Source organism: Streptomyces sp. NPDC093591 (assembly GCF_044764885.1).
Classification (GTDB): Bacteria; Actinomycetota; Actinomycetes; order Streptomycetales; family Streptomycetaceae; genus Streptomyces.
The window spans coordinates 218500-274509 of the sequence record NZ_JBIWIY010000018.1 but is presented as its reverse complement, the minus strand read 5'-3'; the positions used below and the strand labels follow the sequence as shown (position 1 = coordinate 274509).

The 56010-nt window shown below is 71.2% G+C and carries 51 protein-coding genes and 1 pseudogene (2 of these 52 cut by a window edge); 25 read left to right on the top strand and 27 right to left on the bottom strand.

Annotated features, from left to right (window positions below; translation table 11 throughout):
• The 6 genes and pseudogenes from ACIREI_RS34515 to ACIREI_RS34490 all read right to left on the bottom strand — a co-directional run.
• Positions 1-280 carry the 5' portion of a VOC family protein gene (locus tag ACIREI_RS34515; RefSeq protein WP_403341511.1) on the bottom strand. The gene continues 41 nt to the left of window position 1, outside the view, so only the first 280 of its 321 coding nucleotides appear in the window; the start codon lies at positions 278-280; the stop codon falls past the left edge of the window.
• A gap of 26 nt (positions 281-306) precedes the next feature.
• Positions 307-1386: pseudogene (locus ACIREI_RS34510) on the bottom strand (4-oxalomesaconate tautomerase); the annotation flags it as partial.
• Entirely contained in the window at positions 1383-2093 is a 711-nt protein-coding gene (locus tag ACIREI_RS34505; RefSeq protein WP_403341474.1) for a 4-carboxy-4-hydroxy-2-oxoadipate aldolase/oxaloacetate decarboxylase, read from the bottom strand. The pseudogene ACIREI_RS34510 and the gene ACIREI_RS34505, both read right to left, overlap by 4 nt.
• Positions 2090-2842: a PIG-L deacetylase family protein gene (locus tag ACIREI_RS34500; protein WP_403341471.1), complete on the bottom strand. Its 753-nt coding sequence runs from the start codon at positions 2840-2842 to the stop codon at positions 2090-2092. The genes ACIREI_RS34505 and ACIREI_RS34500 overlap by 4 nt, the downstream gene beginning before the upstream one ends.
• Before the next feature lie 186 nt (positions 2843-3028).
• Positions 3029-3679 (bottom strand): GntR family transcriptional regulator, encoded by a 651-nt coding sequence (locus tag ACIREI_RS34495; RefSeq protein ID WP_403341469.1) that lies wholly within the window; start codon positions 3677-3679, stop codon positions 3029-3031.
• A gap of 175 nt (positions 3680-3854) precedes the next feature.
• Positions 3855-4859 (bottom strand): LacI family DNA-binding transcriptional regulator, encoded by a 1005-nt coding sequence (locus tag ACIREI_RS34490; protein WP_403341466.1) that lies wholly within the window; start codon positions 4857-4859, stop codon positions 3855-3857.
• A 111-nt stretch (positions 4860-4970) separates the two neighbouring features.
• Here ACIREI_RS34490 and ACIREI_RS34485 point away from each other — a divergent pair, with 111 nt between their 5' ends.
• Positions 4971-6128 (top strand): Gfo/Idh/MocA family protein, encoded by a 1158-nt coding sequence (locus tag ACIREI_RS34485; protein ID WP_403341463.1) that lies wholly within the window; start codon positions 4971-4973, stop codon positions 6126-6128.
• Between the two features lie 9 nt (positions 6129-6137).
• On the opposite strand, the gene ACIREI_RS34480 is transcribed toward ACIREI_RS34485, so the two are convergent.
• Positions 6138-6755 (bottom strand): TMEM175 family protein, encoded by a 618-nt coding sequence (locus tag ACIREI_RS34480; protein ID WP_403341461.1) that lies wholly within the window; start codon positions 6753-6755, stop codon positions 6138-6140.
• A 75-nt stretch (positions 6756-6830) separates the two neighbouring features.
• Positions 6831-7859, bottom strand: coding sequence for a LacI family DNA-binding transcriptional regulator (locus ACIREI_RS34475; RefSeq protein ID WP_403341458.1), 1029 nt, complete (start codon positions 7857-7859; stop codon positions 6831-6833).
• A gap of 107 nt (positions 7860-7966) precedes the next feature.
• On the opposite strand from ACIREI_RS34475, the gene ACIREI_RS34470 reads away from it, so the two are divergent.
• From ACIREI_RS34470 to ACIREI_RS34455, 4 genes are all read left to right on the top strand, one after another.
• Complete coding sequence (locus tag ACIREI_RS34470; RefSeq protein ID WP_403341456.1) at positions 7967-9133, top strand: phytanoyl-CoA dioxygenase family protein; 1167 nt, start codon at positions 7967-7969, stop codon at positions 9131-9133.
• 36 nt (positions 9134-9169) lie between these two features.
• Positions 9170-9946 (top strand): SDR family oxidoreductase, encoded by a 777-nt coding sequence (locus ACIREI_RS34465; RefSeq protein WP_403341453.1) that lies wholly within the window; start codon positions 9170-9172, stop codon positions 9944-9946.
• Between the two features lie 103 nt (positions 9947-10049).
• A complete protein-coding gene (locus tag ACIREI_RS34460; RefSeq protein WP_403341450.1) occupies positions 10050-11054 on the top strand; it encodes a Gfo/Idh/MocA family oxidoreductase in 1005 nt (334 codons plus the stop codon).
• Positions 11051-12067, top strand: coding sequence for a Gfo/Idh/MocA family protein (locus ACIREI_RS34455; protein WP_403341448.1), 1017 nt, complete (start codon positions 11051-11053; stop codon positions 12065-12067). Before ACIREI_RS34460 ends, ACIREI_RS34455 begins: the two co-directional genes overlap by 4 nt.
• A gap of 66 nt (positions 12068-12133) precedes the next feature.
• On the opposite strand, the gene ACIREI_RS34450 is transcribed toward ACIREI_RS34455, so the two are convergent.
• The 5 genes from ACIREI_RS34450 to ACIREI_RS34430 are packed head-to-tail and all read right to left on the bottom strand — an operon-like array spanning position 12134 to position 17098.
• A complete protein-coding gene (locus ACIREI_RS34450) occupies positions 12134-13159 on the bottom strand; it encodes a Gfo/Idh/MocA family protein (protein WP_403341445.1) in 1026 nt (341 codons plus the stop codon).
• A 25-nt stretch (positions 13160-13184) separates the two neighbouring features.
• A complete protein-coding gene (locus ACIREI_RS34445) occupies positions 13185-14087 on the bottom strand; it encodes a sugar phosphate isomerase/epimerase family protein (RefSeq protein WP_403341443.1) in 903 nt (300 codons plus the stop codon).
• A gap of 1 nt (position 14088) precedes the next feature.
• Positions 14089-14997: an ATP-binding cassette domain-containing protein gene (locus tag ACIREI_RS34440; protein ID WP_403341440.1), complete on the bottom strand. Its 909-nt coding sequence runs from the start codon at positions 14995-14997 to the stop codon at positions 14089-14091.
• Positions 14998-15002: 5 nt separating this feature from the next.
• The gene (locus ACIREI_RS34435) at positions 15003-16076 is read right to left on the bottom strand and encodes an ABC transporter permease (protein ID WP_403341437.1); all 1074 of its coding nucleotides are present in this window, start codon (positions 16074-16076) and stop codon (positions 15003-15005) included.
• 5 nt (positions 16077-16081) lie between these two features.
• Positions 16082-17098 carry a sugar ABC transporter substrate-binding protein gene (locus ACIREI_RS34430; protein WP_403341434.1) on the bottom strand — a complete coding sequence of 339 codons (1017 nt, stop codon included), beginning with the start codon at positions 17096-17098 and terminating at the stop codon, positions 16082-16084.
• A 297-nt stretch (positions 17099-17395) separates the two neighbouring features.
• On the opposite strand from ACIREI_RS34430, the gene iolC reads away from it, so the two are divergent.
• Genes iolC through ACIREI_RS34400 form a run of 6 tightly spaced genes read left to right on the top strand, consistent with a single transcriptional unit; the run spans position 17396 to position 24414 of the window.
• On the top strand, positions 17396-18355 hold the full coding sequence (iolC, locus tag ACIREI_RS34425) for a 5-dehydro-2-deoxygluconokinase (RefSeq protein ID WP_403341432.1): 960 nt from the start codon (positions 17396-17398) through the stop codon (positions 18353-18355).
• A gap of 41 nt (positions 18356-18396) precedes the next feature.
• Positions 18397-19269: a deoxyribose-phosphate aldolase gene (locus ACIREI_RS34420; protein ID WP_403341429.1), complete on the top strand. Its 873-nt coding sequence runs from the start codon at positions 18397-18399 to the stop codon at positions 19267-19269.
• Between the two features lie 25 nt (positions 19270-19294).
• On the top strand, positions 19295-20182 hold the full coding sequence (gene iolB, locus ACIREI_RS34415) for a 5-deoxy-glucuronate isomerase (protein ID WP_403341426.1): 888 nt from the start codon (positions 19295-19297) through the stop codon (positions 20180-20182).
• Between the two features lie 8 nt (positions 20183-20190).
• Complete coding sequence (gene iolD / locus ACIREI_RS34410) at positions 20191-22068, top strand: 3D-(3,5/4)-trihydroxycyclohexane-1,2-dione acylhydrolase (decyclizing) (RefSeq protein ID WP_403341424.1); 1878 nt, start codon at positions 20191-20193, stop codon at positions 22066-22068.
• Positions 22069-22110: 42 nt separating this feature from the next.
• Positions 22111-23604, top strand: coding sequence for a CoA-acylating methylmalonate-semialdehyde dehydrogenase (locus tag ACIREI_RS34405; protein ID WP_403341421.1), 1494 nt, complete (start codon positions 22111-22113; stop codon positions 23602-23604).
• Positions 23605-23628: 24 nt separating this feature from the next.
• Positions 23629-24414, top strand: a complete 786-nt coding sequence (locus tag ACIREI_RS34400; RefSeq protein ID WP_403341418.1) for a GntR family transcriptional regulator — start codon at positions 23629-23631, stop codon at positions 24412-24414.
• On the opposite strand, the gene ACIREI_RS34395 is transcribed toward ACIREI_RS34400, so the two are convergent.
• Together ACIREI_RS34395 and ACIREI_RS34390 are read right to left on the bottom strand one after the other, a co-directional pair.
• On the bottom strand, positions 24404-25207 hold the full coding sequence (locus tag ACIREI_RS34395; RefSeq protein ID WP_403341415.1) for a DUF427 domain-containing protein: 804 nt from the start codon (positions 25205-25207) through the stop codon (positions 24404-24406). The genes ACIREI_RS34400 and ACIREI_RS34395 overlap by 11 nt on opposite strands.
• Positions 25208-25253: 46 nt before the next feature.
• Positions 25254-26237: an aldo/keto reductase gene (locus ACIREI_RS34390; protein WP_403341412.1), complete on the bottom strand. Its 984-nt coding sequence runs from the start codon at positions 26235-26237 to the stop codon at positions 25254-25256.
• A gap of 178 nt (positions 26238-26415) precedes the next feature.
• Here ACIREI_RS34390 and galE point away from each other — a divergent pair, with 178 nt between their 5' ends.
• From galE to ACIREI_RS34365, 5 genes are all read left to right on the top strand, one after another.
• Positions 26416-27504, top strand: coding sequence for a UDP-glucose 4-epimerase GalE (gene galE, locus ACIREI_RS34385; RefSeq protein WP_403341409.1), 1089 nt, complete (start codon positions 26416-26418; stop codon positions 27502-27504).
• A 200-nt stretch (positions 27505-27704) separates the two neighbouring features.
• Positions 27705-30854, top strand: coding sequence for a putative bifunctional diguanylate cyclase/phosphodiesterase (locus ACIREI_RS34380; protein WP_403341406.1), 3150 nt, complete (start codon positions 27705-27707; stop codon positions 30852-30854).
• Positions 30855-30872: 18 nt separating this feature from the next.
• Positions 30873-32123: an aminotransferase class I/II-fold pyridoxal phosphate-dependent enzyme gene (locus ACIREI_RS34375; protein ID WP_403341404.1), complete on the top strand. Its 1251-nt coding sequence runs from the start codon at positions 30873-30875 to the stop codon at positions 32121-32123.
• Positions 32124-32130: 7 nt separating this feature from the next.
• Positions 32131-32904 (top strand): class I SAM-dependent methyltransferase, encoded by a 774-nt coding sequence (locus ACIREI_RS34370; protein ID WP_403341402.1) that lies wholly within the window; start codon positions 32131-32133, stop codon positions 32902-32904.
• Between the two features lie 80 nt (positions 32905-32984).
• Positions 32985-33728 carry a TetR/AcrR family transcriptional regulator gene (locus ACIREI_RS34365; RefSeq protein WP_403341399.1) on the top strand — a complete coding sequence of 248 codons (744 nt, stop codon included), beginning with the start codon at positions 32985-32987 and terminating at the stop codon, positions 33726-33728.
• 30 nt (positions 33729-33758) lie between these two features.
• Here the strand turns inward: ACIREI_RS34365 and ACIREI_RS34360 are convergent, their stop codons facing one another.
• Together ACIREI_RS34360 and ACIREI_RS34355 are read right to left on the bottom strand one after the other, a co-directional pair.
• Positions 33759-34421, bottom strand: coding sequence for an NUDIX domain-containing protein (locus tag ACIREI_RS34360; protein WP_403341397.1), 663 nt, complete (start codon positions 34419-34421; stop codon positions 33759-33761).
• A 185-nt stretch (positions 34422-34606) separates the two neighbouring features.
• A complete protein-coding gene (locus tag ACIREI_RS34355; protein ID WP_403341394.1) occupies positions 34607-35038 on the bottom strand; it encodes an HIT family protein in 432 nt (143 codons plus the stop codon).
• A gap of 166 nt (positions 35039-35204) precedes the next feature.
• Here ACIREI_RS34355 and ACIREI_RS34350 point away from each other — a divergent pair, with 166 nt between their 5' ends.
• The 8 genes from ACIREI_RS34350 (at position 35205) to hypA (ending at position 41737) form a co-directional block, all read left to right on the top strand.
• Complete coding sequence (locus tag ACIREI_RS34350; RefSeq protein ID WP_403341392.1) at positions 35205-36794, top strand: hypothetical protein; 1590 nt, start codon at positions 35205-35207, stop codon at positions 36792-36794.
• Between the two features lies 1 nt (position 36795).
• Entirely contained in the window at positions 36796-37884 is a 1089-nt protein-coding gene (locus tag ACIREI_RS34345) for a hydrogenase expression protein HypE (protein WP_403341389.1), read from the top strand.
• A 68-nt stretch (positions 37885-37952) separates the two neighbouring features.
• Positions 37953-39746 carry a nickel-dependent hydrogenase large subunit gene (locus ACIREI_RS34340; RefSeq protein ID WP_403341387.1) on the top strand — a complete coding sequence of 598 codons (1794 nt, stop codon included), beginning with the start codon at positions 37953-37955 and terminating at the stop codon, positions 39744-39746.
• The gene (locus tag ACIREI_RS34335; RefSeq protein ID WP_403341385.1) at positions 39739-40299 is read left to right on the top strand and encodes a NifU family protein; all 561 of its coding nucleotides are present in this window, start codon (positions 39739-39741) and stop codon (positions 40297-40299) included. Before ACIREI_RS34340 ends, ACIREI_RS34335 begins: the two co-directional genes overlap by 8 nt.
• Positions 40296-40892: a DUF5947 family protein gene (locus ACIREI_RS34330; RefSeq protein WP_403341383.1), complete on the top strand. Its 597-nt coding sequence runs from the start codon at positions 40296-40298 to the stop codon at positions 40890-40892. The genes ACIREI_RS34335 and ACIREI_RS34330 overlap by 4 nt, the downstream gene beginning before the upstream one ends.
• Before the next feature lie 45 nt (positions 40893-40937).
• Positions 40938-41144 carry a hypothetical protein gene (locus tag ACIREI_RS34325; protein WP_403341380.1) on the top strand — a complete coding sequence of 69 codons (207 nt, stop codon included), beginning with the start codon at positions 40938-40940 and terminating at the stop codon, positions 41142-41144.
• A gap of 52 nt (positions 41145-41196) precedes the next feature.
• The gene (locus ACIREI_RS34320) at positions 41197-41391 is read left to right on the top strand and encodes a hypothetical protein (protein WP_403341378.1); all 195 of its coding nucleotides are present in this window, start codon (positions 41197-41199) and stop codon (positions 41389-41391) included.
• Positions 41392-41398: 7 nt separating this feature from the next.
• Positions 41399-41737 (top strand): hydrogenase maturation nickel metallochaperone HypA, encoded by a 339-nt coding sequence (gene hypA / locus ACIREI_RS34315; protein ID WP_403341375.1) that lies wholly within the window; start codon positions 41399-41401, stop codon positions 41735-41737.
• A 13-nt stretch (positions 41738-41750) separates the two neighbouring features.
• Here the strand turns inward: hypA and hypE are convergent, their stop codons facing one another.
• The 9 genes from hypE to ACIREI_RS34270 form a co-directional block, all read right to left on the bottom strand.
• Positions 41751-42821, bottom strand: a complete 1071-nt coding sequence (gene hypE, locus ACIREI_RS34310) for a hydrogenase expression/formation protein HypE (protein WP_403341372.1) — start codon at positions 42819-42821, stop codon at positions 41751-41753.
• A complete protein-coding gene (gene hypD, locus ACIREI_RS34305; RefSeq protein ID WP_403341370.1) occupies positions 42814-43956 on the bottom strand; it encodes a hydrogenase formation protein HypD in 1143 nt (380 codons plus the stop codon). Before hypD ends, hypE begins: the two co-directional genes overlap by 8 nt.
• A complete protein-coding gene (locus ACIREI_RS34300; RefSeq protein ID WP_403341367.1) occupies positions 43953-44234 on the bottom strand; it encodes a HypC/HybG/HupF family hydrogenase formation chaperone in 282 nt (93 codons plus the stop codon). Before ACIREI_RS34300 ends, hypD begins: the two co-directional genes overlap by 4 nt.
• 3 nt (positions 44235-44237) lie before the next feature.
• Positions 44238-46568 carry a carbamoyltransferase HypF gene (hypF, locus tag ACIREI_RS34295; RefSeq protein ID WP_403341364.1) on the bottom strand — a complete coding sequence of 777 codons (2331 nt, stop codon included), beginning with the start codon at positions 46566-46568 and terminating at the stop codon, positions 44238-44240.
• Positions 46565-47317 (bottom strand): hydrogenase nickel incorporation protein HypB, encoded by a 753-nt coding sequence (gene hypB / locus ACIREI_RS34290; RefSeq protein WP_403341362.1) that lies wholly within the window; start codon positions 47315-47317, stop codon positions 46565-46567. Before hypB ends, hypF begins: the two co-directional genes overlap by 4 nt.
• 64 nt (positions 47318-47381) lie before the next feature.
• Complete coding sequence (locus ACIREI_RS34285) at positions 47382-47978, bottom strand: hydrogenase maturation protease (protein ID WP_403341359.1); 597 nt, start codon at positions 47976-47978, stop codon at positions 47382-47384.
• The gene (locus ACIREI_RS34280) at positions 47975-49699 is read right to left on the bottom strand and encodes a hydrogenase maturation protein (protein WP_403341356.1); all 1725 of its coding nucleotides are present in this window, start codon (positions 49697-49699) and stop codon (positions 47975-47977) included. Before ACIREI_RS34280 ends, ACIREI_RS34285 begins: the two co-directional genes overlap by 4 nt.
• Before the next feature lie 66 nt (positions 49700-49765).
• The gene (locus ACIREI_RS34275) at positions 49766-50134 is read right to left on the bottom strand and encodes a hypothetical protein (RefSeq protein WP_403341353.1); all 369 of its coding nucleotides are present in this window, start codon (positions 50132-50134) and stop codon (positions 49766-49768) included.
• Between the two features lie 194 nt (positions 50135-50328).
• Positions 50329-50628, bottom strand: a complete 300-nt coding sequence (locus tag ACIREI_RS34270; RefSeq protein WP_403341350.1) for a hypothetical protein — start codon at positions 50626-50628, stop codon at positions 50329-50331.
• A 653-nt stretch (positions 50629-51281) separates the two neighbouring features.
• On the opposite strand from ACIREI_RS34270, the gene ACIREI_RS34265 reads away from it, so the two are divergent.
• Complete coding sequence (locus ACIREI_RS34265; protein WP_403341347.1) at positions 51282-52955, top strand: purine-cytosine permease family protein; 1674 nt, start codon at positions 51282-51284, stop codon at positions 52953-52955.
• A gap of 347 nt (positions 52956-53302) precedes the next feature.
• On the opposite strand, the gene ACIREI_RS34260 is transcribed toward ACIREI_RS34265, so the two are convergent.
• Positions 53303-56010, bottom strand: the 3' portion of a protein-coding gene (locus ACIREI_RS34260) for a CHAT domain-containing protein (protein ID WP_403341345.1). 814 nt of this gene lie beyond the right edge of the window; 2708 of the gene's 3522 nt are visible here — the last part of the coding sequence; its start codon lies off the right edge, out of view — the gene reads right to left on this strand; the stop codon is at positions 53303-53305.

Below are 56010 nucleotides of genomic sequence, written 5' to 3'. Positions count from 1 at the left end.
GAGCTCTTGATCGCTGCCGCTGCGAGCCGCCCGCTTCGAACCGCGCAGTGCGGCGACGCCGATGAAGACCATGGACGACAGTCCCGCGAGGGCGAACGCGGTGAAGCCCCAGTCGCCGTTGCTCGTAGTCGTCGAAGGTCCGCAGATAGACCGTGTCGCCGTCCTGGCCGTTGACCGTGAGGCCCAGGTAGTCGGTGAAGAAGGCGACGCTGGCGTCCAGGTCGGGGGTGAACAGCTGGGCGTGGCCGATGTGGGCGCTGTCGCCGAGCGGCGGGGCCATCGAGGACCTCCGGGGAGGTGTGCGGGGAGTGGGGCCGTCTCGGCGGACCGGGGGAAGGCGGTGCCGTCGAAGATCTTGCGGGCCGTACGGACGACGGCGGTGCGGCGGGCGGCGGGAAGACCCGCGGAGTCGGTACCGAGGCTGCTCTCGATGTCCAGGAACCCCGTGGGGTGTTCGATGCGGACGCGGTCGCCCTGGGCGGGCAGCTCCGCGAGGCCGGCGCCGACGCCGCCTTGGACGCGCAGACCGGCGGCGACACTGGCGGCGCCGAGTACGCCGATCGAGGTGTGGCAGCGGACCGGGATGAAGGTGCGGGTGGTGACCGCGCCGCCGTCCCGGGGCGGGGCGAGCAGGGTGAGTTTGGGGACGGTGGCGTCCGAGACGTCACCGAGGCCCATCAACTTGCCTGCCGCCAGGCGGAGTTCACGGAGTCGCTCGGCGAGCGCGCGGTTCCCCTCCAGTTCCTCGGGCGTCTCGTAGCCGGTGACGTCGAGCGCGGCGGCCTGGACGAGAACGGTCGGCATGCCGTTGTCCACACAGGTCACCGGGATGCCTTCGATCACGTCGCGGACGTTGCCGGTGGGCAGCAACGGGCCGGTACCGGGCGGGAATTCGATCACCACGGGGGCGGCCGAGCCGGGGACGCCCGAGATCTCGGCGTCCCCCGTGTAGTCGACACGCCCGCCCGGCGTCGGGAAGGTCGCGGTGGCGAAGTCGCCGCTGTTGACCATGCGGATGCGTACGGAGGTCCGCTCCTCCCCCGCCGGGACCAGGCCGCGCTCCACGGCGAACGGCCCTATGCCCGCGAGGATGTTCCCGCAGTTCTGACGGTCACTCACCTCGGGCCGGTCGAAGACGACTTGGAGGAAGAGGTAGTCGACGTCGGCACCCGGATCCGCCGAGGGTGAGACCACCGCGACCTTGCTGGTGAGCGGGTGGGCGCCGCCCAGGCCGTCGATCTGGCGCTCGTCCGGGCTGCCCATGACACGCAGCAACAGCTCGTCCCGCAGGGCGGGTTCGGCGGGGAGGTCCTCGGCGAGGAAGTAGGCGCCCTTGGAGGTGCCGCCGCGCATCAGCATGCAGCGCACCTCCACAGGCCCGGTCACCGCTGGGCCTCCTCACGGACGTACTCGTCGTAGGACTTGTACGTCACGCCGAGCCGCACCAGCGTCTCCCGCAACCCGTAGCGGTCCAGGCCGAGTTGGCCGTCGAGGAAGGCGGCGCGCGTCGCGGCCTCCTTGGCCTCGCGGGCCTCGGACTTCTCGACCGTCTCCCGGGCGCGCTCGCGGGGTACGACGACCACCCCGTCGTCGTCGGCGAGGATCACGTCGCCGGGGCGGATGACCTGGCCGTCGATGGCGACCGGCACGTTCACCGAGCCGCCGGTGGCCTTGACGGTGCCCTGTGCGCTGACCGCCCGGGACCAGGCGGCGAAGCCCGTCTCGCGCAGTTCCTGGGTGTCGCGGATGCCGGTGTTCATGACGACACCGCGCACGCCGCGCTGCTGCAGGGCGGTCGCGAACAGCTCGCCGAACAGGCCGTCCGTGCACGGGGAGGTGGTGGTGACGACCAGGATGTCGCCCTCGCCGCACTGCCCCACGGCGGCGTGGATCATGAGGTTGTCGCCGGGCCAGCCGAGCACGGTGACGGCGGTGCCGGCGACTCGTACGCCCTGCTGGACGTGCCGGATCTCCGGGCCCAGCAGGCCCTTGCGCCCCACGGCCTCGCTCACCGTCGCCACGCCGAAGCCGGCCAGCGCGTCGACGTCCTTCAGCTCCGCCTTCGGCGGGTTGGTGACGATCACGCCGCTCATGCCAGCGCTTTCGCGATCTGCGGGTAGGGGCGCATGTACGCCTCGGCCATGGTCTTGTGGGCCGGGCCCAGGTTGGGTCCGGCGTTGCGCTTGAGCTGGACGCCGCGGCGCACGGCGAGGTCGGTGTAGTAGTCCCACAGGTGCTGCTGGGCGCCGAGGCACTCCATGGCCTTGCGCTTGGTCTCCCACACCTCGGTGATGTCGAGCAGGACCTCGGGCCTGAAGCCGCTCATCTCGGGCTGGTGCGGTTCGAAGTAGAAGACCGGCGGGGCGCCGATGATGTCGCCCTCGCCCGGGTAGCCGATGGCCTGCGCGAGGACGCGGGCCTGAAGGGCCATGCGGTTGGCGGCCGGGTGGTCGCCGTTGTACGGGTCCTCGGTCGGGTGGGTGAGGACGACGTCGGGCTGGGTCTCGCGGTAGACCGCGACGAGCTGGTCGGTCAGCTCGGCCGTGGCGATCAGCGGGTAGTCACCGGCGTCGAAGAAGCGGACCTCGGCGCCGAGGGTGGCGGCCGCGCGCTCGGCCTCGTCGCGGCGTATCGCCTTGATCTCGTCGAGCTGCTTGCCCTCGCGCCAGGCCTTGGCGGACTCGCCGCGCTCGCCGAAGGTCAGGCAGGCGATGGTCACCTTCTCGCCCCGGGAGGCGGCCAGGGCGATGGCTCCGCCCGCCCGCCACACGAAGTCCCCGGCGTGCGCGGTGATGACGAGGGTGGAACGTGGTGGAGCGGCGGGCGCGTCGGCCTGGGTCATCACTGAGATCACTTCCTCTTCGGGCGGTTCGCCCGGGGTGCGCCGGCCGTCGCCGAACCCGCGACCGCGCTCAGCCCTTCGGGCCTGCGCGCGCTCGCGCTCTCGACACCGGCACGCCCCTTCGGCTCACTCGCCTTGGTGACAGCTGTGACGCCCGCCTCGCCACGTCTCCCGGCCCTGCGGCCGTCAGTCGCGCAGCGCCTCGATCACGCTGGTGAGGTGGGCGCGGACGGCCGCCTCGGCCGCCTGCGGGTCCCTGGCCCTGATCGCCTCGATCATCGCCAGGTGCTCGTTCAGGGAGTGCTGCGGACGTCCCGGCCGCAGCGCCAACTGGAAGCGGTGGCGCACCAGTTGTGCGTTGAGCCGCTCCAGCAGTTCCACGGCCGTCTGCTGGCCGGAGAACTCCCGGATCCCGGCGTGCAGTTCCTGGTTGAGCTCGGAGTACGTCATCGGCTCGCCGTCGGCCACGGCCTTGGTCATCGCCGTGCCCAGGTCCGCGAGCCGGCTCAGTTGCTCGTCGCTGGCCGCGACGGCCGCCTTCGCCGCGCACAGTTCTTCCAGGACCATGCGGCACTCGGTGATGGCGACCGCTTCCTCGACGCTCACCACCCGCACCCGCGAACCGCGGTTGCGGATCCGCTCGACCAGGCCCTGAGCCTCCAGATCGATGAGTGCCGCGCGGATGCTGGCCCGCGTCACACCGAACTGCTCGGCGAGCTCGTTCTCCACCAGCCGCTGCGCCGGCGCCATCTCGCCGTGCAGGATCGCCCGCCGCAGCTGCGCGAACGCGTGCTGCTTGGCCTGCTCCCCGGTGCTCGGACGGGCTTCTTTCGGCATGTGCCCTCCCTGAGTGAGTGCCTGTCGAACGTAAATCTAGCCAAACATAATTGTCAACAATTTTGTCTGTCGTATTGCGCGCAGGCCCGGGTCGGCGTGGGACGTCAGGGACGTCACGGACGAGGGCGGCCGTACGACAGGGACGGTGGCCGAGACGCGGCGCCGGCGTACGCGGTCAGGCCGTGAGCGGGGGCGCCGTCGAGCCGCGGACCTCCAGGGCCGGGGTGGCGAGCTGGACCCGGCCCTCCCCCGCGGCGCCCTCGAAGCGCTCCAGGAGGCAGCGGGCCGCGCGGCGGCCGACCTCGTGGCTGGTGTTGTCGACGGTGGTGAGCCATACATGACGCAGCCGGGCGATGCTCGTGTTGTCGTAACCGACGACGGACAGATCGCGCGGCACGCGCAGCCCCAGTTCCTCGGCCGCGGAGAGCGCGCCGATGGCGGCGATGTCGTTGACCGCGAAGACGGCCGTGGGTCGCTCGGGGCGGCTGAGCAGGCGGACGGTGGTGCGGTAGCCGCCCTCCTCGGTCATGTCACCGGCCTCGACGACCGCCTGGTCCGCGAGGCCGTGCTCGCGCATCGTCGCCTGGAAGCTCCGTCGCCGCAGCTCGCCCACCGCGCCGTACCCCGCGATGTGCGCGATACGGCGGTGCCCGAGACCGATGAGGTGCTCGGCGACCAGGCGGGCGCCCTGCTCGTCGTCGTTCGCCACGACGTCGACGCCGGACGGCACCGGCTCGCGTGCGCCGGCCACCACGACCGGCATCCGCGCGGCCACCGCTTCGAGCGCGGCCGGGTCGGGGAGCGTACCGACCACGACCAGGCCGTCGACCCGCAGATCGAGGAAGGGGCCTGCGGGATCCTGGCCGGTGCGGCGGTTGAGGCGGGCGTCGGCGAGCAGCATGTGCAGACCGTTGTCGTGGAGCAGGGAGTTGAGCCCGTCCAGCATGTCCACGAACCACGGGTTGCGCAGGTCGTTCAGGAGGACGCCGACCGTGCGGGTGCGCTGCTCGCTGAGGCTGCGCGCGGCGGCGTTGGGGCGGTAGCCGAGTTCGCGCACGGCGCGCAGGACGGCGTCCCGCTTCTCCGGCCGTACCTGGTCGGAGCCGCGCAGCACCAGCGAGACCAGCGACTTGGAGACGCCGGCCCGGTCGGCCACGTCGCGGATCGTCGGCGGTCTCATGGCATGGACCGTTCCATGGCCCGGGACGACTTGTCAAAGGGTTGACACCCCGGGGAATCGGCACCCAAGGTGGCCTGGACAGAAAATGGACCGGTCCAAAGAGGGGCTGTCATGGTGGATTCGCTCGGTGTCGCCGTCATCGGGTTCGGCTGGATGGGCCGGGTGCACGCCCAGGCGTACACCCGCGTCCCGCACCACTATCCGCGGCTGGCCCTGCGTCCGCGGCTGGTGACGGTGGCCGAGGACGTGCCGGGCCGCGCCGAGGAGGCCGCGGCCCAGTTCGGGTTCGCCTCGACGACCCGTGACTGGCGCGAGGTCGCCGCCGACCCGCGCGTGCGGGCCGTGAGCATCACCGCACCGAACTTTCTGCACCGCGAGATCGGCGTGGCCATGGCCGAGGCCGGCAAGCACATCTGGATCGAGAAACCGGTCGGCCTGACGGTCGCGGACGCCCGGGCGGTCGCCGACGCCGTCGCCAAGGCCGGCGTCCAGGGCGCGGTCGGCTTCAACTACCGCAACGCGCCCGCCGTCGAGGCCGCCCGCGACCTGATCGCCTCCGGCGAGATCGGCACCGTCACGCACGTCCGCGTCCGCCTCTTCAGCGACTACGCGGCCCACCCCGAGTCCGCCCTGACCTGGCGGTACGAGAAGGAGCGCGGCGGCAGCGGCGTGCTGGGCGACCTCGCCTCGCACGGCGCGGACCTGGCCCGCTACCTGCTCGGTGACATCGCGTCGCTGACCGCCGACACGGCCGTGTTCATCCCTGAGCGAGCCCGTCCCACAGGCGCCACCGCGGGCCACACCCGCGCCACCGGCGGCGAGCTCGGCCCCGTCGAGAACGAGGACTACGTCAACTGCCTGCTGCGCTTCGCCTCCGGCGCGCGCGGCGTCCTGGAGGCCTGCCGGGTCTCGGTCGGCGAGCAGAACAACTACGGCTTCGAGGTGCACGGCACCAAGGGCGCGGTCTTCTGGGACTTCCGCCGGATGAACGAGCTGGGCGTCAGCCGTGGCGCGGCCTACCAGGACCAGCCGGTCAGCACGGTGTACGTCGGCCCCGGCGACGGCGAGTTCGGCGCCTTCCAGCCGGGCGCGGCGAACGCCATGGGCTACGACGACCTGAAGGTCATCGAGGCGTACCGCTTCCTGCGCTCGGTCACCGAGGGCACCCCGCACGGGGCCACCCTGTCGGACGCCGTGAGCAGTGCCGCCGTACTGGACGCGATGGTGCGGTCGGCGCGGAGCGGTGCGTGGGTGGACGTGGAGGCGTAGCCGGGACGGTCAGCGGCCGGTGGCCGGGCGGGCACGTCGGCCGAGGGCGACCTTGACCGGGATCAGGACGAGCCACCACCACGCGGCGGCGGCCCCGGCCGCCAGGGTCAGCGGGATGGTGATGAGGAACACGACCACCGTCACGGCGAGATCGAGGGCGTAGAGCCGGAAGCCGCCCGCCGGAGTGAAGTCGCCGCGCAGCCACGGACGCCCGGCGAGGACGGCGACCAGGGCGAGGTGGGCCGCGCCGAGGGCCGCGACCGCCGCGGCGTAGATCGCGACCGAGGCGGCTTCCCTGCCGTACTCGGCGACCAGCCTGGTGGGGAAGGGCAGCAGGGCCGCGAGGCCGAGCCCGAGCAGGGACAGCGCTGTGACCTGGCCGTCGATCTCCCGAACGGAGCGGAAGATCCTGCGGTGGTCGCGCCAGAAGCTGCCCAGCACCGCCACGCTGAGCGCGTAGGCGCCGAGATCCGGGAGCAGCTCGCGCAGAGCCTCGCGGAACTCCCGCGTGTCCAGTCCCCGCGGCACGTAGAGATCGAGGACGAGCAGGGTGATCGCGATGGCGAACACGCTGTCGGCGAGCGCCGTCAACCGCTCGGGCCCGCCGTCCGGGTTCGATTTCCACATGCGCACGACGGTAGGGAGCCGGGACGCGCCGAACGGGGATACACGCCAGAGCGACGGCCCCGACGGCCCCGCCCGTCACCGGATGGGCGTGGGCATGTTGTACGGCGTCACCACTTGGATCGCCGACGGCAGCGTGGGCCCCGCGGGCGGCAGCGCGCCGTGGGCTCGCATCACGATGTGGCAGGCCTCGCGCATGTCCTGGCGCAGGTCGTGGTGGAGTACGGCGGACAGGCGGTGTTCGCGCAGCAGGCGGGTGTTGTCGTGGTCGAGGTCGTGCGCGACGAACACCGCGCACTCGCGGCCCAGGTCCTCGAAGGCCCGCAGCGTCGCGATGTTGCCGCCGCCGATCGAGTAGACCGCGCGGATCTCCGGGTCGCGTTCCAGCGCGGCCCTGACGAGGTCGTACTGGGTGGCGTCCAGGCCCTGTCCCTCGGCGATCTCGACCAGCGTGCGGTCGGGGTGGAGGGCGCGCATGGCGCTGCGGAAGCCCATCTCGCGCTCCTCCTCGTTGCGGAAGAACCCGCTGCTGAGGCTGGTCAGCACATTGCCGGGCCGCTCCCCCAGCCACTGCCCCATCAGGTACGCGGCGGTGGCGCCGGCGGCCCGGTTGTCGATGCCGACATACGCGAGGCGGGCCGTGGAGGGCAGGTCGGTCACCAGGGTCACCACCGGGATGCCCGCCTCCACGAGCCGGGCGACGGCGGCGGTGACCTCGGGGACGTCCGGGGCCTTGAGGATCACGCCCTGCGAGCCGCGCCGGGCGATGCGGTCCAGCGTCCGGCTCAGCTCCGGCACCGGCCCCGTCTCACGGAAGTGGAAGCGCGAGCGCACGACGGCCGGATGCAGGGACGGCAGCTCCGCCTCCAGGGCGGCACGTACGGCGGTGGTGAACCGCTCGGGCGCCTGCACCACCATGTCGACCATGAAGGTGCGGCCCAGCAGCCGCACCTGGGTGCGCTGCCGGTCCAGGTCGGCTATCGCCTGCTGGACCTCCCGCGCGGTGCTCTCGCGCACCCCTCCCCGGCCGTTCAGGACCCGGTCGACGGTGGCCTCGCTCAGACCCGCCTGACGTGCGATCTCCCGGATCGGGAAGGGGTGGCCCATGCGACGGCTCCTTGAGGGGTTTTTGATGGGCGGCTGCTGGTTGTTCGAGGGGATTGTCATGACAAGAATGACAGCGCCGAGTCGCTTCTGTCACCGAGAGGACGCCGATGTCCTTCACCTCCGTACACCGCCGTGCCTGGCTGTCCGAGCAGGACTGTGACCTCGACGCCTTCCGCGCTCTCGTCGAGCGGACGACCGACCTCGCCGACTACCCGTACGCCGCCTCCGTGGAGCGCGACGTACTGCTCTACGACAGTGAGCGGCTGCGTCGCGCCGAGGACGTCCGGGAGGTCCAGGCCGAGCTGGTGCGCGCCCTCACCGACGGCCCCGGGATCGTGGTCTTCCAGGGCGCCTTCCCGGACCCCGGCGTCGTGGACCGGCTCACCGAGGTCTTCGACGCCCTGATCGCCGAGCAGCGCGCGTCGGGTGCCGACGCGGGCGACCACTTCGCCAAGCCCGGCGCGAACGACCGGGTGTGGAACGCGCTGGAGAAGGCGGCGCTGTACGACGCCGAGGCGTTCGCCGACTACTACGCCAACGACATCCTGGCGCTGGTCTGCACCGCCTGGCTTGGCCCCGGCTACCAGGTGACGTCACAGGTCAACGTGGTCAACCCGGGCGGCGCGGCCCAGACCGTGCACCGCGACTACCACCTGGGGTTCCTTCCGAACGACGTGGCGGCCGCGTACCCGGCCCACGTCCACCGCCTCTCCCCCGTGCTCACGCTCCAGGGCGCCGTCGCCCACTGCGACATGCCGGTCGAGTCCGGGCCGACGATGTACCTGCCGTACTCACAGACGTACGAGCCGGGCTATCTGGCGTGGCGGCTGCCAAAGTTCCAGGCCCACTTCGAGGCGCACCACGTCCAGCTCCCGCTCGCCAAGGGCGACGCGGTCTTCTTCAACCCGGCGCTGTTCCACGCGGCCGGCACCAATCGCTCGGCGGACATCCGGCGCATGGCGAACCTCCTGCAGGTGTCCTCCGCGTTCGGCCGGGCGATGGAGACGGTGGACCGCGAGGCGGTCGCCAACGCCGTCCATCCCGTGCTGCTCAAGAGGCGGGGCGAGGGCGCCGACGAGGCATGGCTGGCGAACGTCATCGCCGCGAGCGCCGAGGGCTACCCCTTCCCCACCAACCTCGACAGCGATCCGCCGGTGGCCGGGCTGGCCCCGCCCTCGCAGGCGGACGTCGTACGGCGTGCGCTGCGTGAGTCATGGACCCCCACGGCTCTGCGGGACGAACTGCGGGCCGGCGCCGAGCGGCGCCAGAGCTGACCAGAGCCGACGAAAGCTGAAAGGACCCGAAAAGGCATGGGACTTCTCGACGACAAGGTCGTCCTCGTCAACGGCGGCAGCCAGGGTGTCGGCGCGGCGATCGCACGGGCGGCCGCCCGCGAGGGGGCGGTCGTGGCCGTCACGGGGCGGCGCGCCGAGCCCGGTGAGGCGCTGGTGGCCGAGCTGGCCGCCGCCGGGGGCAAGGCCATGTTCGTACGGGCCGACCTCGCGGACGCCGAGCAGGCCAAGGCGTCCGTCGCCGAGGTCGTCGACGCGTACGGCCGGATCGACTGCCTGGTCAACTCGGCGGGGCTGACCTCCCGTGGCACGCTGCTCGACACCACGCCCGAGCTGTTCGACCAGCACATCGCGATCAACCTCAAGGCGCCGTTCTTCGCCATGCAGGCCGCCGTCTCGGACATGGTCGCGCGCAAGGCCCCCGGCACGATCGTCAACATCATCACGTCCTCGGCGCACGGCGGGCAGCCGTTCCTCGCGCCGTACGTCTCCGCGAAGGCCGGCCTGATCGGGCTGACCCGCAACGCCGCGCACGCGCACCGCTGGGACCGGATCCGGATCAACGGCCTGAACATCGGCTGGACGGCGACGGAGGGTGAGGACGCCACGCAGAAGACCTTCCACGGAGCCGCGGACGACTGGCGGGAACAGGCCGCCGCGAAGCTGCCGATGGGCAAGCTGGGCCAACCGGACGAGATCGCCGACTTCGTGGTGTTCCTGCTCTCGGACCGGTCCGGGGTGGTCACCGGCTCGGTGATCGACTGGGACCAGAACGTCCTGGGCGGCCTGGACTGATTCAGCCAGTCCGGCGCTTGAGGACGAGCCCGAAGAGCGACGGGGCCCGGGGCGGAGCCCCGGCAACGAACAGCAACCACACACCAAGAAAGCAGCGGAGCTCATGCGCATCGGAATCCTCGGCCTCGGCCGCATCGGCGCCTTCCACGCCGAGACCCTCTCCGGACTCGACGCGGTCGACTCCCTCGTCGTCACCGACCCGTTCGCGGACGCCGCCAAGGCCGCCGCGGAGCGGTTCGGCGCCGAGGTCGTGGACTCGCCGGAGGCCCTGCTGGCGGCCGGCGTGGACGGCATCGTCGTCGCCGCCGCGACGGACGCCCACCCGGCGCTGATCCTGGCCGGGGTCGAGGCCGGCATCCCGGTCTTCTGCGAGAAGCCCGTCGCCAGGACCATGGCCGAGGGCGTCGAGGTGCTCAAGGCCGTCCAGAGCAAGGGCGTGCCGATCCAGATCGGCTACAACCGCCGCTTCGACGCCGGTTTCGTCAACGCCCGTGCCGCCGTGCAGAGCGGCGAGCTGGGCAAGCTGCACACGGTCCGCTCGACCACGCTGGACCCGGCGCCCCCACCGGCCGCATACATCGCCGCCTCCGGAGGCATCTTCCGGGACTGCTCGGTGCACGACTTCGACATCATCCGCTGGGTGACCGGCCGCGAGGTGACCGAGGTGTACGCCGTCGGCGGCAACAAGGGCGCCGACTACATCAAGGAGGCGGGCGACGCCGACACCACCGGCGCGATCCTCACCCTGGACGACGGCACGATCGCGGTGGTCTCCAACTCCCGCCACAACGCCCGGGGTTACGACGTCCGCATGGAGATCCACGGCTTCCAGGACTCCATCGCCGTCGGCCTGGAGGACAAGCTGCCGCTGCGCTCGGTCGAGCCCGGCGTGACCTTCCCGTCCGGCACCCCGCACGACTTCTTCATGGACCGCTTCACCGAGGCCTACCGCGCCGAACTCACCGCGTTCACCGAGGTCGTGGCCGGCACCCGGACCTCCCCGTGCACGATCGAGGACGCCCTGGAGGCCGGCTGGATCGCGGACGCGTGCACACTGTCGCTGCACGAGCACCGTCCGGTGACGATCGAGGAGGTACGGCAGGGATGAACGACTCGAGCCCGCAGCCGCTGCGCATCGGAGTGCTGGGCGCGGCCCGCATCACCGAGCTCTCCCTCGTCGGCCCGGCCCGCACGACCGGTCACCGCCTCGTGGCGGTGGCCGCGCGCGACCGGTCCCGCGCCGAGGCGTTCGCCGACGAGCACGACGTGGAGCGGGTGGTGGACTCCTACGCCGACCTGCTCGCCGACCCGGAGGTGGAGGTCGTCTACAACCCGCTCGCCAACGGTCTGCACGGACCGTGGAACCTCGCCGCGCTCGCGGCCGGCAAGCACGTCCTGACGGAGAAGCCGTCGGCGAGCAACGCCGAGGAGGCGGCCGAGGTACGGGAGGCGGCGGCGAAGGCCGGGACCGTCTTCATGGAGGCCTTCCACTACCTCTTCCACCCGGTCACCCGGCGCCTGCACGAGATCCTGGAGAGCGGCGAACTGGGCGAGTTGCAGCGGGTGGAGACGCTGGTCGCGATTCCTGCCCCCGATGACTGCGACCCGCGCTGGTCGCTGCCGCTCGCGGGCGGCGCCGTGATGGACCTCGGCTGCTACAGCCTGCACGCGGTGCGGATGCTCGCGCCGTGGGCCGGCGGTGCGCCGCGGCTCGTGTCCGCGCGGGGTGGCGAGCGGGCGGGTGCGCCTGGCGTCGACGAGTGGCTGGACGCCGAGCTGGAGTTCCCGGGCGGGGCGACCGCGTCCGCGCGGTGCCACATGGCGTACGACGCGCTGGAGATGAGCTGCCGGATCGTCGGCTCGGCGGGCGAGGCGTTCGCGCCCAACTTCGTGCTGCCACACCGCGACGACCGGGTGGTGGTGCGTACGGCGGAGGGCGAGCGGACGGAGCGACTGGGCACGCGCTCGTCGTACACCTACCAGTTGGAGGCGCTCGCCGCCCACATACGCCGGAACGCCCCGCTGCCGCTGGACGCGGACGACGCGCTGGCGACGATGTCGCTGATCGACGAGTCCTACCGAGCGGCGGGGTTCGAGCCGCGGCCGCGTACGGCGCTCTGAAGGAAAACGGTCGGGTGCCGGGGGACTCCCCGGCACCCGACCGTTTCTGTCCGTCCTGCGTTTCTGTCAGTCCTGGTACAGCGCGGGCCGGTCGACCAGCTCCACCGGGACCCGGCCACCCTCCTCCAACGCCCGTACGCCCGCCTCGCACACCGCCGCCACGGCGTACCCGTCCCAGGCGCTGGGCCCGGTGACCTCGCCGCGCCGGGTGGCGTCCACCCAGGCCTGGACCTCACGGTCGTAGGCGTCGGCGAACCGCTCGATGTAGTCCTGGGCGATGATGCCGCCCCAGCGGCCGGCGGCGTTGGTGACCAGGGCGTGGCCGTCGCCGACGCGGGCGGTGCCGCGTTCGCAGACGACCTCGGCCTGGACCTGGTAGCCGAAGCCGCAGTTGACGTAGATCTCGACGTCGACGATCGCGCCGCCGTCGGTCTCGAAGACGACGAACTGCGGGTCGCGGATGCCGTCCGGGGCGTTGTCGGACGGGGTCGGGGCGAGGACGGTGACGGCCGTGATCTCGTGGCCGAGCAGCCAGCGGGTCACGTCCATCTCGTGCGTCACGGAGTCGTTGATGAGCATCTCGGAGGTCCAGCCGGGCGGGCTGGCGACGTTGCGGTGCCGGTTGTGCAGCATCAGGGGGCGGCCCAGCTGGCCCGTCTCCAGCAGGGCCTTGAGCTTCATGTACTCGGCGTCGTAGCGCCGCATGAAGCCCACCTGGACGCGGCGGTGACCGAGCTTCTGCTCGGCCTGGAGAACCCTGAGCGCGGAGGCCGCGTCCGGCGTGAGCGGCTTCTCGCACAGCACCGGCAGGTCGTGCTCGAAGGCCGCGAGGAGCGCCGCCTCGTGGGCGGGGCCCGGCGAGGCGACGATCACCGCGTCGACGTCGGCCGCCGCCATCGCGGCGGCCGGGTCGGTGTGGACGGTGCAGCCGTCGACGCGATCCGCGACCGCTTTGGCGCGTTCCGCGTCGACGTCCACGACGGCGGTCACCCGTGCCCCGCTGGTGACTTCCTGGATGCGGCGCACATGGTCGGCGCCCATCTTTCCGGTACCGATGACTGCGACTCCGAGCGTGTGCGGACGCTGGGTCATGGTGATCGGCCGTCCTTTCGGGTCGTCAGGCGCCGCAGGACCTCAGGAACTTGCGGGTACGGACCGCGATGGGCAGCGGCTTGTCCGGCTCGCACGGGTACATGTCCTGCTCGACGATCGCGAACAGGTCCACGTTCAGCTTCTGCGCGGCCTCCAGGACCGGCCCCAACTCCGGTACGCCCGCCGGGGGTTCGCACATCACGCCGCGCTGGACCGCGGGGCCGAACGGGATCTCGTTCTGCACCACGTCCGCGAGGATCTCCGGGTCGACCTGCTTGAGGTGCAGATAGCCGATGCGCTCGCCGTAGGTCTCGATCAGCTTGACGCTGTCGCCGCCGCAGTAGGCGTAGTGACCGGTGTCCAGGCAGAGGTTGACCAGGTCGGAGTCGGTCGAGTCGAGGAAGCGCTCGACGTGGGCCTCGGTGTCGATGTGGGTGTCGGCGTGCGGGTGCACGACGATGTCGAGGCCGAACCTCTCCTTCACCTCGTGACCGAGCCGCTCCATGCCCTTGGTCAGGTGGGCCCACTGCTCGCCGGTGAGCTCCGGCGGCTCGAGGATCTCGGCGGTCTTGTCGTCCCGCCAGAACGACGGGATGACGACCAGGTGCTGCGCGCCCATGGCCTGGGTCAGCGAGGCGACCTCGCTGACGTGCTCCCAGGTGGACTCCCAGACGGAGGGCCCGCGGTGCAGGCCGGTGAAGATCGTGCCTGCCGACACCTTGAGGCCCCGCTTGTTCACCTCGTCGGTGAGGCGGGCCGGGTCGGTCGGGAGATAGCCGTACGGGCCCAGTTCGATCCAGTCGTAGCCGGCCTCGGAGACCTCGTCGAGGAAGCGTTCCCAGGGCACCTGGACGGGGTCGTCGGGGAACCAGACGCCCCAGGAGTCGGGGGCCGAGCCGACCCGGATACGGTCGAGCGCAGAGGGCATGTCAGGACTTCCCTTCGGTGGTCGCCACGGGTGCGGTGAGGTCTTCCTCTTCGGGGAGTTCCTCGACGTCGACACCGCGGACCTGGCTCAACTCGTGCTTGAGCGCGGCCAGTTCGGTGCCGCCGGCCATGTGGTTGGTGAGCTCTTCGAGGCTGACCTCGTCACGGGAGGCGTTGAGCTCCATGGTGCCCAGGCGCAGGACGCTGAAGTGGTCGCCGACCATGTAGGCGTGGTGGGGGTTGTGGGTGATGAAGATGACGCCCAGGCCCTTCTCGCGGGCGGCGGCGATGTACTTCAGGACCACGCCGGACTGCTTGACGCCGAGGGCGGCGGTGGGCTCGTCCAGGATGAGGACGCGGGCACCGAAGTACACGGCGCGGGCGATCGCCACGCACTGGCGCTGACCGCCCGACAGGGTGCCGATGGGCTGCTCCAGGTCGTCCAGGACGATGCCCATGTTGCGCAGCTCTTCATCGGCCGTCTTCTTCATCCTCTCGATGTCGAGACGGCGCAGCGGCCAGGGGCCCTTGGTCATCTCGGAGCCGAGGAAGAAGTTGCGCCACACCGGCATCAGCGGGACGACGGCGAGGTCCTGGTAGACGGTGGCGATACCGGCGTCGAGGGCCTCACGCGGGGTGGAGAAGCGCACCGGTGCGCCGTCGACGAGGAACTCGCCCTCGGTGTGCTGGTGCAACCCCGAGATGATCTTGATGAGGGTGGACTTGCCCGCGCCGTTGTCGCCCAGGACGCAGGTCACCTGGCTGGGGAACACCTTCAGGTCCACGCCGTGCAGGGCGCGGATGTTGCCGTAGGACTTGCCCGCGCCGCGCAGTTCGACGATCGGGGCGTCCTTCTCCGGGGCCTTGTCCTGGAGGACGGCACCATGGGTGCCGGTCTTTTCGGTGGTCATTCAGGTCACCTCCTGGTCGCCGTGCGCTGGACCCACAGATTGATGAGGACGGCGCCGAGGAGCATCACGCCGAGGAACGCCTTGAACCAGTCGGGGTTCCAGCCGGCGTAGACGATGCCCTGCTGGACCATGCCGAACATGAAGGCACCGAAAACCGGGCCGATCGCGGAACCCGCGCCGCCGGTGAGCAGGCAGCCGCCGATGACTGCCGCGGCGATGTAGATGAGCTCCTGACCCACACCCTCGCCGGACTGCACGGTGTTGAACGAGAACAGCTGGTGCATGCCGACGAACCAGGCGCCGAAACCGACCAGCATGAACAGCGAGATCTTGGTGAAGGTCACCGGGACACCGACGGCCCGCGCGGACTGCTGGTTGCCGCCGACCGCGAAGATCCAGTTGCCGTACTTGGTGCGCAGCAGGACCCAGGTGGCGATGGCCGCGAAGACCAGCCACCACACGACCGTGATCTTCACGTTCACGCCGCCGACCTCGAAGGTCGAGGCGAACAGCGCCTTGGCCTGGTCGAAGCCGTCCATGTCGCTGATGTCGTCCGTGGCGACGTTGCTGGTGATCAGCTTGGTGACCGCCAGGTTCACGCCCTGGAGGATCAGGAAGGTACCGAGGGTGACCAGGAAGCTCGGCAGACCGGTCCTGACGAGCAGCCAGCCGTTGAACAGACCCACCGCGAGCGACACGATCAGGGCGACGATGACACCGACCCAGACGTTCATGCTCAGCTGGTAGGCGGTCATGCTGGCCGTCAGCGCCGAGGTGATCACCGCGACCCCCGACGACAGGTCGAACTCGCCGCCGATCATCAGCAGCGCGACCGGCAGGGCCATGATCCCGATGGTCGACGACTGGTAAAGGATGTTCGCCATCGAGCTGCCGTCACGCACGGCCGGAGCCGTGATGAGGAAGAAGATCAGCACCGCGACGGCGCCGAGGAAGACGCCGACTTCAGGACGGGCGAGGAGGCGCAGCGCGAGGGGGCGCTGCTGGGTCCGCCCGTCGGATTCCTTGCCGGGGCCGGGGGCCGGCGGTGTGGTCACCGCCGGCTCAGCCTGTTGGGTCATGTTCGTCACCGAGTGCCCTTCGCGGCGAACTTGTCGATGGTCTCGACATTCGTCTTGTCGACGAAGGCAGGTCCGGTCAGCACCGGTGCCTCGCCGCCGCCCATGTAGTTGCCGTTGTTCTTGTAGAGCCACAGGGAGTCGATCGCCAGGTAGCCCTGGAGGTAGGGCTGCTGGTCGACGGCGAACTCGATGTCGCCCTTCTTGATCGCTCCGGTCAGGTCCTTGTTGAGGTCGAAGGTGGCGACCTTCGCCTTGCTGCCGGCGTCACCGATCGACTGCACCGCGGTCAGCGCGAACGGGGCGCCGAGGGTGATGACGTGATCGATGCCGCTGTCCTGCTTGAGCTTGGCGGTGATCGTCGACTTCACCGACGGCATGTCGGTGCCGTTGACGTTCAGGTTCTCGACGTCACCCTCGAAGGTCTTCTTCACGCCCGCGCAGCGCTGCTCCAGGCCGATGTTGCCCTGCTCCTGGATGACACAGACGGCGTTCTTGGCGCCCTCCTCGTTCAGCCGCTTGCCGAGCGCCTCACCCGCCACGGTCTCGTCCTGGCCGAAGAACTCCATCAGGCCGAGCTTCTGCCAGTCGCTGACACCGGAGTTGAGGCCGACCACCGGTATTCCGGCGGCCTTCGCCTTGCTCACGACGTCCTTCATGGCGTCCGGCTTGGCGAGGGTGATCGCGATGCCGTCGACCTTCTGGTCGATCGCGTTCTGGACCAGGTTGGCCTGGTTGCCCGCGTTCGGGTCGTTGGAGTAGATCAGCTTGATGTTGTCCTTGGCGGCGGCTGCCTCGGCGCCCTTGCGGACGATGTCCCAGAAGGTGTCGCCCGCCGACTGGTGCGTGACCAGGGCGACCGTCATCCGGGGCGTGTTCGCCTTGCCGGCGGAGGCGCCCTCCGCGCTCTCCTCCGCCTTCTTGCCGCCGGAGCTGCTGGAGCATCCTGCGAGCGTCAACGCTGCCGCTGCTGCGACGGCCACTACGGGGGCCAGCCTGCGGGAGCGAGAGTAAGAGCGGTCCATCTTTCCAGCACCTCACTGTGCGACGGGGGTGTGCGACGGGGGAAAGGGAGTGATCAGGATCCATGTCCCGGACCCTTGGAAAGCCCGGGTCGTGTGCCGTGGAGCACGGCGGTTGCGCTGGGACGGGATCCAATCCCTAGATGCGCTCGCTGTCAATACTTTGTTAAGACATCATTTCACACTCAGGTCCGAATGTAAGTACAAAGTATTGACAGCGTCGGCCTCCACGCCCTACACCTGGGAGGCGGCAGGCCCGCTGGGACCCGCACCCCCTGTCCAGCTGTAGGAGCGTCGCGCATGGCCGAGTCAGCCAAGTCCTTCGACTTGATCACGATGGGAAGGATAGGAGTCGATCTCTACCCCCTGCAGTCTGGCCTACCTCTGACGCAGGTGGAGACGTTCGGCAAATTCCTCGGCGGCTCCGCCGCGAACGTCGCGGTCGCCGCCGCTCGGCTCGGCCGTACCACCGCAGTGATCACCCGCACCGGCGACGACCCGTTCGGTGCCTACCTGCACGAGGCCCTGAAGGACTTCGGCGTCGACGACCGCTGGGTGACGCCCGTCGCGGCGTACCCGACGCCGGTGACGTTCTGCGAGATCTTCCCGCCGGACGACTTCCCGCTGTACTTCTACCGGCAGCCTAAGGCGCCTGACCTGGAGATACATTCCGACGAGCTGGACTACTGGGCCATCCGCTCGGCCCGGGTCTTCTGGATCACCGGCACCGGCCTGAGCGAGGAGCCGAGCCGCTCCGCCACCCTCGCCGCCCTCAAGGCGCGCGACAAGGCGGGCACCACGGTCTTCGACCTCGACTGGCGCCCGATGTTCTGGAACGACCCCGAGGAGGCCCGCCCGTACTACGCGGAGGCGCTGCGGCACGCGACGGTCGCCGTCGGCAACCTCGACGAGTGCGAGGTCGCCACCGGCGTCCGTGAGCCCCGCGCCTGCGCGGAGGCGCTGCTGGCGGCCGGCGTGGAGCTGGCGGTGGTCAAGCAGGGCCCCAAGGGCGTGCTGGCGGTGCACCGCGACGGTACGGAGGCGGAGGTGCCGCCCGTACCGGTCGAGGTGGCCAACGGCCTCGGCGCGGGAGACGCCTTCGGCGGCTCACTGGTCCACGGGCTGCTGTCCGGCTGGGATCTGGCCGAAACCATGCGGTACGCCAACGCCGCCGGCGCCCTCGTCGCCTCCCGCCTGGCCTGCTCCTCCGCGATGCCCACCGAGTCCGAGGTCGAAAGCCTCCTCGCGCGAGCGTCGTGACGGCCGGCCGAGCCACCCCTGAACTGGAGCTTCCTTTGAGCATGACCATCCCCGACCTCACCGCGGTCAGAGCCCGGAACCCCGAGGCGATCGCCGAGGCCGCCGCCCGCCGGGTGCGCCGCCCGCTGATCGGTGACAGCGGCCGCCTGATGATCGTGGCCGCCGACCATCCGGCCCGCGGCGCCCTCGGCGTCGGCGACCGGCGTCTGGCCATGGCCAACCGGGCCGATCTGCTGGAACGTCTCTGCATCGCGCTGTCGCGGCCCGGCGTAGACGGGGTCCTGGCCACCGCGGACATCCTTGAGGACCTGCTGCTGCTCGGCGTGCTCGACGACAAGGTTGTCATGGGCTCCATGAACCGCGGCGGCCTGGCCGGGGCGTCCTTCGAGATGGACGACCGCTTCACCGGCCACCGCGCCGAGGACATCGCGCGGCTGCGCTTCGACGCGGGCAAGCTGCTGGTCCGTATCGACTACGACGACCCGGGCTCGCTGACCACCCTGGAGTCCACGGCCCGCGCCATCGACGACATGGCCGCGCGGCGACTCCCGCTGTTCGTCGAGCCGTTCATCTCCCGGCGCGTCGACGGCCGGGTGCGCAACGACCTGTCCGCCGAAGCCGTCACCCGGTCGATCGCCATCGCGTCCGGCCTCGGCGGCACCTCGGCCTACACCTGGCTGAAACTGCCCGTCACCCATGACCCCGACGACATGGCCGAAGTTCTTGAGACGTCCACGCTCCCTGTCGTCCTGCTGGGCGGTGAGGTCGGGGACGACCAGGAGGGTGCGTACGAGCGCTGGCGCAAGGCGCTCAGGCTCCCCACCGTGCAGGGCATGGTCGTCGGCCGCTCGCTGCTCTACCCGGCCGAGGGCAGCGTGGAGACGGCGGTGGACACGGCCGTCGGCCTGTTGTGACCCGGATTGTGAGGCGGAGAACTCGATGACCTATCACCTTCCCGCGGGAAAGGCGCTCGGCGGCCCGTACGTCGTGGACGTCACGCCCGAGAAGGCCGGCTGGGGCTACTCCAGCCTGCGGATCCTGGAGCTGCCGCCCGGCGGCTCGCACAGCTTCGACACCGGCGACAGCGAGTGGATCGTCCTGCCGCTGAGCGGCGGCTGCACGGTCGAGGCCGCGGACGACTTCGGCCACGAGACGTTCCCACTCGCCGGCCGTGACGGTGTGTTCAGCGGCGTGAGCGACTTCGCGTACGTGCCGCGCGATGCCCGTACGACCGTCTCGTCCACCGGCGGCGGCCGGTTCGCGCTGACCGGCGCGCGCTGCTCACGGCGGCTGCCCGCCCGGTACGGGCCGGCGTCGTCGGTGCCGGTGGAGCTGCGCGGCACGGGCAACAGCAGCCGCCAGGTGAACAACTTCGGCGCGGCCGGCGTCTTCGACTGCGACAAGCTCATCGCGGTCGAGGTCATCACGCCGGGTGGCAACTGGTCGTCCTTCCCTCCCCACAAGCACGACGAGCACCGGCCCGGCGAGGAGTCGGTGCTGGAGGAGATCTACTACTTCGAGTTCGCCGACCACGACGGCACCCCCGGCCTCGGCTACCAGCGCGTCTCCCCGTCCGGACACGGCAAGAACACCGACGTCCTGGCGGAGGTGCGCGGCGGCGACGTCGTCCTCATCCCCGACGGCTGGCACGGGCCCTCCATGGCCGTGCCCGGCCACCACATGTACTACCTCAACGTCATGGCGGGCCCCGAGGCCGAGCGCGCCTGGCTGATCTGCGACCACCCCGACCACGCCTGGATCCGCGGCACCTGGCCGGACCAGCCCGTCGACCCCCGTCTGCCCCTCTACACCGCTCCATCCCAGTGAGGTCCTCGATGAGCCAATCCACCGTCCGCCTGACCGTCGCCCAGGCGCTGGTGCGGTTCCTGTCCGCCCAGTACACCGAGCGCGACGGCGTACGGCACCGGCTGATCGCCGGAACCTGGGGCATCTTCGGCCACGGCAATGTGGCCGGCCTCGGTCAGGCCCTCCTCCAGGCGGGCGAGGACGTCATGCCGTACCACCAGGGCCGCAACGAGCAGTCCATGGTGCACGCGGCCGTCGGCTACGCCCGCCAGCTCAACCGCCTCTCCGCGCAGGCCGTGACGACGTCCATCGGCCCGGGAGCCACCAACCTGGTCACCGGCGCGGCCCTGGCGACGATCAACCGCCTGCCGGTCCTCCTCCTCCCCGGCGACTACTTCGCCTCGCACGCCCCCGACCCGCTGCTCCAGCAGCTGGAGCACCCGACCGAGGCGGATGTGTCGGTCAACGACACCCTGCGCCCGGTGTCGAGGTACTTCGACCGGATCACCCGTCCCGAGGCGCTGATCCCGTCCGCGCTGAACGCGATGCGCGTGCTCGCCGACCCGGCCGAGACCGGCGCGGTGACGCTGGCCCTCCCCCAGGACGTGCAGGCGGAGGCGTACGACTGGCCGCAGGAGTTCTTCGCCGAGCGCGTCTGGTACGTACGGCGCCCCGCGCCCGACCCGGTCGAGCTGGCGGCGGCCGTCGAGGCGATCCGGGCCGCCGAGCGCCCCCTGATCGTCGCGGGCGGCGGCGTCCACCACAGCGAGGCCGAGGCGGCGCTGAAGGCGTTCGTCGAGGCGACCGGCATCCCGGTCTCCTCCACCCAGGCGGGCAAGGGCTCACTCCGGTACGACCACCCCGCCGACCTCGGCGGCATCGGCCACACCGGCACCTCGGTCAGCGACGACATCGCCCGCACCGCCGACCTGGTGATCGGCGTCGGGACGAGATACACCGACTTCACCACCGCCTCCGGCACCCTCTTCCAGAACCCGGACGTGCGCTTCCTGAACCTCAACATCACCGGCTTCGACGCGCACAAGCTGGCGGCGCGGACGCTGGTCTGCGATGCGCGGACCGGTCTGGAGCAGCTGACCGGGGCGCTTTCCGGCCACCGGGTGGACGCGGCGTACGAGGCCGAGTACCGCGCCGGCAAGGAGCGCTGGGACGCGGTCGTCGAGGCCGCCTACCGCGCCGACGACGAGAGCGCCGTACCGACGCAGACCCAGGTGCTGGGCGCGCTGGACGCGGTCGTCGGCGACGACGACGTGGTGATCAACGCGGCCGGTTCGCTCCCGGGCGACCTGCACAAGCTGTGGCGGTCCCGCAGCCCGCGCCAGTACCACCTGGAGTACGGCTACTCCTGCATGGGCTACGAGATCCCGGCCGGGATCGGCATCCAGCAGGCCGCCCCGGACACGGCCGTGTGGTCGCTGGTCGGCGACGGGACCTACCTGATGATGCCGACGGAGATCGTGACGGCGGTCCAGGAGGGACTGCCGGTCAACATCGTCCTGATCCAGAACCACGGCTACGCCTCCATCGGCGGACTGTCCGCAGAGACCGGCGGCGAGCGCTTCGGCACCGACTACCGCTACCGCGCCGCCGACGGCACCTTCACCGGCGCCCCGCTCCCGGTCGACCTCGCCGCCAACGCGGCCAGCCTCGGCATGGACGTGCTGCGCGCCAAGACGGTCCGCGAGCTGCGCGAGGCGCTGGCCGCGGCCCGCGCCTCCGACCGGCCGACCTGCGTGTACGTCGAGACCGACATCACGAACCCGACCTCGCCGGGCGCCGAGGCCTGGTGGGACGTGCCCGTCGCCGAGGTCGCCTCGCGCGAGGCCGCCGTCGAGGCCCGCGAACGGTACGACAGGAACGTCGCCGACCGTCGCCACCACCTGTGAACTCCCCGCACCCGCCCCGCACTTGAAAGGCCCTTTCGCACCATGAAGACCATCACCCACTGGATCGACGGCAAGCCCGTGGAGGGCGGCTCCGGCCGCTTCGCCCCCGTCTACAACCCGGCCACCGGCGCCCAGGAGAAGCAGGTCGCCTTCGCGACCGTCGACGAGGTGGACGCCGCCGTCGCCTCCGCCAAGGTCGCGTTCGAGAGCTGGGGCCAGTCCTCCCTGGCCAAGCGCACGGCGATCCTGTTCAAGTACCGCGAGCTGCTCGATGCCCACCGCGACGAGATCGCCGAGCTGATCACCGCCGAGCACGGCAAGGTGCACTCCGACGCCCTCGGTGAGGTGGCGCGCGGCCTGGAGATCGTGGAGCTGGCCTGCGGGATCTCCGTGCAGCTGAAGGGCGAGCTGTCGACACAGGTGTCCACCCGGGTGGACGTGGCCTCGATCCGCCAGCCGCTCGGCGTCGTCGCGGGCATCACGCCGTTCAACTTCCCGGCCATGGTGCCGATGTGGATGTTCCCCCTCGCCATCGCGTGCGGCAACACCTTCGTGCTGAAGCCGAGCGAGAAGGACCCGTCGGCGTCCTTCCGGCTCGCCGAACTGGCCTCCGAGGCCGGGCTGCCGGACGGTGTGCTGAACATCGTGCAGGGCGACAAGGTGGCCGTGGACCGCCTCCTCGAGCACCCGGACATCGAGGTGGTCTCCTTCGTCGGCTCGACGCCCATCGCGAAGTACATCCAGCTCAAGGCAGTCGAGCACGGCAAGCGCGTGCAGGCCCTGGGCGGCGCCAAGAACCACATGCTGGTCCTGCCCGACGCCGACCTGGACTTCGCGGCCGACCAGGCGATCAACGCCGCGTACGGTTCGGCGGGCGAGCGCTGCATGGCCGTGTCGGTCGTGGTCGCGGTCGGCGACACGGGCGACGAGCTGGTCGGCAAGATCGCCGAGCGGGCGAAGGCCCTGCGCATCGGCCCCGGCAACGACCCCGCGTCCGAGATGGGCCCCCTGATCACGCGCGAGCACCGCGACAAGGTGGCGTCCTATGTCGCTTCGGCCGCCGAGCAGGGCGCCGAGGTCGTCGTCGACGGCACCGGTTACTCGGTCGAGGGCCACGAGGACGGCTTCTTCCTCGGCGTCTCGCTGCTGGACCGGGTGCCGCTGACGGCGGACGCGTACCGGGACGAGATCTTCGGCCCGGTGCTGGCGGTGGTGCGTGCGGAGACGTACGAGGAGGCCATCAAGCTGATCAACGACTCCCGTTGGGGCAACGGCACCGCGATCTTCACCCGCGACGGCGGCGCCGCCCGCCGCTTCCAGCTGGAGGTCAAGGCGGGCATGGTCGGCGTGAACGTGCCGATCCCGGTGCCGGTCGGCTACCACTCCTTCGGTGGCTGGAAGGACTCCCTCTTCGGCGATCTGCACATCTACGGCAACGACGGCATCGCCTTCTACACGCAGGGCAAGGTGATCACGACCCGCTGGCCGGACCCGTCCGACGGTGGCATCAACCTCGGTTTCCCCAGCAACTCCTGACACCCTGACAGGGAGGTTCGTCCCATGGCGAAGACCCGCGGCTCCACACGTGCCGGATCCGCCTCCGCGTTGGACTCGCTGGACTTCGCCCTGGACCGGGGCAGTCCCGTGCCGCTGTACTACCAGCTCGCCCAGCAGCTGGAGTCGGCGATCGAGCACGGGGTCCTCGCCCCGGGCAACCTCCTGGGCAACGAGGTCGACCTGTCGGTGCGGCTGGGCCTGTCCCGGCCCACCGTCCGGCAGGCCATCCAGTCACTCGTCGACAAGGGGCTGCTGGTCCGGCGGCGGGGGGTGGGCACCCAGGTGGTGCACAGCCAGGTGAAGCGCGGGCTGGAGCTCAGCAGCCTCTACGACGACCTGGAGGCGGCCGGGCAGGGACCGACCACGCAGGTCGTCCGCAACGAGCGGGTCCCGGCGGCCGCCGACGTCGCGGCCGCGCTCGGCGTCGCGGAGGGCAGCGAGGTCACCCTGCTGGAGCGGCTGCGCTGCACCCACGGCCAGCCCGTCGCCATCCTCTGCAACTACCTGCCCGCGAGCCTGCTCGACCTCGACACGGCCCGGCTGGAGTCGACTGGCCTCTACCGGATGATGCGCGCCGCCGGAATCACCCTGCACAGCGCCCGCCAGACCGTCGGCGCCCGCTGCGCGACCGCCGAGGAGGCCGAGCGCCTCGACGAGAAGGAGCGCGCCGCGCTGCTCACCATGCAGCGCACGGCGTACGACGACACTGGCCGGCCGGTCGAGTACGGGACGCACATCTACCGCGCGTCCCGGTACGCGTTCGACTTCCAGCTGCTGGTCAGGGTTTGAGGCTCGCGGTGAACGGCGTGACCGGCCGCGCCAGTCCTTCGCCGTCCACGGTGATGTCGACGGCCTCGTTGTAGAAGGCCACGAGCCCCTTGATCGGACTCACCGCGGGCAGTGGCTCGGCGTAACTCCACAGGACGTTCCGCGGGGCCTCGCCCTCACCACGCCAGGTCCAGTACTGCGCCCTGCCCTTGTACGGGCATCCGGTCCGGTGGTCGGTGGGCTCGAACAGGTCGAGCCGTACGTCCTCGCGCGGCATGTAGTACCGCGTCGGCAGTCCGGTCTCGAACAGCAGCACAGGGCGGTGGGTGTCCGCGACGAGGGTGCCCGCGATCTCGACCTGGACATGGCGGCTGCTGGGCATGGCGTCCACCCGCTTGTGCGGGTCGCGCGGGTGGACGAAGATCTCTTCCTCCTCCTCGTACCAGTGGTCGAGGCCGGTCCCCCAGCGCAGGAACCACTCGAAGGAGATGTGCCCGGCCAGGTCGGCGGCGGGGAAGGTCCACGCCGCGTTCTCCACCAGCTCTGCGTCGGCTTCGAGGTCGTAGAAGATCTGTGACCCCGTGTGTTTGCCCGGCGTCGGGTTCTTGGCCGGGCGGAGGAGGTCCGTGCGGACCTCCGCACGCGGGAACGCATAGCACGGGACGGGCAGATCGGGCTCCCAGACCAGGACGGGGTGCCGGCTGTCGACGACGGTGACGTCGCCCTTGCGACCGCGCACCCAGCGCTCGCTGGGCTCCCACAGGAGGCCTTCGGGGGTCGTGCGGACGGACCGCTCGGTGGGGAACAGAGGCATGGTCCACTCTCCTTCGGCTCCTTTCCGGAGCGTACTCCCGGCCCGGTCAGCGGGCCGCGTCGAGCCGGGCGCGCTGCTCCTGGGTCAGCTCCAGATCCACGGCGGCGAGGCTCTCCTCCAACTGGGCCACGGAGGACGCCCCGACCAGGGGGATGATCGGCAGTTCGGCGCCGGTCTGCCAGGCCAGGACGACCTGGTTGACCGTGGCGCCGGTCTCCTGGGCGATCTCGCGCAGCACCGTCAGACGGGCCTCGGTGCCCGGGTGGTCGAAGTCGGCGGGCAGCCGCTCCGGGTGGGTGTACGCGCCTTTCAACAGCGGTGAGTAGGCGACGAGCGTCAGTCCGGGCTCGGCGCGCAGGTAGCTCAGCAGGTCGGGGCCGGCGTGGCCGAGGCTGCCGTCGGGGAACAGGCCCTCGGGTACGTCGAGGCGGGGCCGCAGGTGGCTGTGGGCGTACTGGAGGACCTCGTAACCGGGCAGTCCGGCCGCGGTGGCGAGGGCGCGGGCCCGCTCGACCCGCCACATCGCGTGGTTGCTGACGCCGAGCAGACCGACAGTCCCCTCGGCGACCAGTTCGGCGAACCCCTCCACCGTCTCCTGGAGAGGCACCTTCTGGTCCTCGATGTGCGCGTAGAGCAGGTCCAGCTTCGCCACGCCGAGCCGGTCGCGGCTGCGCTCGGCGGACTCCCGGATCACCTTGGCCGACAGGCCCTCGGCGTTGTCGACGTAGCTGGTGCCGGGGGCCAGCGGGCGGGCGCCGAGCTTGGTGGCGATGACGATCTCGTCGCCGACGCCGCGACTGCGGCGCCATCGGCCGAGCAACTCCTCGCTCTGTCCGCCCTGGCCGCCGTCGATCCAGAAGGCGTAGTTGTCGGACGTGTCGATGAAGGTCCCGCCGGCCTCGACATATCGGTCGAGCACGGCGAAGGAGGTCTCCTCGTCGGTCCGTGAGCCGAACAGCATCGCGCCGAGCGCGAGGACGCTGACCTCACGGCGGGTGTTCGGGGCGGTGCCGATGGTGCGGTACTTCATGCCGTTCCCTCCCGTTCGCGCCCGCGTTCGGGGCACGCGAGAGGAGTCTTCAGCTTGGAGCGCGCACGAAGTCAAGCGCTTGTGTGCGACGGGCAGCCTTGACTCCAAGGGACCGAAGCCGCACAGTCGTACATATACGCCGTAAACGTACGGTGCTCAGCAGCAGGAGCGTCCTGCCATGACGAGCAGAGCAGCCGAAGGAAGTGAAGCTCCGTGGACGCCGTCGACCATTCTGGTCACGGGCGGGGCCGGCTTCGTCGGCAGTCATGCCTGCGTGGAACTCCTCGAGCACGGCTACGAGGTGATCGTGGTCGACGACTACTCCAACAGCACTCCGCAGGTCTTCACCCGCATGGAACGGATCGCCGGCCGCTTCGTCGGTGCCGTCTACGAGCTGGACATCCGTGACCGGCACGCCCTGTCGGCCGTCTTCGACCGGCACTCCGTGGACGCCGTCGTGCACTTCGCCGCGCACAAGGGCCCGCACAGATCGACACGGATGCCCGTCGAGTACTACGACACCAACGTCGGCGGAACGACCGCCCTGCTGGGCGCCATGGACGAGCACGGGGTGCACCGTCTCGTGTACCCGTCGTCGTGCTGGGTCTACGGCGACGCCGGGCGCGGGCCGGTCGACGAGACCACCCCGCCCCGGCCCGCCAGCCCGTACGCGGCCTCGAAGTGGATCTGCGAGCAGATCCTCACGGACGTCTGCCGCCGCCGCCCCGAGTACACGGTCCTGTGCCTGCGGTACTCCATCCCGGCCGGCGCCCACCCCAGCGGACTGCTCGGCGAGGATCCCCACGCCGCCTCCATCAGCCTCGTGCCCTACCTCGCCGAGGTGGCCGACGGCCGACGCCCCAGGCTCGAGGTGTTCGGCGACGACTACCCGACCCGCGACGGAACCGCGATCCGCGACTATCTCCATGTCATGGACGCCGTCGAGGCGCACCGCATCGCGCTCGACCACCTCGCCGACGGGCCGGGCATGCACGTGTACAACCTGGGTGCCGGAGAGGGCAGGTCCGTCCTCGACGTCGTCACCGCGTTCTCCAGGGAGTGCGGAAGGCCCATCCCTTACGACGTCGGACCCCGTCGGCCGGGAGACATCGCCGAACTCGTCGTCGACCCGACCGCGGTGACGCGGGCCTGGGGCTGGCGCCCCACCCGGGAGCTCGACGAACTGTGCCGGGACGCCTGGCGCTTCCAGCGGCTCAACCCGCACGGATACGGCGACTCGGCCTGGGGGCCGAACCGGAAGGAGTAGGTGTCATGTGGCCCGTCCACACGGTCCGCAGGGCGGGCCGGGATCGGAGCCCGGCACGGTCCTGGCTGGGGCACCGCACGATTCGCCCCGGTCGCCGGGTGACGAGATGCAACGGGACGCCCACCGTGCCTACGATCGTTACAGGAAGCCCGAATTGGCGCGTTCCGCGCAGCCCGGTGTCCTCCGATTCGGGGAGGCGCTTGACCTTGCTGCCGGCCCACCGATTGATGGCCGCGTACATCGGACTGGTCGGGGCCCTCACCGGCCTGTACATGACCATCCCGGACCTACGCACGCCCCTGTGGGCCGTCATCGGGCTGGCTGGTGCCGCCGCCGTCCTCACCGGGGTGCACGTCCACCGGCCCGCCCACGCCTGGCCTTGGTGGGTGCTTGCCACCGGGCTGCTGGCCTTCGCCGCGGGCGACACCTACTACAACGTGCAGGAGGCGTACTTCGCCGCGTCGAATCCCTTCCCGTCCCCGGCCGACGCCTGTTATCTGACCGTGTATCCCCTGTTCGCCGCGGGCCTGTTCGGTCTGGTGCGGTACCGCTGGGTGGGCCATGATCTGCCGAGTCTGCTGGACGCGCTGATCATCACCGCGGGGCTCGCCCTGCCGGTCTGGGTGTATCTGGTGCAACCGCTCGCCCGACTGGAGGGCCTCACCTGGGAGCAGCACGCGATCAGCATCGCCTATCCCCTCGGGGACATCCTGGTGCTGGCGCTCCTCCTGCGGCTGCTCGCGCCCAGCCCCACGTCCGGGTCCAACCGTGCCGTCCAACTGCTCGTGCTGGGCACGCTCACGCTGCTCTGCTTCGACATCGCCTACGGCATCCTCCAGCTCAGCGGCACATGGCAGGCCGGCACGCTGCTGGACTCCGGCTGGATCGTCTTCTACACGGCTTGGGGACTGGCCGCGCTGCACCCCTCGATGGCGGAGCTGACCGCGTCGCAGTCCCCGCCGCAGTCCCTGCTGCCGCCCTGGCGCCGGCTTCTGCTGCTCACGGCGGCCACCCTGATCCCGCCCACCATCCTGGTGATGGAGAGGCGGGCAGGCCGCGTGCACGACCCGGCGGTGCTGGGCGCGTTCTCCGGTGTGCTGTTCCTCCTGGTGATCCTGCGGCTCGCGGTCATGGTCGTAGCGCACCGCAAGGCCGTGGCGCGGGAGCAGGCGCTGCGCACCGCGGCCGCCTCTCTGGTGGCCGCGGTCTGGCCGGAGGAGATCGCCCGGGCCTGCGACACGGCGGTCGCCGCGCTGTCCGGGCCGAAGCAGCCGCACGTGGCCATGCTCCTGTCGGCCCGGGACGCCCAGGACCTGTACAAGCGCCTTACGCGGTCCCACATCCGGATCGGCGGCCGACGGGGCACGGATGCCGAGCCCGCTCGGAGCGAGCCGGTCGATCCCGCCCGCCACCGCACCCTCACGCTTCCCGTCGCCGTGTTCGGGCCGGACATCGCCGTCCGGCTCGGGGATCTGCCGACCGCCCTGGTCTGCCCCATGGTCCAGCCCGACCGCCCGGCCGGCGGCGAGCTTCCGGGCGCACTGCTGGCGGCCGGTCCCGAGCGGCAGCTCGCCGAGATGTGCGGCTCGCTGGAGATCCTGGCCTCGCACGCGGGGCTGGCGATGGAGCGCATCGCGCTGCGGCGGGAGATCATCCGCAGCGAGAGCGAGGCGTACTTCCGCACCCTGGTGCACAACGCCACGGACGTCATCCTCATCGTCAACGACGACACGACCGTCCGTTACGCCAGTCCCTCCGCGCAGGCCGTGTTCGGCGGCGGCACCGAGCTGATCGGGAGACAGCTGCCGGACCTGCTGGATCCGCAGGACCGCGACCGGGTGATCCGGACCCTGACGGCCCTGCGGAGCAGCGAGCGGCAGGAGGCGCACGACCACTGGTGGGTGGCCCGGGAGACGGGCCGCATCGAAGTGGAGGTGCGCTGCCGCGACCTGCGGCAGGACCGGACCGTGGGCGGTCTGGTCGTGACGCTGCGGGACGTCACCGAACAGCGTCAGCTGGAGCAGGAGCTCACTCAGCGGGCCTTCCACGACTCGCTGACCGGTCTGCCCAACCGGACCCTGCTGCTGGAGCGGACGGCGCGTGCGCTGCTGCGCAGCCGCCGGGAAGCGACGATCACCTGTCTGCTCTTCATCGACCTGGACGACTTCAAGATCGTCAACGACACGCTCGGACACTCGGTCGGCGACCGGCTGCTGCGCGCCGTGGGTGAGCGTCTGTCGGGGACGCTGCGCCGTACCGACACGGCGGCCCGGCTCGGCGGCGACGAGTTCGCCGTCCTGATGGAGGACGCGAAGCAGCCCCTCGACGCGGAACTCCTGGCCGCACAGGTGATCCAGTCGCTCAACCGGCCGTTCCACCTGGTCGATGAGTCGGTGAGCATCTCGGCCAGCGTGGGGGTGGCCACGGGCAGGGACAGCGCGAACGCCGAGGAGCTGCTGGCCCTCGCCGATCTGGCCCTGTACGCGGCCAAGGCCTCCGGGAAGCGCCAGTGGCGCCGCTTCCAGCCCCAGCAGCGCGCCCGCGTGGTGGAACGCCACGACCTGCAGGCGCGCCTCGACCGTGCGATCTCCCGGCAGGAGTTCACCCTGTGCTACCAGCCGGTCGTGGACATCCCCGCGGGCGAGGTCGTGGGCTTCGAGGCGCTGGCCCGCTGGCGTGGCCTCGGCAGCGATCCGGTCCCACCGGCGCAGTTCATCCCGCTCGCCGAGGAGACCGGCCACATCTCGGTGCTGGGCACCTGGGTACTGCACCACGCCACGGCCGACATCGCCGGGCTGCAGCAGCGCGCCGGGCGGACCAAGCCGCCGTATCTGAGTGTCAACGTGTCCGCCCGGCAGTGGCGGGACGCGGGATTCCTGAACGAGGTGTCCAGGGCCCTGGAGACCTCGGTTCTGGTCCCGGGCACACTGCTGCTGGAGCTCACCGAGTCGGTACTCATGCAGCGGACCGAGCAGATCGACACGGTCATCCGGGCGCTGAAGGACCTCGGTGTGCGCATCGCGGTGGACGACTTCGGCACCGGGTACTCGTCGCTGCGCTATCTCCGGGACTTCCCCATCGACGTACTCAAGATCGACAAGTCGTTCATCGACGAGATCCCGCAGGACCCCCGGCAGGTGGCCCTCGTCGAAGGCATCGTCCACCTCGCCGACACACTCGGGCTTCAGGTGATCGCCGAGGGCATCGAGGACGAGCGGCAGTGGGAGCTGCTGGCGGACATCGGCTGCGGATACGGACAGGGCTACCTGTTCGCACAGCCGATGACGGTGGAGCAGGGCGAGGCCGTGCTCCAGCAGCACGGCGGCGTCCGGCCTTCCCCGCGGGCCTGAACCAGAGGGAGTACCACCATGCGCGCAGTCGACGTCGAACTTCCGGGATTCCGCAGCGACCCTCGGTGGGACGACCTCGACCACCTGCGGCGGACGAGCCCCATGAGCGACGCTGTGCTGGACGAGGTGCGCGGCCGGCACATCCGCAGCGGCGATCACTGGCTGATCGACTTCGCGTCCTGCAACTACCTGGGCTTCGACTGGGACCCCGAGATCATCGACGAGATCGAACCGGCCGTACGGCGGTGGGGGACGCACCCCAGCTGGTCACGGCTGCTGGGCAGCCCACGGCTCTACCCGGAGATCGAGGAACGCCTCGCCGCTCTGCTCGGCGCGCCGGACACGCTGCTGCTGCCCACGGCCACCCTGATCCACGCCTCGGTGATCCCCGTCCTCGCCGGTGCGGGCCATGTCTTCGTCGAGGCCAGGGCGCACAAGACCGTGTACGACGGCTGTGTGTCCGCCCGGGCCCAGGGCGCGCGGCTGCAGCGCTTCCGCGCCGACCGGCCCGACGAGCTGGACGCCCTGCTGCGGGCCCTGCCGTGCGACGGGCCCCGGCTGGTCTGCCTGGACGGTGTCGACAGCATGAGCGGGAACATCCCCGGCCTGCCGGTGCTGGCCCGGATCTGCCGGGAGCGGGGCGCGACGCTGTACGTGGACGACACCCACGGTTTCGGTGTCATCGGGGAGCGGACGGCAACGGAGCCCTGCCCGTACGGTTCGCGCGGCAACAGCGTCGTCCGGCACACGGGTGAGACCTACGACGGCATCGTGCTCGTCGGCGGTTTCTCCAAGGCGTACTCGTCGCTGCTGGCCTTCCTCGCCCTGCCCTCCCGGCTCAAGGATCACCTGAAGACCGCCGCCGGCCCCTATCTCTACTCCGGTCCCTCGCCGACGGCGTCCCTGGCCACCTCGCTCGCCGGTCTGGAGGTGAACGACCGCCGGGGGGACGCGATCCGTGCCGATCTGTACCGCAAGACCGTGCGGGTGCTCCGGCACGTCCGCGGCCTCGGCCTGGCCACGCCGAGCGTACGTGAGTTCCCGATCGTGGAGATCCCGCTCGCCGACACCGCCCATCTGGACGCGGTCGCCCGATTCCTGTGGGAGTGCGGCATCTACGTGACCCTCGCGGCCTACCCCCTCGTCCCCCGCGACCGGGTCGGCTTCCGTATCCAGGTCACGGCGCTCAACTCCGACGAGGACATCGACCGGCTCAACGACACGCTGAGCCGACTGGCCGAGCAGCGCGTGCTGGGGCTCAGGGGGTGAGCAGGGCATGCCCCCGTCCGAGGCTCCTGGTGCCGTACCGATCCGCAACGACGACGTGGACTGGGACAGTTGGCCCGTCCAGGACTACCTCGCCGAGAACTACCGCGAGCTGCACCCGTCCGACGCGGCGGTCATCGCCCACCACGCGGGGCTGTACCGGGAGTTGGCGCCCCGCGGCATCGCGCGGTCCGTGGAGCTCGGTGCCGGGCCCAACCTCTACCCGCTCATGCTGGCCGCCGCCGTCAGCCGCCGCGTCGACGCCGTGGAGGCGGGCGCGGCCAACGTCGCCTATCTGACCGGGCAGCTCCGCCTCGGACCCGATGCCAGCTGGCAGCCCTTCTACGAGCTGTGCCGGCGATACGTCCCGACCCTCCCGGCGACCCTCCCGGAGGCACTGTCGCGGATACGCGTCGTCCACACCGACGTCCGGGCCTTGCCGCCCGGCATGTACGGTCTCGCGTCCATGCACTTCGTGGCCGAGGGAGCGACCGAGGACTTCACGGAGTTCACCGAGTTCTGCCGCCTCTTCGCCCGCTGTGTCGTCCCGGGCGGGCACCTGGTGGCCGCGTTCATGGAGAACATGCCGACGTACCGCATCGGCCGCGCCTCACGCTGGCCGGGCTGCCCCGTGGGCCCGGAAGCCGTCCGGGAGGTGTTCGCGCCGCTGACCGAGCGGCTCTCGGTGACCCGGATCGACGCCGACCCGACGCTCCCGGACTACGGCGACTCGGGGATGGTCCTGATGACAGGGCGAACGCCGTCTCGCCCAGTGCTCGACTGAACCCCTGCGGTGACCGCTCCCGTATGTTTACGTCGTAAGGGTGCCACCACCCACAGGGTCGAGCGGTAAGGAATACGCCCATGCAGAATGACCCGCAAGCAGGCCCGGCCCGGCGTGCGAGTGACCGCGGGCGGCACGGCAGGCTCAGTCGGGAGCGGGTGCTGGCCGCCGCCCTGGAACTGGTTGATCGCGAAGGTCTGTCCGCGTTGAGCATGCGTCGCCTGGGTTCCGAACTCGGCGTCGAGGCCATGGCCCTGTACCGCTACGCGGCCGGCAAGGACGCGCTTTTGGACGGGCTGGTCGAGGCCCTCTACCTGGAACTGGAGGACCGTCTCGGCGAGGTCTCGACGGCAAAGGCGGCACCGGCCGAAGGCCCCGGTGCCGGGCTGCCCGAGTGGCGGGCCGACCTGCACCGAATCGCTCTGACCACTTATGAGGTCTGCTTCGCCCACCCTCAGGTGGTGCCGCTGATCGCCACGCGCATGATGGCGGTTCCGCTGGCACGGAGGCCGCCTGCGGTCCTCAGAGACCATGAGCGGGTGCTCGTCCTGCTCCGCGGGGCAGGGCTCGACGAGGAACGCACCGCCGCCGTCTTCCACGCCTTCACCGCATGGGTCCTCGGATACGTGTCCGTGGAACTGCGGGCCATGGTCGACAACCCCGACGAGCCGGACCCCGCCTTCCGTCTCGGCCTGCACCGCATGCCGCCCCATGAGCTGCCCACGCTCCGAGCGATCACCCCGGCCCTCGCCGAGCGGGGCGGGCCGGAGGGCCTGGCAGCCGGGGTGGACGCGGTGATCGACCGTTTCGTCGGCGCGCTCTGAGAAAGCGCGGGTGGTCGGGGGGAGAGGCGTTCAGCGGGCGAACGGCCCCTCCAGCGCCGCCCATTGCAACAACATGATCGTCTTGGCGTCGGCGATCTCCCCGGTGCGGATCATCTCCAGGGCCCGGCGGAAGGGCAGTTCCACGATCTCGATGTCCTCGCCCTCCTCGTCCAGGCCACCGCCCTCGTGGGTGCGGGTCGAGGGGCCGTAGGCGGCCGCGTAGAAGCTGACGCGCTCGGTGACCGAGCCCGGGCTCATGTAGACGTCGAAGACGTGCCGGACCTCGCCGATGGTGTGCCCGGTCTCCTCCACGACCTCACGCCGCACCGCGATCTCCGGGTGCTCGTCATCGTCGTCGAGCAGCCCGCCGGGCGTCTCGATCAGCAGGCCGTCGGGGTGGCCGTTGACGTACACCGGGAAGCGGAACTGGCGGGTGAGCAGGACGGTTTCGCGTTCGGCGTCGTACAGCAGCATGGTCGCCCCGTTGCCACGGTCGTGCGTCTCGCGCTGCTGGGTGCTCCAGGTGCCGTCGGCGTGCTGGAAGTCGAAGGTCGTCGCGCGCTCGACGTACCAGTGGCTGGACAGGAGTTGCACGTCCCGCACCTTGACGCGGGGGTTGCCGGTCAGGTCCCGGCCGGCCTGGTCGAGTCCGGTGCGGCCACGGCGGTCGGGGGTGTCGATGCCGGCGGTCATCGGGCACCGGCCGGATGGATGAGCGAGTTGGTCATGGCCTGCTTCTACCATCCTTCAGTTCTCGGCGTCGGCCTTCTCCCACACCCGCGGTGGCCACGTGGAAGGTGCACGCCCCTTCCTCGTCCGGCCGGCGGCCACCCCTGCGGCGGCCGGGTTCGTGGCGCCGCGCGGGCCTGGCAGGGCGGTCACGCCCCCGGCGGCACGGCCTGCTCGAAGCCGAGTTCGCGCAGGGCGGTGCGGAGTCTGTCCGCCGCCTCGTCGAGGGCCGACATGTCCTCCTCCGGCTTCGCGTCGGCGAAGTCGAGGTCGCCCATACCCCACATGGGCGCCACGTGAATGTGCAGGTGCGGCACCTCGAAACCGGCGATGAGCAGTCCGGCCCGTGGAGCGTTCCACGCCCGCTGCACACCCTGGCCGACCGCCTGGGCCACCTGCATGCAGTGGGCCAGCAGTTCCCCGTCGACCTGCGTCCACTGGTCGACCTCGCGGCGGGGCACGACGAGGGTGTGACCGGGCGTCAGCGGTGCGATGGACAGGAATGCCGTCGCATGCGCGTCCTGCCAGACGAACCGGGCGGGAAGCTCGCCGTCGATGATGCGGGAGAAGACGGTGGTCATGCATGCCCCTTCGCTGCGGGAGAGCTCTCGGAGCGAGCCTACGCACTGCCTCACCCGACGGTTCCCCTGAACGGCTCATTGGTGCTGGTCCGGAGGAGGCGGGGGCCTGTTAGCGATGTGACCTTGGTGGAAGGGATGGGCGCGCGAACGGATTCGAGGAGGCGGGATGTCGGAGGGCCTGATCGAGGGCTGCGCGCCGTGTGCGGTTCCGGAGGGCGGCGAGGATCTGCCACCGGGCCTGTCCCGCGGCGGCTTCGAGCGGCTGAGCGCCGTCGCCGACACCGTCCTCTACGAGGGTTACCTCCTCTACCCGTACCGGCGGTCGTCGACCAAGAACCGCGTCAGGTGGCAGTTCGGTGTGCTCTTCCCCCGCGACTGGGTGGAGGCGGCCGGCCCCCTCGTCCCGGGCGTGTCCGGCTCCGCGGACTCCTGGTATCAGCGGACCGAGTGTCTGCTGCGCGTCCGAGGGCCCGGCGCTGTCGTACGGGTGCGGGTGCGGTACCTGCAGATGCAGCACAAGCAGGTGGAGGCGGCCGGCCCGGACGGCGGCCACCGTGCGGTCGCGTCGCTTCGGACGGACGACGGCGTGACACATCTGACCTTCGACGAGGCGGTACCGCGCGAGGCCGACCTCGCCGTCCCGCTGGACGACCTGCTGACGGGTGAACGCACCACCGCGGTGGGAGCGGCGGCCGGCACGGACACCGAGCCGCTGCCCGGGGGCGTCGGACGGGTCGTGCGGCGGCGCGAGGAGGTCCGGGCGCATACCACCCTGACGGCCGAGCGGCTCTCGGACGGGGTGTACCGGCTCCGGGTGCGCACCGTGAACACCGGCGCCGCGCCCGGGCCCCACACCCCTCGCGAGGAGGCCTTGCGCGGTGCCCTCATCGCCACGCACACGCTCGTCGCCGGGCAGGGCGTGGAGTTCGTCTCGCTGATCGATCCGCCCGCACCGCTGGAGGAGCACGCCCGCGCGTGCCGGAACGAGTTCGCCTTTCCCGTGCTCGGCGGGGAACCGCCCGCCGAGGAGAGCGGCGGCGGCCTCACCGGAGACCTTCTGCTCGCCTCGCCGATCATCCTGCCCGACCATCCGCAGGTGGCACCGGAGAGCCCGGGCGATCTGCACGACGCCGCGGAGATCGACGAGATCCTGACCCTGCGCACGATGCTGTTGACGGACGAGGAGAAACGCGAGGCGCGCGCCACCGACCCGCGGGCCGCCGCGATCCTCGACCGGGTCGACACCATGCCCCCCGAGGTCTTCGCGCGCCTGCACGGCGCCGTCCGCTCCCTGACGCCTGTCACCCGAGCGGCAGTGGATCCCGCCTCGCCTGGCACCCCGGCCGCCGAACACCCCTCCACGCCCGTCCCTCCGGCCGCCGAACACCCCACCCCACCGGTCTCCCCCGCCCCCGGCCGACCCGCGTGGTGGCAGGAGGGTGCCGACGCAGGGCTGTCCCCGACCACCGACACCGTGCTCGTCGCCGGCGTGCCCGTCGGCGCGGGCAGCCGCGTGCGGCTCCGCCCACGGGGCCGGGGTGCCGACGCCCAGGACATGTTCCTGGTCGGCCGGACGGCCGAGGTCGCCGCCGTCTTCCACGACGTGGACGGGAGCACGCATCTCGCCGTCACCCTCGACGACGACCCCGCGTCCGAACTGCACACCTGGTACGGCCGCTTCCACTACTTCCGGCCCGACGAACTCGAACCACTGGAGCCGGCCGACTCCGACACCCCCCACAGCGGAGGCCGATGACATGACCACCCACAGCTCCACCACGGAAGTCAGCGGCGAACCCAGCCGTGGCGAGGACCGGCAGGGCTTCGACGAGATCCACATCCTCTGGATCTCCGAGGGCATGAGCTGCGACGGCGACACCGTCTCCCTCACGGCCGCCGACCAGCCCTCCATCGAGGACCTGGTGCTCGGTCTGATCCCGGGTCTGCCGAAGGTGAACCTGGTCAACAAGGTGCTCTCGCCGAGCCTGGGCGGCGAGGACTTCCTCGCTCCCTACCGGGCGGCGGCCCGCGGCGACCTGGCCCCGTTCATCCTCGTCATCGAGGGCTCGATCCCCAACCAGAGAATCATCGAGGGCGACGGCTACTGGACGTCCTTCGGCAATCACCCGGAGACCGGTGAGCCGCAGACCCTGAACGACTGGATCGACGACCTGGCTCCCAAGGCCTGGGCGGTGGTGGCCGCGGGCACCTGCGCCACCTTCGGCGGCATCCACGCGATGGCGGGCAACCCGACCGGTTGCATGGGCCTCGCGGACTACCTGGGCTGGGGCTTCCGGTCGCAGGGCGGCCTGCCCGTGGTGAACGTGCCGGGCTGCCCGATCCAGCCCGAGAACTTCATGGAGACCCTGATCTGGGTCCTCTACCACGCGGCCGGCTCCGCTCCCCCGCCCCCGCTGGACCACATGCTGCGCCCGCAGTGGCTGTTCGGGAAGACGGTCCACGAGGGCTGCGACCGCGGCTCGTACTACGAGCAGGCCAGCTTCGCCGGCGACTACAACTCCCCCAAGTGCCTGGTCAAGACGGGCTGTTGGGGCCCGGTGGTCAACTGCAACGTGCCCAAGCGCGGCTGGATGGCCGGCATCGGCGGCTGCCCGAACGTCGGCGGCATCTGCATCGGCTGCACGATGCCCGGCTTCCCCGACGCGTTCATGCCGTTCATGGACGAGCCGCCCGGCGGGACGCTGTCGTCGCTCGCCATCAAGCCGTACGGCGCCGTGATCCGCCGTTTGCGCGGCTTCACGAACGAGTTGGTCAACCACGAGCCCAAGTGGCGCCACAACAAGCGGAAGCTCACCAGCGGTTACGACCCGCACTGGCGGCCCTGACCACCGCGCGACACCCATCCCACCACGGACGTACGGACACCGACCGACAGCGAGGGGCAGTACCAGCGATGACCACAACCGAGGCTCGGCCCACGGGACGCAAGCCGGCCCAGATCGTGGACATGTCCTGGGATCCGATCACCCGGATCATCGGCAACCTGGGCATCTACACGAAGATCGACTTCGCCAACCGGGAAGTCGTGGAGTGCCACAGCACCTCGTCGCTCTTCCGCGGCTACTCGGTGTTCATGAAGGGCAAGGACCCGCGGGACGCTGGCTTCATCACCTCCCGCATCTGCGGCATCTGCGGCGACAACCACACCACGTGCTCCGACTACGCCCAGCAGATGGCCTACGGCGTCAAGCCGCCCCGGCTGGCCGAGCACATCGTCAACCTCGGCGAGGCGGCCGAGTACATGTTCGACCACACGATCTTCCAGGACAACCTGGTGTTCGTGGACTTCTGCGAGGCGATGGTCAAGGCCACCAACCCCGGCCTGCTGGCCCGCGCCGAACGCACCGACGCACCCCGCGGGGCCATCCACGGCTACCGCACGATCGCCGACATCATGAAGGCGTTCAACCCGTTCGAGGGCGAGGTCTACAAGGAGGCCCTGAAGGTCAGCCGGGTCACCCGCGAGATGTTCTGCCTGATGGAGGGGCGGCACGTCCACCCGTCCACGCTCTACCCCGGCGGCGTCGGCACGCTGCCGCAGCCGACCGTCTTCACCGACTATCTCAGCCGGCTCATGCGGGTCATCGACTTCGTCAAGAAGGCCGTCGCGATGAACGACGACGTCTTCGACTTCTTCTACGACGCGCTGCCCGGCTACGAGGAGGTCGGCCGCCGCCGCGTCCTGCTCGGCTGCTGGGGCGCCTTCCAGGACCCCGACGTCGTCGACTACCGCTACGAGAACATGAACCGGTGGGGCAAGGCGATGTACGTCACCCCGGGCATCGTCGTCGACGGCGAGCTGGTCACCAACGACCTGGTCGACATCAACCTCGGCCTGCGCATCATGCTGGGCAGCTCCTACTACGAGGACTGGGTGAACGAGGAGCCCTTCGTCACCCACGACCCGCTCGGCAACCCGGTCGACATGCGCCACCCGTGGAACCAGACCACCGTCCCGGTGCCGCAGAAGCGCGACTTCGACGGCAAGTACAGCTGGGTGATGAGCCCGCGCTGGCTCGACGGACGCACCGGGGAGCACCTCGCCCTGGACACCGGCGGCGGCCCGCTCGCCCGGCTGTGGTCGACCGCCCTGAGCGGCCTCGTCGACACCCCGTACATCAAGGCCACCGGCCACAGCGTGCGCATCTCGCTGCCCAAGGGCGAGACGCTGCCGGAGGCGACCCTGGAGTGGCGCATCCCGAAGTGGAGCAACACCATCGAACGGGACCGCGCCCGGCCGTACTTCGTCGCCTACGCGGCCGCCATGGCCCTGCAGTTCCTGGAAGAGGCCATGGGCCTGGTGCGGTCCGGCGACACCAAGGTGTTCGAGAACTTCGAGGTGCCGGACGAGGCGATCGGCTGCGGCTTCCACGAGGCGGTGCGCGGTGTCCTCTCCCATCACCTGGTGATCAAGGACAAGAAGATCGCCAACTACCACCCGTATCCGCCGACCCCGTGGAACGCCAGCCCCCGCGACAAGTTCGGCACCCCCGGCCCGTACGAGGACGCCGTCCAGGGACAGCCGATCTTCGAGGAGAACGGCCCGGACGACTTCAAGGGCGTCGACATCATGCGCACCGTCCGCAGTTTCGACCCGTGTCTGCCATGCGGGGTGCACATGTACGTCGGCAAGGGCAAGACGCTGACCACCCTGCACTCGCCGACGTACGGAGCGAACCATGGCTGAGCCCGGGGGCACGGCCGCCGGGCGGCTCGCGGACCCGGCCGTCGAGGCCCGGCTGGCCCGGCTCGACGAGCTGCTGGAGGACCTCGGATCCGCACCGGGCCCCGTCATCCGCTCCGCGGTGGAGTCCGTACGGCTGCTCACCGAGGTCTACGGCGAGGCGCTGGCCCGGGTCATGGACCACGCGGACGGGCAGCTGGCCGAACGGCTCGCCGACGACGAGCTGTTGGGGCATCTGCTGGTGCTGCACGCCATCCACCCGGAGCCCGTCGAGCGCCGGGCGGCCCGCGCGGTCGAACGGCTGCGCCCCGCCGTGCGGGAACGCGGCGGCGACGTGGAGTGGGCGGGCGTGGAGGGTGAAGTGGGCCGGGTCCGGCTGACGGCGGGCGGCGGCGGTTGCGGTTCGGGGTGCGGCGGCGGGTCCGCCGACGTCACCGCCGTGGTCCGCGAGGCGGTGCTCGCCGTCGCGCCGGAGCTCACCGCCGTGGAGCCCGTCCAGACCGCCGCCCCGGCGTTCGTACCCCTGACCATGCTGACCCACCGAGGTGCACGGTGACCACGGACGGAGCCCTGGCCCGCCTCATCCGCTCCTCGGCCGACCCGGCCGCGACGGCCGAGGCGGAACGGTGCGACCTGTGCGCCGCGCCGGTGCCCGACGCGCACGCCCACCTGTACGACACCGGGGACGAGCAGGTGCGCTGCGCCTGCGGCCCCTGCTCGGTGCTGTTCGCCGACGGCGGCGCGGGCGAGGGGCGCTACCGGCTCGTTCCCCGCAGGCGGATCCGGCTGCCCCGGGTGGACACTGAGGTCCTGGGCGTGCCCGTGGGCCTGGTCTTCTTCGTGCCCCGGGCCGACGGCACGGTCACGGCCGAGGGCCCGAGCCCGGCCGGGGCCATGCGATGGGAGGTGGACGCGGCGGCCTGGCAACGGATGGTCGCGGCGTGTCCGCGGCTCGCCTCCCTGGAACCGGACGTGGAGGCCCTGCTCGTGAACACCGTCCACGGCCTCGACCACCACTGGATCGTGCCCGTCGACGACTGCTACCGGATGGTCGCCGTCGTACGCCGGGAATGGCGGGGCCTGTCCGGCGGCGGCCGGATCTGGCCGGCCGTCGAGCGGTTCTTCGAGGAACTCACCGAGCGGCCATGAACTCGAGCACTCCGCGACGCGGAGGCGAGGAAGGGAGAAGACCCCATGGGCAGCATCCGAGTCGGCCGACCCCAGGCCAAGCCCGACTCGACCGGGCACGTACGCGGCATGCACCAGGGCAACGCGGGGCCCTACGACCAGCAGAAGGGGCACCACAAGGACGGCACCGCCGACGCACGCCGCTCCACCGGGATCCACTGGAAGCGGCACGACGCTCTCCTGGACATCATGCCGAACATCCCGCCGGGATGAGGAAAGTCAGCATGCGGAAAGACAGGATGAGGAGAGACAGGGAGTCGTCCGAATGAAGCTCCAACGAGCAGGGAGAACGGCGGTCGCGGAAACCGGGACGACGGGGCACCGCCTGTTGATGGCCGAGGCGGCCCTGGCGGGCGCCATGGCGGTGGCGCTGTTCGTCCGGGAGTTCCCGAGTCTGCGGCGCGAGATGCGGATCTGGCGGATGGCGGGCGGCCTGCGCGCGGGCCGCCGCTACCCGTGAGCCGGCCGTGCACGAGTTGTCGATCGCGACCGCGATCATCGAGCGGGCGGACGAGCTCGCCCGGGCCGACGGGACGGGTACCGTCTCGGCGGTGACCGTCCGGGTCGGCGAGCTGGCGGGAGTCGTCCCCGACGCGCTGGATTTCGCGTTCGAGGTGGCCCGCGACGGCACCGCCCTCGCCGCCGCCCGGCTCGTGGTCGAGGAGGTCCCCGCGCAGGCCTACTGCGGGCCGTGCGCCGAGGAGTTCCCGGTGGGCATGCCGCCGTTCTTCTGGTGCCCGCGCTGCGACCGGCCCTCCACCGAGCTGCGCAGCGGCCGGGAACTGGAGATCATCGGGATCGACTGAACTCGGCTTCGGATCAGCAGATGCGCGGCAGCTGCTCGCCGAGCGGCAGGTCCACCACCCGGGTGCCGCCGAGGCCGGTGGCGACCACGACCATGCCGGGGTGCTCCGCGACGCACTCCCCGATCAGCGTGGCCCCGCTGCCCTGCGGGTGGGCGCGCATGGCCGCGAGGACCTCCTCCGCCGCCGCGGGGGGCACGAAGGCGACGAGCCGGCCCTCGTTGGCGACGTAGAGGGGGTCGAGCCCCAGGAAGCCGCAGGCGCCCGCGACGGCCTCCGGCACCGGAATGGCCCGCTCCCGCAGCCGGACGCCGGTGCCCGAGGCGCGGGCGATCTCGTTGAGGGAGGCGGCCAGACCGCCCCGGGTGGGGTCGCGCAGTACATGGATGTCCGGGGTGACAGCCAGCATGGCCGCCACCAGGTCCGCCAGCGGCGCGGTGTCGCTGGCGATCTCGACGCCGAACTCCAGCCCCTCCCGCACACTCATGATCGCCACGCCGTGCAGGCCGATCGGGCCGCTGACGATGACGGCGTCGCCGGGCCGGGCCCGCTGGGGCCGGACGTCCACGCCCTCGGGGACGAGGCCCACCCCGGCGGTGGTGACGTAGACGCCGTCGCCGTGCCCGGACTCCACCACCTTGGTGTCGCCCGTGGCCACCACGACCCCCGCCGCCTCGGCCGCCGCACCCATGGCGCGCGCGATCCGTTCGACGACGGTCAGTTCCACGCCCTCTTCCAGTACGAAGGCGGCGGACAGGTAGGCGGGCCGGGCGCCGCTCATCGCCAGGTCGTTCACGGTGCCGTTGACCGCGAGGTCACCCAGGCTGCCGCCGGGGAAGAACAGCGGCCTGACCACGTAGGCGTCGGTGGAGAACGCCAGCCGGGCGCCGCCCAGTTCGAGGACGGCGGAGTCGGCGAGCGCGGCGAGGGTGGCGTTGCCGTACGCGGGCGCGAAGACCTGCTCCATCAGTTCGGCGGACAGGGCGCCGCCTCCGCCGTGTCCCATCACCACGACGCCCTGGTCACGCAGGGGGGCGGGGCAGGTCCAGTTGGCGGGGTCGACGGTCGGGTCGGCGAGTTCAGGCAACGGGGTTCATCTCCTCGCGCGCGGCCCCGGCGGTGTGCGGGGTCGGGCCGTTCATCCGGCGGTACAGGTAGTAGGCCGCGCAGGCGCCCTCGCTGGAGACCATGGTCGCGCCGAGCGGGGTGCGCGGGGTGCAGGTGGTGCCGAACGCGGCGCACTCGGTCGGCTTGATCAGCCCCTGGAGCACCTCACCGGCGCGGCACTCGGCGGGTTCCTCGGTGCGGATGCCGGTGACGTCGAAGCGGTGCTCGGCGTCGTACGCGCGGAAGGCCTCGGTCAGCCGCCAGCCGCTCAGCGGGATGGGCCCGATGCCGCGCCAGTTCCGGTCGGTGACCTCGAACACTTCTTGGATCATGCGTACGGCGGCCGGGTTGCCGTCCTCGCGTACGGCACGGGCGTACGCGTTCTCCACCCGGTGCTCACCGCGCTCCAGTTGGCGCACCGCCCGGCGGATGCCCTCCAGGATGTCCAGCGGTTCGAAACCGGTCACCACGAGCGGTACGCGGAACCGCTCGGCGAGCTCGGGGTACTCGGCCGTGCCCATCACACTGCACACGTGCCCGGCGGCCAGGAAGCCCTGCACCCGGCAGGCGGGGGCCGTCATGATGGCCTCGATGGCCGGAGGCACCCGCACATGGGACACCAGCAGGCTGAAGTTGGTCAGGCCCAGGCGGCGGGCCTGGTGCACGGCCATCGCGTTGGCGGGGGCGGTGGTCTCGAAGCCGATGGCGAAGAACACCACCTCCCGGTCCGGGTTGCGGCGGGCCAGCTCCAGGGCGTCGAGCGGCGAGTAGACCACGCGTACGTCACCGCCCTCGCCCTTGACCCGGAACAGGTCGCGGTCGGTGCCCGGGACGCGGAGCATGTCGCCGAAGGAGCAGAAGATCACCCCGGGGCGTGCGGCGATCTCCAGTGCCTTGTCGATGACGTCCAGGGGCGTGACGCACACGGGGCAGCCAGGCCCGTGGATCAACTCCACCTGTTCGGGCAGCAGTTGGTCGATGCCGTGCCGGATGATGGAGTGCGTCTGACCGCCGCACACCTCCATCAGGGCCCATGGCCGGGTGGCGGTGACGCGGATCTCGTCCAGCAGCCGCCGTGCCAGCGCGGGGTCGTTGAACTCGTCGATGTACTTCATGCGGTTCCCGCCTCCTTGGCCGCCTGCTGCCAGGCGTCGCCGAACTCCTCTTCCAGCAGCCCCAGTTCCTCGAAGAGCTTCAGGGAGGCCAGAGCCGACTCCTCGTCCAGGCGCTGAAGCGCGAAGCCGACGTGCACGATGACGTACTCACCGACCCGCACGTCCGAGACGTATTCCAGGCACGCCTGCTTCTGCACCCCGCCGAAGTCGATCACCCCGGTGAGCGGATCGGCGCTGGCGTCGATGGACACGACCTTGCCGGGCACTGCCAGACACATGGGTCACTCCTTCTGTCGTTCGTGTGCCGCGACCACCAACTGGCCGAGGGCCAGGCCACCGTCGTTCGGGGGGACTTCGCCGTGCCGCAGCACCGCGAAGCCGTCGTCGGCCAGCAGCGCCGTGCACTCCTGCTCCAGCAGCGCGTTGGCGAAGACCCCGCCGCTGAGCGCGACGGTCGTCAGACGGGTTGCCCGGCGCGCCTGCCGGCAGATCTCCACGACGGCGCGTGCGACCCCGCGGTGGAAGCGCGCGGCGATCACCGGAGCCGGGGTGCCGCGCCGCAGGTCGGTCACCACTGCCCTCAGTACGGGCGCCGGATCGCATCCCGGGGAGCCGATACCGAAGGCGTACGCCGAGCTCTCGGCACCCCAGGCGGAAGCGGCCGCGGCCTCCAGCTCCAGGGCGGCCTGCGCCTCGTAGCCTGCGCGATGACAGACCCCCGCGAGGGAGGAGACGGCGTCGAAGAGCCGTCCCATGCTGGACGTCGGCACGCAGGCCAGCTGGAGCGTCAACTGACGTTCCAACAGGGCGAGTTCCTCGGGTACACAGGCGGCGACGCTGGGCAGGCCGACGTCCCAGGGCAGGTCGGCGGCCCACAGCCGGGCCAGCGCCAGGCGGCAGGGGTTGGCCACTCCCGCGTCACCACCGGGGAGCGGGGCGGGGGCCAGGTGGGCGAAGCGCCGGTAGCCGGTGTAGTCGGCGAGCAGGAACTCGCCGCCCCAGACGGTGCCGTCGTCGCCGTATCCGGTGCCGTCGAAGGCGACGCCGATCACGGGCGTGCTGCCGTCGAGGCCGCGCTCGGCCATCGTGGAGGCGAGGTGCGCGTGGTGGTGCTGGACCAACACCGGTGCGGAACCGGGGAGTTGGAGAGCCCGCTGACGCGCCCACCGGCTCGAGTGGTACCCGGGGTGCCGGTCGGCGGCGACGAGTTCGGGGGTCACGCCCGTCAGGTGCCGCAGGTGCGACTCCGCCCGCCGGGCGGCCTCCAGCGAGGCCAGATCGCCCATGTCGCCGATGTGCGGGCCGAACCAGGCCTGGTCGTCCTCGCCGACGCACAGCGCGTTCTTCAGGTCGCCGCCCACCGCGAGGGCGGGGCGCACCGCGACCGGCAGACGCAGCGGCCGGGGTACGTACCCACGCGATCGGCGCAGCACCTGTTCGGTCCCGTCGGGGCGCACCCGCAGCAGGGAGTCGTCGCACGGCGAGGCGATGGCACGGTCGTGGGCGAGCCAGGCGTCGGCCAGTCCGGCCAGCCGGGTCAGCGCCTCGTCGTCGTCCGTGACGATCGGCTCCCCGGAGCGGTTGCCGCTCGTCATGACCAGCGCCCGGGGGCCCGGAGGATCGCCGGGCAGCCCGAACAGCAGGGTGTGCACGGGGGTGTAGGGCAGCATCACGCCGAGGTGCGGGCTGCCGGGGCACACGCCCGGGGCGAGGTTCGACGGGCGTCGACGCGCCAGCACGATGGGGCGCCGGGAACTGGTCAGCGCGGCGCGCTCGGCCGCGGAGAGCAGCGCGAGCCGCTCCGCTTCGGCGAGATCCGCGCACATCACCGCGAAGGGCTTGCCGCCCCGGGCCTTACGGGTGCGCAGGGCGTCGACGGCCCGCGCGTCGGTGGCGTCGCACGCCAGGTGGTAGCCGCCGAGGCCCTTCACGGCGACGATCCGTCCGGCGGCCAGCAGCTCCCGGGCCGTCCTCAGCGCGTCGGCGTCCCGGGCGGGGCGGATGCCGCTGCCCGCCGCGGGTACCAGGCGCAGGCCGGGACCGCAGTCCGGGCACGCCACGGGCTGGGCGTGGAAGCGGCGGTCGCCGGGATCGCCGTACTCCCGGGCACAGGCGGGACACATCGGGAAGCCGGTCATGGTGGTGACCGCCCGGTCGTACGGCATCCCGGTGGCGATGGTGAAGCGGGGCCCGCAGTGGGTGCACGTGACGAAGGGGTGCCGGTGCCTGCGGTCGGCCGGGTCGGCCAGCTCGCGCAGGCAGTCGGCGCAGGTCGCGGTGTCGGGTGGGAGCAGGGTGCGGCCGGGGGACTGCTCGGTGGAGCGGATCGTGAAGGCGTCGTCGGCGCCGGTGGCGGGCACGTCCTCGACGCCGATGCCGGTGACCGTGGCCAGCGGTGGCGGCTCGGCGGCCAGCCGGTGGCAGAAGCGGCCCACGCCGTCCGGTGGGCCCTCCACCTCGATGAGCACGCCGTACGCCGTGTTGCTGACGAACCCGGACAGCGTCAGGTCGGCGGCGAGGCGGTGCACGTACGGGCGGAAGCCCACGCCCTGCACCGTGCCGCGCACCGTGACACGGCGGCGCACCGCCCGCGTGGTGGTGGGCGCTGTCACGAGACGCGGCCGGCCGCGAGATCGGAGTCCGCTCGCGCGTGCTCGTGGACGTGGCCGTGAGGGTGCGGTGCGAGGGGCGGCCGGTGGATGCGGGCTCCGTCCCGTACGGCGAGCACCCGCTCCAGGACGGTGTCGACGCCGTCCCCGGTGCGGGCACACGACCGTACGGTCTCCACGCCGGGGTTGACCCGCTGCACATGTGCGTCGAAGGCCGCCTCGTCGAAACCGGCGGGCTCTGCCAGGTCGGTCTTGGTGAGCACCACCAAGTGGGCGGAGCCGAAGGCGGTGGGGTACTTCAGCGGCTTGTCCTCGCCTTCGGTCACCGCCATGAGCACGATCCGCAGGCTCTCGCCGAGGTCGTAGGAGGCCGGGCAGACGAGGTTGCCGACGTTCTCCACGAAGAGCAGCGCGGTGCCCTCGGGCAGCCAGTTCTCGACGTGGCCGCGCAGTTGCCGGGCCTCCAGATGGCAAAGCCCGTCGGTGAGCAGCTGCTTCACCGGTGCTCCGGAACGGGCGAGCCGGCGGGCGTCGTTCTCCGTGGCCAGGTCGGCGGTGAGCGCGGCGACGGGGACGCTTCGCTCCACGGCCCGCGCCAGGATCCGTCCGAGCAGTTCCGTCTTGCCGCTGCCCGGGCTGGACAGCAGGTTGACCACGCTCACCGCGCGCCGGGCCAGTTCGGCGCGCAGGCTCGCGGCCAGCCCGTCGTTCTTCGCCAGGACGGCCTTGGTGACGTCCACGGACTCGCACATGGCGCTGCTCCTCGCGGCGGGCTCGACTGTACATTCGGAGCAGACCGCGCAAACCGGTCTGCGGCTATCGATCCTCGATGCCGTGGACCACGGGGCAGGCGAGCCCGGCCGCGGAGGGGTCCGCGGATTCCTCCGGGCGGCTCAACGGGGGCGTGGACGCGGGATCGTCGAGCAGGGCGGGGACCATGGCGTGCAGGGCCTCGGCGGCCCGGTCGACCGCGCCGCTCACCGGTGCGCTGAGGCCCGGGACGATGTCCTCGTCGACGCGCGGCCGTACCTGGGGTTCGCAGGCGAGCACGAGGACGCGCGGCAGCGGTCCGTCGCCCAGGTGGGCGGCGAGGGCCAGGACCTTGGCCGGGTCCATGCCGTGCGCCTCGGGCGGGGCCGCGGCCCGGGCACTGTCGGGGAGTTCCGGCTCGATCAGGGACAGCGTGCCGGGCGGGTGGCCCCGTTCGGCCGCGTCGACCAGGACGGCGATGTCGTAGCCGTCGAGCAGTTCGTAGGCGAGGTCCAGGCCGCGGATGCCGAAGTCCCGCACCCGCGCCTCGGGCGGCAGCGGGCGCCGCTCCAGGGCGCGGACGACCTCGGGGCCGAAGGCGTCGTCCGCGAGGAAGATGTTGCCGACGCCCGCCACCAGCAGACGCGCACCACGGCGGATCATCGCGCGCCTCCGCTCAGCGGCCGGTCGGAGCCGCCCGGCTGCTTGCGGACGAAGGCCGACCGCAGGGCGTGGTACGGCGCCTGCGGGTCGAAGAAGATGGTGCGCATACGGGCGAGTTCGGCCCGCCGGTGGTCCGCGAGCGGTCGCCGTTCCTCGTCCACCTGCCGTGCCGCGGCTTTCGCGGCGATCCGCCGCGCGAGGTCCGGGGCGGCGGCGAGGGCGGCCGCCCTGCGCTCGGTCTCGGCGGCGAACTCCTGTGCCGGGACTGCCACCAGCTGGTCCACCAGTCCGATCCGGGCGCCCGTGGCGGCACTCACGGGCAGCGCCTCGCTCGTCAGCCGCCGGGCCGTGTCCACTCCGACGCGGCGCGGCAGCGTGTACGTCCAGTACTCCGAGCCGTACAGGCCCATCCGCCGGTAGTGCGGGTTGAGCACGGCGCCCGCGCGGCACCAGACCTCGTCGGCGGCCAGGGCGAGCATCAGTCCGCCCGCCGCCGCGTTGCCCCCGAGCGCCGCCACCACCAGCCGGTCGGTGGTCCGCAGCACCGCTTCGACCAGGTCGTTCATGGCGTTGAGGTTCGCCCAGGACTCACCGGCCGGGTCGGCGGCCGCCTCGATGACGTTCAGGTGGATGCCGTTGGAGAAGAAGTCGCGGGTCCCGCCGAGGACCAGGACCGAGGTGGGGCGGGCGAGGGCGTGCCGGTAGGCCGTGAGCAGCCGGCGGCAGTGGCCGGTACTCATCGCCCCGCCGGGGAAGGAGAAGGTCAGGAAGCCGACGTCGCCGTGCTGCCGGTAGCGGATGTCGGTCCAGGTGCGCCGGTCGGCGGGCAGTTCGAGCGGTGCGGGGTCCTCCGGCAGGTGGTGCGGGCCGGCACCGCCGCGTGCGCCGTCGGCCGCGAAGGACGCCAGCACGGAGGCCGCCGGGCGGCGGAACGGCGCGGGGTCGCCGGAGCTCTTACGAGGGCGCAGTTCCGGGATCCACACCGCGCCGTCCCGGGTGGCCCGGCAGACCGCCCCGGCCCGCGTGGCGAGCAGCTCGCCCGGCCGTCCGCGCAGCCGGTCCTCGGGATGCCCGCCGTGCAGGAACACCTCCCGGCCGAGGATCTCGTCCAGGACGCCGGGCTGCGAGTCTCCCCCGCGCAGCTTGCGCAGCACCACCTCGGTGCTGTCCCTTCCCCAGTCGATCCCGCGCTGCTCCTGCCGGAAGACGTCGCGCCACACCACCCCGACCTCGGGATCGCTCTGCCGCCACGGTTTGAACGAGCCGTCGGCGTACCGCTGCACGGCCAGCAGTACGGCGGCCGAGGCGGCGTCGGAGACCTCGTTGCGGTACAGGTCGCTCTTGCCCACCGGCGGCACCGGGAACGGCTCGGACGCCCAGATGTCGCCCGCGTCCATCGCCGCCTCGGCCTGGAGCACGGTCACTCCCCAGCGGGGCGCCGCCTCGGCGATGGCCCAGTCCAGGGAGGAGGGACCGCGATCGCCCGGCGGTCCCGGGTGCACGACGAGGCAGGTGTGCTCCCGCCACACGTCCTCGGGGAGCGCCGTCTTCAGCATCGGAGCGATGATCAGCTCCGGGCGCGTCTCGTGTACGGCGGCGCGGACCGCGTCGGGACCGTGCGAGGCGAGGACGACGTCCACCCGGTGTCCGAGGTCCGCCAGTTCGGCATACACACGCTGGGACAGGCTGTTGAACGCGCTGGCGACGAGCAAAATGTTCATGACATGGCATGCTCGCCGGTTTCCGCGGGCCCGGAAAGGATCACGGCGGCGTTTCGCCCACCCCGGTCAGGTCTCTTCCTCCATCCGGATCGCGTCCCGCAGCCGGTCGACGGCCTCGCTCTGCTCGCCCTTGTACACATCCACCAGGGCCTCGGCGATCGCGTCGAGCTTGCGCTGGACCGCGTGTTCGGCGCGCATCTCGGCGTTCTTCAGCAGGGCCAGGAGCAGCAGGGTCACCGCGGTCATGGCCCCGCCCGCGAGCAGGAGCACATGGATCGTCGCGTGCGCCGCGCTGGAGGCGACGAAGAAGCCGACGAGGATCAGGCAGACCAGGAAGAACAGCGGCGAGCTGGTGAAGTTGGAGCCGTACTGCGCGAACTGATCGAACCGGCCACGCCCCGGGCCGCCCCGTTGAACAGGACTCTTGAAGGTCATGAGCGAGCCTTACCCCGCCGTCACCCCGGACGACGGACACCTCGGCCGACCCCACACGAAAAGGGCCGTAGGCGTCTGGTGCGCACACCACGAATCCACTTGGTGACGCGTGCGCCGAGCTGCTCGCAAAGAGTTGGCCGCCCGTGACATCTCGAGCGGCCAACCCGGAGCAGCAGTTACCTGTCAGCCCACGCCTAGAACGCCTTGCTGTCGCAGCCCATGGTCGAGCCGATGTGCTTGTCCTGCCCACCGGCGTTGCCCTCGCCGTTGAGCGCGTTGCCCAGCAGGCCGTTGAGGATTCCGACTTGGCCGAGGACGTCGACGTTCAGGTCGTGCGACTTGCAGCTGGAGCTCTGCAGGACGCTGACCTTGTCCCCGCCCTTGCCCTTGTCGCCATGGCCGTCGAGGCCCTGGGCGGTAGCGGTACCGGCGCTCAGGAGCCCGACGCTGCCGATGGCGACGAGCATGACGGCGGCCTTACGCAGCTTGTGCATTCTTATCTCCGATGGAGTGAGGGGTTACGATCCGCGAGAGATCGACTCCGTACAGTGACGGGAGGTTAATATGACCAACCGTGACATGTCCCGGCGACGCGCCGGGATGTGCGATCTCGCGGTACTTCCCCGGCGTGCGCCGTGCGGGGGAACCTGACGTATGGTCAGAGAGGGTTCCGGCTGCGGCGAGGAAGGCTCAACCGCGTGATCGCGAACTCGCCGCTTGTATACGGGTGGTACACCAGGACCTCTTCGACGCCATGAGCGACTTGGGTGAGGGAGACACCATGGCCGTGCTCGGCCACACGTCGATCAACATGTTCACCGACGGCGAGTCCCCACAGAACTCTTGCACCGGCCCCGGCACTTGCCCGGGCTCGCGTCGCACACCAGCCGCCTCCTGAGAGCCTTCCGAAACACCTCTTTCATCCAGGAAGTATTCAGGGGTAACGACTCCTGCCTAGCGTCCCTCCTCATGTCCACGAGGGCGTGGACGTCCGGGAGCGGACACAGCCCAGCGTCTCGCCTCCGCTCCCTACCGCCCCACCCCCTCGGTCCCGCTCCGCCAACGTTGTCACGCGGGACTCCACGCCCTCGCGCCCCAGAGTGAGTCCCCCCGCAGCAGTCCCCAAACCGCAGCAAGGAGGCGTGGCGTGAGCACCGAGCCACGACTGGCAGAAGTCCCCGACGCGGAACCCGCGCAGAAGGCAGCACCGGGTACCGACCAGGCCGTCAAAGAGACCCTTGAGGACTACACCCTCCGCTTCGCACCGCGCAGTTACCGCCGCTGGACCCCGATGGTCGTGGCCACGACCGCACTCGGTGGGATCGCCTACATGGCCGACTTCTCCATCGGAGCCGGCATCGGTCTCGCCCACGGAACCGGCAACGCGCTCCTCGCGATCGCGGTCGCGGCGGTCGTCATCTTCATCACCGGCATACCCCTCGCCTACTACGGCGCCCGCTACAACATCGACCTGGACCTCATCACCCGCGGTTCCGGCTTCGGTTACTACGGTTCCGTCCTGACCAGCGTCATCTTCGCCAGCTTCACCTTCATCTTCTTCGCCCTCGAAGGCTCGATCATGGCCCAGGGCCTCAAGCTCGGCCTCGGGCTCCCGCTGTGGCTGGGCTACCTCGTCTCCACCCTCATGGTCATCCCTCTGGTGATCTACGGGATGAAGGCCCTCAGCAAGCTCCAGGTGTGGACCACCCCGATCTGGCTGCTTCTCATGGTCGGGCCGCTGGTCTATCTGGTCGCCACCGACCCCGGGACGGTCGACCGCTTCCTGTCCTACGCGGGCACCGACGGCGACGGCAGCATCAGCACCGCCTCCGTCCTGCTCGGCGCCGGCGTGTGCCTGTCCCTCATCGCGCAGATCGGCGAGCAGATCGACTACCTGCGCTTCATGCCGCCCAAGACCGAGGCCAACAAGCGCACGTGGTGGACCGCCGTGATCATGGCCGGCCCCGGCTGGGTCGTCCTGGGCGCACTGAAGCAGGCCATCGGCGTCTTCCTCGCCGTCTACATCCTCGCCAAGGTCGGCCCGGCCGCCGCACCCGAGCCGATCCAGCAGTTCAAGCACGCCTTCGACACGATGATGCCGTCCTGGCTCGTCGTCCCGCTGGCCGTGGCCCTCGTCGTGATCAGCCAGATCAAGATCAACGTAACGAACGCCTACTCCGGCTCCCTGGCCTGGACGAACTCCTTCACCCGCGTCACCAAGCACTACCCGGGCCGGATGGTCTTCGTCCTGGTCAACCTGGCCTTCGCGCTCGCCCTGATGGAAGCCGACATGTTCAGCTTCCTCAACAGCATCCTGGGCTTCTACTCGAACTGCGCCATCGCCTGGGTCGTCACCGTCGCCACCGACATCGGCATCAACAAGTACCTGCTGAAACTCTCCCCCCTCCAGCCGGAGTTCCGCCGGGGCATGCTGTACGACGTCAACCCGGTCGGCGTCGTCGCCTTCGTCGCCGCCTCCGCCCTGTCGATCGCCATGTACTTCCACGTGCTCGGCGACACACTCCAGCCGTACTCCCCCGTCGCCGCCGCCGTCATCGCCTTCGTCCTCACCCCGCTGATGGCGATCGTCACCAAGGGCAGGTACTACCTGCGCCGCACCGACGACGGCCTCACCGAGCCGGTCCTGGACCAGGACGGCAACCCCAGCGGTGTGACGTACGAGTGCCATGTGTGCCGCCAGGAGTTCGAGCGCCCCGACGTGGCCGCGTGCCGGACGCACGATGCCGTGGTCTGCTCGCTGTGCCTGAGCACCGACAAGGTCGGCGACCACGTCCTGTCCGCCGCGCCCGCTGTCCCGTAGCAGCAGAACCCGACGGCTCCCGCACGTCACGTCTTGCGGGAGCCGTGAAGGTCACGTACACGGGCAAAGGGGTCGCACAGGATCGGCGGGGCCGGTTGGCGTGCGGCCCGGCGGCGGCGTAACTCTTGGCAGCCTCCTGTCAGTTGACGACCCGCCCAGCCCGAACTGGGCCAGGTTTCGGCCAGCGGCGGGATAAAGGCGACCGCACCCACCCGGGCGGCGCCCAGGCGCCGACAGCCCGATCGTGCACCAGACCCGGGAGCCATGAGCGGATGCCGATGACAGCTACCGAGGCAGCCGGCCGAGTCGCCTGCGGATCAACCTGCGATACGACGGAGTGCGCGTAGTCAGGCGCCCGCGTGGACGTGTGCGGCCCACACCGACGGCAGGTTCGGATACTTCGCCCTGAGCCGCCTGACCGTGCGATGGACCGCCGCCGACGCGCACAACGCACCGGATCGATCCGCGATCAACTCGCCGTAGATCTGCTGACTGAAGGCTGGTGCCACGGCGTCGTCGACGCGCCAGAGCGTGCCGACCACCTGGGAGAACCCGGCTATCTGAAAAGCCGCCAACGGGTGGATCGCCTCGTCGGACAGGCGCGGGGTGGTGCGGGCCGTGTCGCAGGCGGACAGGAACGCGAACTCCGCGTTCCGCAAGCGCAGCCGGGAAAGGTCCAGCACCCGAAACGGCGCGCGGTCGTGGTCGTGCAGCGCGAGGTGGCTGTTCGAAGGGTTGTCCGGGTCGCTGTACCCGTGGCAGGCGAAGTGCGCCCAGCCACTGGCCGGCAAGGCGTCGAGAACGGCGTCGCGAGTCGCGTCCGCGCCGACCAGGACCGTGGCGCCGGGTATGAGAGCGGCCAGGTGGTCGGCTTCGGCCTGTGCGCCGGGCAGGTCCGGGGCGTCCGGAGTGTGCGGCATCGCGACCACCAGCAGCCGCGGCTCGTTCCGGTCGTCGCGGCGGCCCGCGCGGGCGTGGCCCAGAGCGCGGATCGTCGGCGTCGTCGAGGAGACGACGCGGTCGAGGAGCACAGGTCCGCCGTCGCGGTGGTGGCCCGCCGCGTGTAGGGGGAGCAGGCTGAGCGACCCGACCGGGGCCCACCACATCCTCGGCCACGGACCGTCCGCCGCCGGTTCCGCCGTCAGCCCCAGTTCGCCGAGCACAGGGCCCGCGACGGTGTCCCACAGCCACTCGAGCGTGTCGTGGATCGCCTGCTCGGCGGCCAGCCGCCCCTCTGTGAACGCGGTGTGCAGAGCGCGCACGCGGTGACTCACGGTCTCTTCGCTCAGCCCGTCCAGCGCGCGTGACCGGACCCCGTCCGGCGTGATGATCAGCGCGTCACACCGGTGCCGGCTGACGTTGACGTACACGATCGGGCCCTCGTGCGCCTGCGCGGTGAGGTCGCTGAGCAGCGGGGGCCGCAGGAACCGCTCCATCCCTGGCAGCGCGCGGATTTGGTCGGTCACCTCGTCCAGCTCGTCGGCGAGGGCCACGCGGTCGCCAGTGGTGTCGGTTTCGAACTCCGCGGTAAGCGTCCGGAAGCGCTCGGCCAGCTCGGGGGCCCGCTCGCGCAGGTCGGAAAGATCGCCGCGGCTGTCGAGTGCCTGGGCAGCGAGCACGCAGCGCCCGGATTCGAGCAAGGTCACCGCGCTCACCTCGTCGTCGGCGGCCAGCGCGCACGCGGCCGCGTCGGCGGCGACCCCGGCGAACCGGCCGAGCCAATACTGGGCGTCCTCGCGGCCCAGGCGGCGCCCGGCGAGCCGGGGCAGCAGCCGGACCGCGGCGGCGTACCCCTCGGCGGCCACGTCGAACTGCCCGGCTTCGGCGGCCAGGCCACCCCACCGGTCCGCCGCTTCCGCCCGGCTCTCCGTCGGCGATCCGGCAGAGGCCGCGGCCTCCCGGTAGCAGCCGAGTGCCTCGGTCAGCGCGTCGCTGTCGCCGAGGTGCCGGAAGCCGAGCGCCAGGACGTTGGCGACGCGGGTCAGCAAACCCGCCCGGGAATAGGCGTCCTGCTCGGGCCCCCGCATCGCACTCCGGGCCAGGCCGACCGCCTCGGCGAGGACCTGCGGGTCCGGCGGCTCCCGTCGCGCGACGGGGGGTGCGACGGGGTTCGTGCACCAGTCTGCAAGCGCGGCGGCCAGGTTCGCGGTGTAGCCGGGCCAGTGTGGGCTGTGCGTCGGAGTCGCAGCCACGGACGCGCGACGCGCGGCGATCGCGTCCCGCAGCGCGTTCCGGTCGCCGAACTTCTCGTACGCCATCCCCAGCACACCGCCGAGATTGGCCAGCCGCACCGCCCGGTCCGGGTCGTCGTCCGCCGTCACATCCGCGGCCGCGCGGTGCGCGTCGATCGCCTCGTCGAGCACGCTCGCCTCGCCCGTCCTGGTGAACCAGTCGGACAGCATGGCACCAAGATTGGAGAGCCGCTGGGCCTGCTCGGCGACCAGGCTCGCGCCGAGGCGGACGGACTCCCGCGCGCGGTCGACCGCCTCCGACAGCACCTGCAGTTCGCCGGTCACCCGGAACCGGTTGTGCAGCACGACGGCGAGGATCCCGAGCGAACGCGGGTGGCCGCCCTGCCCGGCGGTGGCCTCGGCGGCACGGCGGGCGACGTCGATCGCCTCTATGACGTGGGCCAGGTCTCCGGTCGCGTGGAACAACGCGTTCAGGTTGACGGCGAGGTTGCCCATGAACTGGACCCGCAGCGGATGGTCCGCCGACGTGCACGCGACCGCCTCCCGCTCGACGGTGACCGCCTCAGCGAGCGCGGCGTGGTCCCCGAACTCTTCACCGCGGGTGGCCAGCGCCGAGGCGAAGTGGTCCAGCCGCACGCCGCGGCGGGGGTGCCCGGCGGGGGTCGCCGCCGCCACCGAGCGCCCGAGCTCGATCGCCCGCTCGAGCAGGGCCGAGTCCCGGGTCTGCTTGAACTCGGCGGCGTACCGGCCGCACATTTCGGCTTCGGTGTCGGCGCGTTCCCAGCCGTGGGTCGATTTTCTCGGGCGCTCGCCGGTGAGCGCGGCCCAGTCTCGTTCCGTGGTCGTCAGCTCGACGAGGTTCT

Bases quoted from the DNA above. Each gene is read 5' to 3' on its own strand.
- ACIREI_RS34325 (WP_403341380.1), top strand. From the start codon at position 40,938: ATGGGCAGCATCCGAGTCGGCCGACCCCAGGCCAAGCCCGACTCGACC.
- ACIREI_RS34500 (WP_403341471.1), bottom strand. From the start codon at position 2,842: ATGACCCAGGCCGACGCGCCCGCCGCTCCACCACGTTCCACCCTCGTC.
- ACIREI_RS34495 (WP_403341469.1), bottom strand. From the start codon at position 3,679: ATGCCGAAAGAAGCCCGTCCGAGCACCGGGGAGCAGGCCAAGCAGCAC.
- iolD (WP_403341424.1), top strand. From the start codon at position 20,191: ATGAGCCAATCCACCGTCCGCCTGACCGTCGCCCAGGCGCTGGTGCGG.
- ACIREI_RS34390 (WP_403341412.1), bottom strand. From the start codon at position 26,237: ATGAAGTACCGCACCATCGGCACCGCCCCGAACACCCGCCGTGAGGTC.
- hypD (WP_403341370.1), bottom strand. From the start codon at position 43,956: ATGAAGTACATCGACGAGTTCAACGACCCCGCGCTGGCACGGCGGCTG.
- ACIREI_RS34445 (WP_403341443.1), bottom strand. From the start codon at position 14,087: ATGCCCTCTGCGCTCGACCGTATCCGGGTCGGCTCGGCCCCCGACTCC.
- ACIREI_RS34490 (WP_403341466.1), bottom strand. From the start codon at position 4,859: ATGAGACCGCCGACGATCCGCGACGTGGCCGACCGGGCCGGCGTCTCC.
- ACIREI_RS34365 (WP_403341399.1), top strand. From the start codon at position 32,985: ATGCAGAATGACCCGCAAGCAGGCCCGGCCCGGCGTGCGAGTGACCGC.
- ACIREI_RS34335 (WP_403341385.1), top strand. From the start codon at position 39,739: ATGGCTGAGCCCGGGGGCACGGCCGCCGGGCGGCTCGCGGACCCGGCC.
- ACIREI_RS34280 (WP_403341356.1), bottom strand. From the start codon at position 49,699: ATGAACATTTTGCTCGTCGCCAGCGCGTTCAACAGCCTGTCCCAGCGT.
- ACIREI_RS34360 (WP_403341397.1), bottom strand. From the start codon at position 34,421: ATGACCGCCGGCATCGACACCCCCGACCGCCGTGGCCGCACCGGACTC.
- ACIREI_RS34355 (WP_403341394.1), bottom strand. From the start codon at position 35,038: ATGACCACCGTCTTCTCCCGCATCATCGACGGCGAGCTTCCCGCCCGG.
- ACIREI_RS34450 (WP_403341445.1), bottom strand. From the start codon at position 13,159: ATGACCCAGCGTCCGCACACGCTCGGAGTCGCAGTCATCGGTACCGGA.
- ACIREI_RS34460 (WP_403341450.1), top strand. From the start codon at position 10,050: ATGCGCATCGGAATCCTCGGCCTCGGCCGCATCGGCGCCTTCCACGCC.
- ACIREI_RS34300 (WP_403341367.1), bottom strand. From the start codon at position 44,234: ATGTGTCTGGCAGTGCCCGGCAAGGTCGTGTCCATCGACGCCAGCGCC.
- iolC (WP_403341432.1), top strand. From the start codon at position 17,396: ATGGCCGAGTCAGCCAAGTCCTTCGACTTGATCACGATGGGAAGGATA.
- ACIREI_RS34475 (WP_403341458.1), bottom strand. From the start codon at position 7,859: ATGGGCCACCCCTTCCCGATCCGGGAGATCGCACGTCAGGCGGGTCTG.
- ACIREI_RS34320 (WP_403341378.1), top strand. From the start codon at position 41,197: ATGAAGCTCCAACGAGCAGGGAGAACGGCGGTCGCGGAAACCGGGACG.
- ACIREI_RS34455 (WP_403341448.1), top strand. From the start codon at position 11,051: ATGAACGACTCGAGCCCGCAGCCGCTGCGCATCGGAGTGCTGGGCGCG.
- ACIREI_RS34485 (WP_403341463.1), top strand. From the start codon at position 4,971: ATGGTGGATTCGCTCGGTGTCGCCGTCATCGGGTTCGGCTGGATGGGC.
- ACIREI_RS34340 (WP_403341387.1), top strand. From the start codon at position 37,953: ATGACCACAACCGAGGCTCGGCCCACGGGACGCAAGCCGGCCCAGATC.
- ACIREI_RS34480 (WP_403341461.1), bottom strand. From the start codon at position 6,755: ATGTGGAAATCGAACCCGGACGGCGGGCCCGAGCGGTTGACGGCGCTC.
- ACIREI_RS34285 (WP_403341359.1), bottom strand. From the start codon at position 47,978: ATGATCCGCCGTGGTGCGCGTCTGCTGGTGGCGGGCGTCGGCAACATC.
- ACIREI_RS34435 (WP_403341437.1), bottom strand. From the start codon at position 16,076: ATGACCCAACAGGCTGAGCCGGCGGTGACCACACCGCCGGCCCCCGGC.
- ACIREI_RS34465 (WP_403341453.1), top strand. From the start codon at position 9,170: ATGGGACTTCTCGACGACAAGGTCGTCCTCGTCAACGGCGGCAGCCAG.
- ACIREI_RS34400 (WP_403341418.1), top strand. From the start codon at position 23,629: ATGGCGAAGACCCGCGGCTCCACACGTGCCGGATCCGCCTCCGCGTTG.
- ACIREI_RS34470 (WP_403341456.1), top strand. From the start codon at position 7,967: ATGTCCTTCACCTCCGTACACCGCCGTGCCTGGCTGTCCGAGCAGGAC.
- ACIREI_RS34395 (WP_403341415.1), bottom strand. From the start codon at position 25,207: ATGCCTCTGTTCCCCACCGAGCGGTCCGTCCGCACGACCCCCGAAGGC.
- ACIREI_RS34375 (WP_403341404.1), top strand. From the start codon at position 30,873: ATGCGCGCAGTCGACGTCGAACTTCCGGGATTCCGCAGCGACCCTCGG.
- galE (WP_403341409.1), top strand. From the start codon at position 26,416: ATGACGAGCAGAGCAGCCGAAGGAAGTGAAGCTCCGTGGACGCCGTCG.
- ACIREI_RS34350 (WP_403341392.1), top strand. From the start codon at position 35,205: ATGTCGGAGGGCCTGATCGAGGGCTGCGCGCCGTGTGCGGTTCCGGAG.
- ACIREI_RS34440 (WP_403341440.1), bottom strand. From the start codon at position 14,997: ATGACCACCGAAAAGACCGGCACCCATGGTGCCGTCCTCCAGGACAAG.
- iolB (WP_403341426.1), top strand. From the start codon at position 19,295: ATGACCTATCACCTTCCCGCGGGAAAGGCGCTCGGCGGCCCGTACGTC.
- ACIREI_RS34270 (WP_403341350.1), bottom strand. From the start codon at position 50,628: ATGCACAAGCTGCGTAAGGCCGCCGTCATGCTCGTCGCCATCGGCAGC.
- ACIREI_RS34505 (WP_403341474.1), bottom strand. From the start codon at position 2,093: ATGAGCGGCGTGATCGTCACCAACCCGCCGAAGGCGGAGCTGAAGGAC.
- ACIREI_RS34345 (WP_403341389.1), top strand. From the start codon at position 36,796: ATGACCACCCACAGCTCCACCACGGAAGTCAGCGGCGAACCCAGCCGT.
- ACIREI_RS34420 (WP_403341429.1), top strand. From the start codon at position 18,397: ATGACCATCCCCGACCTCACCGCGGTCAGAGCCCGGAACCCCGAGGCG.
- ACIREI_RS34275 (WP_403341353.1), bottom strand. From the start codon at position 50,134: ATGACCTTCAAGAGTCCTGTTCAACGGGGCGGCCCGGGGCGTGGCCGG.
- ACIREI_RS34370 (WP_403341402.1), top strand. From the start codon at position 32,131: ATGCCCCCGTCCGAGGCTCCTGGTGCCGTACCGATCCGCAACGACGAC.
- ACIREI_RS34430 (WP_403341434.1), bottom strand. From the start codon at position 17,098: ATGGACCGCTCTTACTCTCGCTCCCGCAGGCTGGCCCCCGTAGTGGCC.
- ACIREI_RS34405 (WP_403341421.1), top strand. From the start codon at position 22,111: ATGAAGACCATCACCCACTGGATCGACGGCAAGCCCGTGGAGGGCGGC.
- hypB (WP_403341362.1), bottom strand. From the start codon at position 47,317: ATGTGCGAGTCCGTGGACGTCACCAAGGCCGTCCTGGCGAAGAACGAC.